Origin of the sequence: Mycobacterium ostraviense (genome assembly GCF_002705925.1) — a bacterium.
Taxonomy (GTDB): domain Bacteria; phylum Actinomycetota; class Actinomycetes; order Mycobacteriales; family Mycobacteriaceae; genus Mycobacterium; species Mycobacterium ostraviense.
Genome location: NZ_NKRE01000001.1, coordinates 470,549 through 521,115 on the forward strand (window position 1 = coordinate 470,549; position 50,567 = coordinate 521,115).

A 50,567-nucleotide genomic window follows, 5' to 3' on the forward strand; every position below is an offset into this window, starting at 1 on the left:
TCGACCGGATCGACTACATCGTGAGCCTGGGCGAGACCGTGATGTCGCCGCTGTCGGTCACCGAGCACGCTGTCCGCGGCGTGTTGGACCGCCTACGCAACCGCGCGGTGCGTTAACCGCGTGCGCGGCGGAAGCCCGCCGTCAATTCGCGTTGGGCGTGCCCGATACACCCCTACCAGCATTTCTTAGTGCTTTTTTTGCATATGTTCATATTTGTCTCCTACTACCGAAGACCGATTTACACTGCGGCGATGGCAGGTGTACTCGTAGCCCCGGAAATCTTGACCGCAACGGCAGCGGATTTGGCGGGGATCGGTTCGACACTTGAAGCGGCCAATAGGGCCGCAGCGGCCTCGACATCGCGCGTGCTCGCCGCCGGTGCCGATGAGGTCTCCGAAGCCATTGCCGACCTGCTCTCTGGCTATGCCCGCCAGTACCAGGCGCTGAGCACCAGCATGGCGGGATTTCATCAACAATTCGTGCAGACCTTAGCCTCCGGTGGAGGCTCCTACGCGGCCGCCGAGACCACCAACGCAGCCCCGCTGCAGACCCTCGAGCAGCAGGTGCTCGCCGTAATCAACGCGCCCACCCAGACCCTGCTGGGGCGCCCGCTGATCGGCACCGGCGCAGACGGAGCGCCCGGCCGAAACGGCGGCGACGGTGGTTTGCTGTGGGGCGACGGCGGAAACGGTGGGGCCGGGACGGCGGACCACCCTACCGGCGGCAATGGCGGCAACGCCGGGCTGATCGGCAACGGCGGGAACGGCGGCGCGGGCTACAGCCCGGCTGGCGTGACCGGAGCGGCCGGCGGGGCCGGCGGTGTGGGTGGTCGCGGTGGCTGGTTGTTCGGCAACGGCGGTGCCGGCGGCAACGGCGGCGCCGGCGCTAGCGGGATTTCCGGCCCACCTCACGCCACCGCCGGTCCTGGGGGTGACGGCGGTAACGGTGGTGCCGGCGGTGCTGCCGGGCTGTGGGGCACCGGCGGTGCCGGCGGGACCGGCGGGCAAGCCGGAACCGGCGGACGGGGCTTCGTCGGGCCCGTCAACGGTGACGGCGGCAATGGCGGCGACGGCGGAAATGGCGGCCTGGGCGGGGCCGGCGGCTGGCTCTACGGGGACGGCGGCGCCGGTGGCAACGGCGGAATGGGCGGGAACGGCGGGCCTGGTGGCTTTTCTGTCGTCACTGGTCAGCCGGGCGACAGCGGCAACGGCGGCAATGGCGGCACTGGTGCTGGCGGTGGGCCCGGCGGCTGGCTCTATGGCAACGGCGGAACAGGCGGAGCCGGCGGCAACGGCGGCGCCGGTGGCCTGCCTGTCCGCACTGGCGCGGGCGGCGACGGCGGTATCGGCGGCGACGGCGCTACGGGCGGGCGTGGCGGATTCCTGACCGGCAACGGCGGATCGGGCGGAGCCGGCGGCAGCGGCGGCCACGGCAACGGTGATGGCACCGACGGCGCCGGCGGTGACGGCGGCGACGGCGGCGACGCCGTGTTCATCGGGAACGGCGGTAACGGCGGGCCCGGCGGCGCGGGCGAGCCCGACGGAAACGGCGGCGCAGGCGGCGCCGGCGGGCAACTATTCGGCGGATCCGGGAGCCCCGGATAACGGCCTAGCCCGGTTAGCCGCTATTACGTAACGCGCTGGCCAGCCCGTTCATCGTCAGCAGGATGCCGCGCTGCACCAATTCGTCGTCTTCGCCCGAGCGGTAGCGACGCAATAACTCCACCTGAAGGTGATTCAGCGGCTCCAGGTACGGGAAGCGGTTGAACACCGAACGCGCCAGGGCCGGGTTGTCGACGAGCAGATCGTCGTGGCCGGTGATGCGCTTGTACATGGTGATGGTGCGGTGATGTTCGTCGGCAATCTTGTCGAAGACCCGGCGCCGCAATGATTCGTCGGCCACGAGTTCGGCGTAGTGGGCGGCCAGGCCTAGATCGCTTTTGGCCAGCACCTGCGCCATGTTGGACAGCACGCTGCGAAAAAACGGCCACCGCTGGTAGAGATCGTGCAGAACGTCCAGCTTGTCGGCCTCGCCTTCCGGGCCCGCTGCGATCCATCGCTCGAACGCTGTGCCGGCGCCGTACCATCCGGGAAGCATCACCCGTGACTGGCTCCACGCCAGCACCCATGGAATGGCGCGCAGGTCCGCGATCGACGACGTGGGCTTGCGGGACGTCGGGCGACTACCGATGTTCAGTGACCCGATTTCGCTGACCGGTGTGGACGCCATGAAATATTCGACGAAACCCGGTGTTTCGTGGACCAATTCGGCATACGCACGCTGCGACAGTGCGGCGACCTCCTCGAGCACCGCGTAAGCCGGCGCCGCCGTGTCACCGAGACCCTCGACATCCAGCAGCGTCGATTCCAGGGTTGCGGCCAACAGGCTCTCCAGGTTGCGACGCGCCATCTGCGGCTCGGCGTACTTGGCGGCAATCACCTCGCCCTGCTCGGTAAGGCGCAACGAGCCGCTCACCGCGCCCGGCGGCTGCGCCAAGATTGCTTGATAACTCGGGCCGCCGCCGCGGCCGACCGTGCCGCCGCGACCGTGGAAGAGCCGCAATCGAATTCCCGACTTGCGAGCCGTTTCGACCAGGGCCAGCTCAGCGCGGTACACCGCCCAGTTGGCGGCCAGGTACCCGCCGTCCTTGTTGGAGTCGGAGTAGCCGAGCATCACCTCCTGCATGTCACCTCGGGCTTTGACCAGCCCGCGATACAGCGGAAGGTCCAGCGTTGCTTGCAGAATCGTCGCGCCGTTGCGCAGGTCGTCGATCGTCTCGAACAGTGGCGAGATGCCCACCGGGCAGTACGGTTGCGGTCCCGAGGCGTCCAGCAGGCCGGCCTCTTTCAGCAGGATCGCCGCCTCCAACATGTCCGACACCGACCGGCACATGGAAATGACGTAATTGGGCACCGCCTCGGCACCGTAGGTCCGGACCGCGCGGGCGGCGGCCGCGACGATGTCAAGCTCGCCACGCGCCTGATCGGATATCTGCGCCCGGCCGCCGATCAGCGGTCGCCGGGTGCTGAGCTCGCCGACCAGCAGCGCGACCCGCTCGTCTTCGGGCAGCGAACCGTAGTCCGGATGCACCCCGGCCCATGCCAGCAGCTCGCCGACGACTTCCTCGTGTACGTCGGAATTTTGCCGCAGGTCCAGGCCGCACAGGTGAAAACCGAAGACGTGCACGGCTTCTCGCAACAAGGCCAGCCGGTCGTCGGCCAACAGCGCGCTGCCGTGGGTGCGCAGCGATGCATCGATGACGTCGAGGTCGGCCCGCAGCTCGCCCGGCGTGGCGTACGGCGGCAATCCCAGGTCCAGCTGGTGTTGCGGTTGCTGGTCCAGGATCTCGGCGCCGGTGGCGCTGAGCCGGGCACGGATCACCCGCAGCGCCCGCCGGTACGGTTCGTCGTCGCGAGCATTGTCGCGGCAGCCGCCGGCCAGCGCGGTCAACTCAGTTGTGACGGTGAGCAGCCGCGACGACATCGACAGCTCCTGCTCGAGCTGGTCGAGCTCGGCCAGGTAGTGCGACAGCGCGGTGTAGGCGGCGCTGCCGGTGGCCAGCCGCACCACCTCGGCGGTCACGTTGGGGTTGCCGTCACGGTCGCCGCCGATCCAGGATCCCGGTTTCAGAATGGGCTCCGACAACAGCTCGGCGTCGGGCCACCGGTCGCGCAATGCCCCCCGCACCTCGGCGTTGACCTGCGGGACGACCTTGAAGAACGCCGACCGGTATAGCCGCAGCCCGACGGCGATCTCGTCGCTGATCTGCAGTCGCGACAGCCGGATCAGCGCGGTCTGCCACAAGGTCAGAACCTGGCGACGCAACTCCAATTCGATGCTGCGGCCGTCGTCGGTCTCGCTGTGGCCCTCGGCATGGAGCCGCATCAACTCGGTGATCCGGTGCTGGGTGATGAAGATGGTGCGCCGGCGGATCTCGGTCGGATGGGCGGTGATGACCGGGGAAACCAGCGCGCCCTTCAATGCGTCGGCGACGGTTACCGAATCCAGCTCGGCTGCTTCTAGTTTCAGGTACGTGGCGGCCAGGCTGCTGTCTTGCGGCGGCTCCCCGGCGGCGATGTGCCCGGCGCGGCGGCGTTCCCGGTGGATGTCTTCGGCGACGTTGGCCAGCAACGCGAAATGGCTGAATGCCCGAATGACCGGAAGCGCCCGGTGAATGTCGATGCCGTCGAACATGCGCGCCATCTCGGTTCGGTCGATCTCGGAACGGCGCACCCGGAAGGCTTCCACCCGTGCTCGCTCGACGAGTTCGAAGATTTCGTCGCCGTTCTGCTCGCGAACGGTGTCGCCCAGGATGGAGCCCAACAACCTGATGTCAGCGCGCATCGGCTCGGTCGCCTCGCGCCCCAGCCGGGTCCGATGGACATCGCCGATCGGTTCCAGCGCGGCATCGGATACCAGGTCGGCAGCGTTACCCATGTGTCCCAGTATCGACGACCGGCCCGCCCGGCGCCCGCTATCTGCCGGCCATTCGGTAGGCTGCCGGTCATGGAGTTGGCCCTGCAGATCACCTTGGTGATCACCAGCGTGCTGGTGGTGTTGCTGGTGCTGCTGCACCGCGCGAAAGGTGGCGGCCTGTCGACCCTGTTCGGCGGCGGGGTGCAGTCCAGCCTGTCCGGGTCGACCGTTGTCGAGAAGAACCTGGACCGGTTGACGCTGTTCATCACCGGGATCTGGGTGGTGTGCATCGTCGGCGTGGGTTTGTTGATCAAGTACCGCTGACGCGCCCGCGCAGCCCAGCGCCACGACGGGTCGTCATGGTAGCTTTCGCCCTTGTGTTCGTCCCCATCCTCGTAGCGCGCGCCGCCGTCTGAGCTGGTGCGGTTCACCCATCCGTCGGGGCATGGGCCCGGCCACGACGTTGCCGCCGGGGTCCCGGGCCCGCTGGCCCGGTCGGAACACGACCTGGTTCGCGGGACCGGCAAGTACGTCGATGCCCTGCGGTTCGACGGCGAGGCGCACGGTTGCCTGGTGCGCTCACCGCTGCCGCACGCCCGCATTCGGCGCATCGACAGCTCGCGGGCGGCGAGCGCGCCGGGAGTTCTGACCGTCCTCACGGGCCACGACATCGCGGCCACGATCCGTCCGCTGGGCTGCGTGATCGGTTTGCGCTCCGATGACGGCACACCTCGTGTCGATGCCGACCGCGCCGTATTGGCCGTGGACCGGGTGCGCCACGTCGGTGACGGTGTCGCCTTCGTCGTCGCCGAAACCGCAAACCAGGCCGCCACCGCCGCCGCCTTGGTCGACGTCGGCTATGAGCCGCTGCCCTACCGATCCGACGCCGACTCACCCGAGCTGGAGGTGCCCATCTGGGCCGATGCACCCGACGACGTGTGCTTCACCTGGCGATTCGGCGACGCACCGGCGTGCCGGGCCCTGTTCGCTTCGGCCCATCACGTGGTGCGAATCACGCTGGCGTCACCGCGGCTTGTTCCCTACCCCATCGAACCGCGCGCGGCCGTCGGTATTTACGACGAACAGACCGATGCCATGACGTTGCTGGCCAATACCCAAGGGGTGCATTTCGTCCGCAACGTGCTGGCCCGGGCCTTCGACCGGGACCCGCGGCGGCTGCGGGTGCTGACGCCCGCCGTTGGTGGCGGGTTCGGCGCAAAGATCTACGCCTATCCGGAGCACGCCCTGGTGCTGGAGAGCGCCCGCCGGCTGCGGCGACCGGTCCGCTGGACGGCCACCCGTTCGGAGTCCTTCCTGTCCGATACCCAAGGCCGCGGGCACATCACCGACGCGGCGATCGCCCTGGACAAGGACGGCCGCTTTCTGGCGTTGTCGGTCCGGCCTACCGTCGACTTGGGCGCCTACCTGTCGCAGCTCGCGCCGCTGACCGCGACCGGGGTCGGCGCGCCAGTACAGGCCGGCGCCTACCGCTTCCAAGCCGTCGAAATCAACGTACGAGCCATGTTCACCAACAACGTGCCGGTCGACGCTTTTCGCGGAGCGGGCCGCCCGGAGGCGAACTACGTGCTGGAACGACTGATCGACCGGGCCGCCCGCGAGCTGGGTTTCGATCCGGCCCTGCTGCGAGCCCGCAATCTGCCCGCCACTCAGACCCGGCCCCTGACCGCGGCCACCGGGCTGGTCATCGACGGCGGCCGCTTTCTGGACAATCAGATTCGGTGTCTGGACGTGGCCGACCGTGCCGGGTTCGAAGCGCGACGGCGAGAATCGGCGGCGCGTGGACGCTTGCGCGGATTCGGTTTTGCCAACTATCTCGAAGCCAACGGCGGCCTGCAGGTCGCCGAGGCCATGAGCGCCGGCGCCTTTCCCGTCGAGTGCGCCACCCTGACGTTTTCCGGTGACGGCTGCCTGGACATCGTCGTCGGAACTCAATCAAGCGGACAGGACCATGCCGTTCCGCTTCAGCGGCTGGCTGCCGAGCGGCTCGGTATGGATCCGCGGCACATCACCGTGCGCGAGGGCGACAGTTCGGTGGCGCCGCTGGGGGCGGGTACCGGCGGATCCAAGTCGCTGCTGACCTCGACCGCTGCACTGGACCAGGCTTTGTCCGACGCGGTGCAGCGCGGCAAGCAGGTACTCGCGGACAAGTGGGGCGTGGATGCCGAAGCGGTGAGCTTTGCCGACGGCAGGTTTCTTGCCGATGCCGGTGCGGGCGAATGGTTTTCGTCCTCGATCGGCGAGGTGGCCACGCACTGGCCGGGAGCATTGGACGGTCAGTCCGAGGTCAGCTTGCGCAACGGCAGCTTCGCCAACGGCTGCCATGCCTGCGAACTTGAGATCGACCCGGAAACCGGTTGCGTCACGGTGCTGCGCTACGTCGCGGTCGACGATTTCGGCCGGGTGATCAACGAAGGCGCGGTGCGTGGCCAGGTACAGGGCGCAGTGGCGCACGGTATCGCCCAGGCGCTCCTGGAGCGTGCACCCGGCTGCGAGGAACTGATGCGCATCGCCGCCGGCGGCGCCGCGGCGTACACTCCCCCGACTGCATGCGAGATACCCGACGTCGAATGGGTCGACAATGGTCTGCCGTCGACGACCAATGTGTTGGGGGCCAAGGGATGTGGCGAATCCGGTACCGCAGCAGCTCCCCCCGCTGTGATGAACGCCGTCGCCGATGCGCTCCGGGACTATCCGGCTGCGGCCGGCATCCAGATGCCCGCCCGCCCCGCTGTCATCTGGAAGGCCATCCATGAAGAACGTTGAGCCCGCTGGCACGGTCAGGTTCACGGTCAACGGTGCTCCTGCCGAAGTGAACGTGGCCGCACACGAGCGTCTGGTCGACGTGCTGCGTGGTCCGCTCGAACTCACCGGTGCCGCAATCGGATGTGATACGGCCGTGTGCGGCGCTTGTACCGTGCTGCTGGACGGCCGCACGGTGAAGTCCTGCACCGTTCTTGCGGTGCAGGCCGCGGACACCGACGTCGTCACCGTCGAAGGATTGGCCACGCCGGATTCCCTACACGTGCTGCAGGCAGCATTCCTCCGCCACGGCGCCGTGCAATGCGGCTACTGCACCGCTGGCATGCTGGTGGCCGCAGTCGACCTGCTGACCCGCTACGGCGCGTCACTGGATGAGGCCATCATCCGCGACGGCATCTGCGGAAACCTGTGCCGCTGCACCGGATACCGCAGCATTGTCTCCGCTATCGCCGAGGCCGCCGCGGAGATGGCCGCCGACGACGGGTCGGCGCGTTGAGCACCCGCGGCTATCACCGTCCCACCACCGTCGGTGAGGCAGTCCGGATGCTCAGCTCCGTCGGCGCCGTGGTGCTGGCGGGCGGACAAACCCTGGTTCCGGCGTTGACCAGGACACCAGGCAGGTCGGTGACGCTGGTGGACCTCGGCGCGGTCGCGGGGTTGCGCGACATCATCGCCGGTGGCGCCGAGGTCCGTATCGGCGCAATGGCGACCCATACCCAGGTTGCTACCGATGCCCTTGTCCGGCAAGCAATTCCATCACTGGCGCTGCTGGCTTCCCAAATCGCAGATCCGCAGGTGCGCAACCGTGCGACCATCGGCGGGTCACTGGCATACAACGATCCGGCCGGCGACTACCCGGCTGCCTGCGTCGGATTGGGCGCCACGGTGATCACCGACCGGCGCCGCATCCCGGCCGAAGAATTTTTCACCGGCGCTTTCAGCACCGCTTTGGCGGAATCGGAAGTCATTGTCTCACTGGCCTTTCCGAAGCCCCCAGAACTGCTACGGGCGGCGTATGTGCGGCTGCCCGATCGGGCCGCTCGCAGTGCGTTGGTCGGGGTGACGGTGGCCGAGACGCAATCCGCATTCCGGGTCGCGATCAGCGGTCTGGCATCGGGTCCGACACGGTGGCCCGATGCCGAAGCGGCGCTGGCAAAGCGACCGCATCCCGACGCGTTGCGAGACATCGCGGGCCCGCCAGCTGGTACCGACCCTTATCGGGCGCACGTGGCACGGACCCTGACCATTCGGGCGGTGCGGTCGTTGACCACATGACCTCGCGATCGACCTATCGCAGAGCGAGTGCGCTCTGATCAAGGCGGGCCAGTCGATGCGCTACGTCGTCGATCAGCGTGGCCGCATCATATCCGCCGTCGACCGCCACACTGATCGCCGTGATCGCGTCCACTACGTCCTCCAATTCCATGGCGGCCGGGATGGCCTGTGCCGCAAGTGCACTGACCGGTGGTGGTTCCAGCACGGCGGCCTCCGCGCCGGCACGCACCTGGTGGGCCAGCCGATACGCCTCATCGCGGGTCGGTTGCCAGCGGCGGCGCCGACCGGCCGGCTTGACCGCCTCGGTGAGATAACGGCGGGCCGCCGCCAGCGCCGACGAGAACCGGGCGGATCCGGGTAACCGCCTGGCCCCCGGCCACAGCAGATAACCGAACACCACGGCGACCGCGGCACCGATCAGAGTGTCTACCAGTCGGATGGCGGGTGCGTTCGGATCGGCCTGACCGATCGACTGCGACAACAGCGCCGCGCTGGTGATTCCGACGACGCTGAGGCCATACAGCTTCGGCGCCGAGAGTACGACGAAGCCCAGCGCCAGCGCAGTCGCCGCCACCACCGGCAAGCCACAGGGCCACACCGCCAGAAAAGCCGTCGTCAGCAACGCGCCGATCAACGTGCCGAAGATCCGGTTTACCGTGCGCACGAACACCGACGCGTACTCCGGCCGCACGATGACCGCTGTAGTCAAGGGCAGCCAGAACGAGTGGGTGCGTTCATGCATCGCGACGGTGATGCCGGTCGCGACCGCCAGGCATAGCCCAATCCGCACCCCGTTGGCGACGGTGTCGCGCGAGCAGGCCGCTCGAACCGATGCCCACGACCGGCCGGTCGCCGGCACCGCCGCGCCCGGGCGCACCGGGGCGGGGCGCAGCGCATCAGCCAGCGCCAGCAGCCCCGGGTCGTCGCGCTCCGGCAGTATCACCGAGACCGGATCGCCGGCCCGAACCTGCTTGCCGGCCTGACGAATCGCCTCGATCACCGGGTCCGGCACCGGTGTGCCACGCGCATACAAGGCGGCGGCCGCCAGCGCCACCAAATCGGCTTGCCGGTGCTCCCGAGTGGAACGCGCAATGGCCGATGCGGCCGCCAGCCGCGCCCGCGCCGCACCGGCGTCCTCGGCGCCAATGGCTGCACACAAGTCCGCGGCCGCGTCGAACACCCCCGCCACGGCGCGACGTTCCTGTGCACCGCGCTGGAATACCCAGGCCGCCAATAACGCCACGGTGGCCACCGCGCTGCCGGCCAGATACCACAGCACCTGCTGCCACCACGGCAGCGATGACCCGCCGAACTGACCGAACGCTACTCCGACCGTCAACATCATCCCGAATGCCGTTGCACTGGCGCCGATCCCACCGACCAATCCGGAAATAGTGCCGGCGATCGCCGCCATCAGCACCAGCCCGGCAGCCGAATCCGGTGCCAGCGCACCGGCGCCGATACCGAGCGCTCCCCCACATGCCTGGGCCATCATCGCGCGCCAGCGGGCACGATAGGACCCGGTAGCCAGGAATCCGACCGCGCATGCCGCCCCAAGGAAGGCCACTCCCGCGACTTGGAGATCTCCGACGAGCACTCCGACTCCGCCGATCGACGCCGCGGTGGCCATCGCCCACACCGCCGGCCCGACAACCCAGGGCGCCTTGGCCGGCCGCAGTGCCGCGATAACGCTGCGTCCAAGCGCCGCAATATGATTCATCAGCGGACCGCGCTAAGGCCGTCACGGCGGCAGGGCGTGGATTCGCGGCCCACAACGATCCTTACCTGGCTGTTGATGATTCTTGCCATTCTTGCCATTCTTGCCTCAGCAAGTATGCAGCCACCCCGCCGTCACCGGAGCCGTCAACGGATCTGTTGCGGGATCGACCGTCACGCTGGCCTATCCGACAACGCATCGTCACAATCGAAATGGAAAGCACGATAGAGAATCCGCCGCTTAGGATTTCGATAACGGGCCTTCAATGCATTATGTGCCGCTGCAATCTCCCCGAGACACAAATTGCTCCCGATGATGTCGGGGGCCATGCTGCGCCGGGCGTCGCGAAGCGGGAATAAATCGAATGCAGTGTCAGTTCCCGCGCCCGGCCTGTCATCCCGGGTCTGGTGTACACAATCTCTACATCCATGTTTTCAATCCGCACATCGCACCCTGATGTCAAGAATTTGTGCAGCGCACCGGCAGTAATCACCGCCTCGACAGAGTAGGTGATTACCAAAAGCGGCTCGTCAACGGGAATTCGCGCCCGAATTTAAATCACCAACATAGTTATTGTTGACGATAGCTACATTTCTTGGGATTCATTGGTTCCGCCAAAGATATGGCCGGCCTCCGAGTCGGCGCGAACGTGATCTTGGCCTGCGTCGGTGAAGAGCTGCACCAGAAAGGTTGGCTAATAGTGTCGTGGCTGATTGATAAAGGTTCCATAGTGGTTAATGGGCTGCTGATATTTCGGCGGGGTCGTTGTATCCGATATTCGCCGGCGCGGCCCGAGGCGGGACCTCAATGCTGACCGCGACGTTCGTGGTCCACAAAAGCTAGGCACCTTTCCCACCGCGCGACTTCGGCACAACGAATGCCGATCGGCTTTGTCGAGAGCCGCCCCCCGAATGCATTAACCGGCTGACGCCGTAGTTCGAACAAAATCACCCACCAGCACCGGACACCGTAGCCCGGGCTTCATCAGGCCGGGCCCCGGTTCGCATGCGCCGAACCGCGTCGCCTTTGTCGCCTCGACCAGCCAAGGAGGTAGCACATGTTCACCGATTTTGCGTTCCTACCGCCAGAGGTCATCTCGACCAGGATGTACAGCGGTCCGGGATCAGGCTCGCTGCAAGCCGCGGCGGAGGGCTGGCAGCAGTTGTCTGCTGAATTACACGCCAGCGCCCAGACGTACCGATCGGTGGTCTCGGACCTCATCGCCTGGCATTGGGTAGGCCCTTCGTCCGCGGCGATGGCGGCAGCAGCCACCTCTTACGCGGAGTGGCTGGAGGCGACTGCCATCCAGACAGGGCAAACCGCCCGGCAGGCCGCGACCGCGGCCAGTGCATTCGATGAGGCGTTTGCCATGACGGTTCCCCCGTCGATCGTCTTCGCCAATCGCGAGCAGCTGCTCTTGCTGATAGCGACGAATTTCTTCGGTCAGAACACTTCGGCGATCGCCGCCCTTGAGCTGGCCTACGCAGAGATGTGGGTCACCAATAGCAGCGTGATGCAGGATTATTCCGTCACTTCGGCGGCCGCGACGAAGCTGACGCCATTTGCTTCTCCGCAGCAGGCCACGAACCCCGCCGGTCTACCCGGCCAGGCCGCCGCGGTGGCTCAAGCCACCGCCGGCGCCGCCGCCGACGGCGGTAACTGGCTGGGGAATCTCTTGGAACAGATCGGGATGGCCCTCCTGCCGTTCGCACCCGAGCTGACGCCGTTCTTTCTCGAGGCGGGTGAACTCATCAACGCCATTCCTTTCCCGTCCATAGTCGCGGACGACTTCACGTTCCTCGACGGCGTCATGGCTTGGTACGCAACCGTCAGCTCGATCAACAACATCAGCTCGCTGGGCACCGGGATCATCGGGGCCGAGAAGAATCTGGGCATCCTGCCCAGCCTCGCGGCACCGGCAGCCGAGGTTGTCCCCAGTGAGCTTGCCCCACTGGTCAATTCGGTCAAAAACGTAGCCGATGCGGTGGCTAAGGGCGGACCGGGAATTGGGGAGGTGACCGCGGCTTTCCGTGGCGCCGGTTCGATCGGGCCAATGTCAGTGCCGCCCACCTGGACCGCACCGGCAGTCACCACGGTGAAGACGTTTCAAGGTACGCCCCTGACGACGTTGCCAGCCGGCGACGCCGGAGGGGCCGGGATGCCGGGGATGCCGGGTATAGCGCCCGCGGGGACGCGACGCGGCGGGGTGGTGCCACGGTACGGTTTGACACCTCGGGTGATGACGCGCCCCCTATCCGGAGGGTAGCGCGAGCGCCGCTTGCCGTGCGGTGGCTACGGAAGCGGTCCCCCGGCGGCGATGGCCGCCAGCGTCGCGAACTGCTCCCCGTCCAGCGACGCGCCCCCGACCAGCCCGCCGTCGATGTCGTCCTGGGCGACCAGGTCGGCGACGTTCTTCGCGTTCATCGAGCCGCCGTAGAGCACCCGCACCGTCTCGGCGAGCTTCGCTGATGCCAGCGACGCCAACTCCTTTCGGATCGCCGCGCAGACCTCTTGGGCGTCGGCGGCGCTGGCCACCCGCCCGGTGCCGATCGCCCAGACCGGCTCATAGGCGATGACGATTGACCCGATCTGCTCGGCCGACAGCCCGGCCAGCGAACCGCGTAGCTGTTCGACGTTGTATGCCACATGGTTTCCCGCTTCCCGCACGTCGAGGTGTTCGCCGATACAGACGATCGGCGTGAGCTCGTGCTTGAGCGCGGCGGCGGCCTTGGCGGCCACCAGGGCATCGTCCTCGTTGTGGTAGGTGCGCCGTTCGGAGTGTCCGACGATGACGTAGCTGCAGCCCAATTTCGCCAGGAACGCCCCGCTGATGTCACCGGTGTAGGCGCCGGAGTCGTGTTGTGACAAGTCCTGGGCACCATAGGTCAACCGCAGCTTGTCGCCGTCGACCAGCGTCTGCACGCTGCGCAGGTCGGTGAACGGCGGGATCACCGTGACGTCAACCTTGTCGTAATACTTGTCCGGCAACGCGAATGCGACCTTTTGCACCAGCGCGATCGCCTCGAAGTGATTGAGGTTCATCTTCCAGTTGCCGGCGATCAACGGCTTGCGGCTCACGACTGTCCGCCTCTCTTGTCTCGATCGGGCTGGGCCTCACCAAGCACCTCGATGCCGGGAAGTGCTTTGCCCTCAAGGTATTCCAGCGACGCGCCGCCGCCGGTGGATATGTGCGAAAAGTCGCCTTCGGCGATGCCGAGCGCGCGCACCGCGGCCGCCGAGTCGCCGCCGCCGACCACGCTGAAAGCTCCTCTACCGGTCGCGGCGGCAATCGCCTCGGCGACGCCTCGGGTGCCCGCCGCATAACCGGGGAATTCGAACACGCCCATCGGCCCGTTCCAGAAAATGGTCTTGGCGTTGGACAGCAGCGTGGCGAACCGTTTGACCGATCCCGGGCCGATGTCCAGGCCCATCAGGTCGTGCGGGATAGCGTCGGCGGCGACGGTTTGGGGCGGGGAGTCGGCGGCGAACTTCTCGGTCACCACGATGTCGACGGGCAGCCGCAGCACGTCGTGGTAGGTGTCGAGCAGCCTGCGGCAGGTGTCGACCATCTCGCCTTCCAGCAGCGACGTGCCAACCGAATAGCCTTGTGCGGCGAGGAAAGTGAAACACATTCCGCCGCCGATAACGATGCTGTCAGCCTTGGTGGCCAGCGACTCGATCACACCGAGTTTGTCCGACACCTTCGATCCGCCCAGCACCACCGCGTAGGGTCGCTCGGAGGAGCCGGTCAACTGCTCGAGTACCCGGATCTCCTCGGCGACCAGTTCGCCGGCATAGTGCGGCAGCAACGTTGCCACGTCGTACACCGAGGCCTGTTTGCGGTGCACCACGCCGAACCCATCGGAGACGAAAGCGCCCCCCGGAGATACCAATTCGGCAAGCTGTCGAGCGAGGGCGAGCCGCTCACCGTCGTCCTTGGCGGTCTCGCGCTTGTCGAAGCGGACGTTTTCCAGCAGCAGGATGTCGCCCGCGGTCAGTCCTTCGGCGCGGGCCAGCGCGTCGGCGCCGACGACATCACCGGCCAGCTGAACGTGCCGGCCCAGCTGCTCACCCAGGGCCGCGGCCACCGGCGCCAGCGACAGCTTCGGGTCGGGGCCGGCCTTGGGGCGACCCAGGTGCGCGGTGACCACCACCTTGGCGCCGGCATCGAGCAACGCCTGCAGCGTCGGCACCGACGCGGTGATGCGCCCAGGGTCGGTGATCACGCCGTCCTCATCGAGCGGAACATTCAGATCGGAGCGCACCAATACGCCGCGACCCGAAACACCTTCGGCGAGAAGGTCTTCGAGGGAATGGATAGTCACGGCTGCGTGAGTTTACAGGGACTTGCCGACCAGGGCGACCAGGTCGATAAGGCGGTTGGAGTAACCCCACTCGTTGTCGTACCACGACACGACCTTGGCCTGGCCTTCGATCACCTTGGTCAACCCGGAGTCGAAGATCGAGCTGTGCGGGTCGGTGACGATGTCGGTCGAGACGATCGGTGCGTCGTAATACTTCAGAATGCCCTTGAGCCTGCCCTCGGCAGCGGCTTTGAATGCCGCGTTGATCTCTTCGGCAGTGGCAGACTTGGCCAGGTCGGCGGTCAGGTCGGTGACCGAACCGGTGGGAATCGGGACCCGCAGCGCGTAGCCGTCGAGTTTGCCCTTGAGCTCGGGCATCACCAGGCCGATAGCCTTGGCCGCGCCGGTCGAGGTGGGGACGATGTTCAGCGCGGCGGCGCGGGCGCGGCGCAGGTCTTTGTGCGGACCATCCTGGAGGTTTTGGTCCTGGGTGTAGGCGTGGATGGTGGTCATCAGGCCTCTGACGATGCCGAACTCGTCGTGCAGCACCTTGGCCAGTGGCGCGAGGCAGTTCGTGGTGCACGAGGCGTTGGAGATGATGTTCTGGCTGCCGTCGTACTTGTCGTCGTTGACGCCCAACACGATGGTGAGGTCCGGGTCGGTCGCGGGGGCCGAGATGACGACCTTTTTGGCGCCGGCGTCGAGATGGCCCTTGGCTTTGGCGGCGTTGGTGAACAGGCCGGTGGATTCGACGACCACGTCGACGCCGAGGTCACCCCACGGCAATGCGGCCGGTCCTTCCCGGACGGCCAGCGCCTTGATCTTGGTACTACCGACCACGATCGTGTCCTCACCCTCGAGGCTGACGTCGTGGGGCAGCCGGCCCAGGATCGAGTCGAATTTCAGCAGGTGAGCCAGTGTGTGGTTGTCGGTGATGTCGTTGACGGCCACCACCTCCATATCAGCGGTGCCCCGCTCCTGTTGAGCCAATAAGGCCCGGTAAAAGTTGCGGCCGATTCGACCAAAGCCGTTGATGCCTACCCGGACCGTCACTTGCCTCTCCTGTCTTTCCCTGTCCACTTATGAGTCCGCTTATGAGTCCGCTAACGAGCGCCTTGCCGTCAGCCTAGATCAGTGACAGGCACCGACGCCCCGCCGGTAAGAGTGCTGGACCTCTGCGGCGGCCAAAAGCCGGACGCGGGTCGAGCGCGGGTTGCGACAGAGGTGGGTGAGAGCACCGATGGGCCTGCCCGAAGGCGCACCGCTGCCCCGCCGCCCTTCTTTGCAAGGAAAAGTGATGGCGAACGTCACCATTTGGAAACGGCGCGGTGCGGCGCGCCTCGTGTTTCACGTCGGCTGCCGAAAATTGTGCCGGTCGGCTAGACACGAGTGCAGTAGGGCTAGGCGGTGCTGCTGCAGGTTTTGATTGCGGAAATGCTGGGTGCCAATAAAGAGGAGTCGGCGTGATGACGGTCTTCGATCGGTTCAACTTGAAAGTGGTTGCCTGCGCTGGCTTGTGCGGGGCCGCCATAGCGTTGAGCCCGGATGTAGCTGCCGCCCCGCTGAAGACCGGCGGCTACGGGTGCGTCCAAGGAATGGCGGGCGAGGCTGGGGCGCCGGCGGCCGGTGGAGCGGCCGCAGCCGGTGCAGCTGCCGCATCCGGTGCTTGCTGCGCCCCGGGCGGACCAGCCGCCGGCGGAGCAGCAGCCGGGGGCACACCGGCAGCCGGCGGCGGAGCAGCAGCCGGGGGCACACCCACCGCAGCCGGCGGACCAGCAGCCACCAGCGAGGTATGTGCGGCTAGCGCCGCGCTCACCGATATGTCTGGTGTTCCGATGGTCGTGCCCGGGCCCGTTCCGGTGCTGCCAGCTGGTGCTCCGCTGATTGACCTTGGGCCGGCCGTTGCCCCGGTACCGGCAGTAGCCCCAGTGCCCGCCGCGGCCCCGGTACCGGCAGTAGCCCCAGTGCCCGCCGCGGCCCCGGTGCCGGCAGTAGCCCCGGTACCCGCCGTCGCCCCGGTGCCGTTGCCCGCTGCGGTCCCGGTACCGGCCGCCGTTCCAGTGCCCGCCGCCGCGCCGGTGCCCGCCGCCGTGCCGGTACCGGCCGCGGTTCCAGTGCCCGCCGCCGTGCCGGTGCCCGCTGCGGTCCCGGTACCGGCCGCTGTCCCGGTGCCCGCCGGCGCCCCCGTCGTCGCGCCGATGCCGGCCGGTGTTCCGTTGATCGCGCTCGGGCCTGCGGCAGCCGGTGCTCCGCTGGACGCGCCGGCACTGGCTGGGGCTCCAATCATCGACATGTCGGGGACCGGCAAGGGTGCGCCGACTGGTCCCGCACCGGCCGGTGGGCCCGTACCCGGTCAGCCCGTTGCGCCGGGTCCTTCGGGTGCGGGCGCGGGCTGAGTTTCGGCTCTGTCGGTCTACTCTTCGGCTTTGCGCCGACCCGCCGGGTACCACCAGCGAATGCAGTAGCTGCCGCTGGTGGCCGTATCTCGTCGGCGGTCTTGGCCCAGGCCGGACGCTGGGCGGGTGAGGATGCCGTCAAGCGTGGAAGTTCAAGCGCACCTGAGCAATTCGATTAGACCTAGCGCCTACCGGCCACGTCCAGCCGACCCGGCGACGTGCTTGCCCGCCACGCGGACAACACCGTCGTAACCCGGCATCACCGCAGAGATGCTCCGGCAACCAGGACAATTGCGGTTCATAATTTGCGTTAATGGCCTGAACATGACAATCAATTAGCCAGATGTTGTCGGCATAGCGCGGCATTGGTTCTAATGGAACCTCGTTCCAATCCAAGGGATGCACCGCGAAATGGCAGCGTGGCAGGGCGGCGCAATGCGAATAAACCGAAGGAAAGCGTTGACGCAACGAATGTTTCTGGCCGGGCTGACGACCCCCGACCCGGCTGCGCGCATGTTGACTATTGGCCGGAGTACCGTGCATGTCGCCGCGACACCAATGGATGGCATGGCGCCGTCCGCAACGGGCGATCAGGTCTTGCCGCATGCCGCTGTGAGATTCACCGGTTGCCTCGATGTACCAAATGCGCGCGCAGGCAGCCCACAATGACGGCGCCGATATGGATGGCCGCGCCACCGGAGGTGCATTCGGCACTACTCAACGCGGGACCAGGACCGGACTCGTTGCTGGCCGGGGCACAAGCCTGGACGTCATTGAGCTCCGAGTACGCGTCGGTGGCCGAAGAACTGACCGTCATACTGGCCGGGGTCCAAGCCGGCACCTGGGACGGGCCCAGCGCAGAATTCTGCGTGGCGGCCTACGCCCCCTATCTGGCGTGGTTGGCAGCCACCAGCGCCGCCAGCGCGGAAATCGCTGCGGCCCAGCAGAATTTGGCAACAGCCTACGTCTGCGCGGTGGCGGCGATGCCGACGTTGAGCGAGTTGGCGGCTAACCATGCCACCCACGCGGTGCTGGTGGCCACGAACTTCTTCGGTATCAATACCATCCCCATCGCACTCACCGAAGCCGACTACGTACGGATGTGGATCCAAGCCGCCACCACCATGGGTGTGTACGACGCGGTTGCTACTGCCACGCTGGCCGCCGCCCCACACACCGCCCCGGCACCGATCATCATCAACCCCGGCGCCAACACCGAGTTCGCTGCCAGTATCGCCCAGGCCGTCACCGAGACGCCCATCGAAGAATTATTGATTGAGTTACTCAACCTGATTTTGGCCGAGTATATCAATGTTCTCGAAATGGTTATCGGCATCCTCATGCTGCCCACGATCGGACTTAGGATCCCGCTCGAGGCCCTTTTGGACTTCTTGACCCTGCACTTTGCCGCCGGATTTTTCATGCTGTGGTATTACGGCTTTCTCTGGTATCACTTCGTCGTGATGCCGGCGTGGCAATTCGTGATCGATCCTTTGTTGGTTGTCGATGCGGTGATCGAATGGATTCTTGGGGGTGGCGCGGGTTTTGGCGCTGTTGGGGCTATGGCGAGTCCGTTGGCGGACGCAGTGGCGTTGTCGGCCACCGGTGCAGCGGCGGCTTCTGCCGGCGTGAACCTCGGCGGGATGACTGCTATGCCCGTGGCCGACGTCGCCGTTGGTGCGTTAGGGCCGTTGGCGGGTGCATCAGCGGTTCAGCCACAAGCACTAATCGCCTCTGCGGCGGCGCCCGCGGTACCGGCGTCGGTGGTAGCTGCTGATCAAGGCGCTGGGGTGCTGGGGTTTGCCGGGACCACGTCCGGCGCGGCGGCCGTACCGGCCGGCGGATTGACAACGGTCTGCGGCGGTGAGCTTGGCGCCGGTGCACGGGTACCGATGCTGCCGACCAATTGGCAGCCCAGCGTGGTCGGCGGCCCAACGGAGACCCTGTGATATTTGGGGTGAATCAGCTGGCAAAGCTCGAAATGCGCCCCGCGATATGCAGTTTGTCGCTGCGCGAATCGACCGGCGGCCACTGAGTAGCCGTTGGCTGAAATTACACACCGTCGGGCTGTCTCTGGGCCGGCCGAAACCGGATGTGCCGGCTCTGGGATGTCTTGGCTTACGAATCGGGATTTCGCGGTGGTTGCAGCGAGTTGAGCTGTTGTTTGCGGCGTGGGGAGCGGGCGGCCCGGAGTTGTCGGTGGTGGCTGCGATGATGAGGTCATGTCGTCGAGTGCACCTGCGGATGCGGTGGTGGTCAGTCCTGCCGGGCGTCTTGAGGTGTTGTCGAGGAGCTGGCGGAGTTGACCGGTCAGCGCAACGCCATTGATGGGCGCATCGTGGACATCGTGGCCGAGATCGATCGCGACGAGTTGTGCGGGATCACCGGGGCGCGGTCGGTGGCGGCGTTGGTGGCCTGGAAGCTGGGCTGCTCGCCGGCCAACGCCCACACGATCACCACCATCGCCGGGCGGCTGCAGGAGTTCCCACGCTGCGCGGCGGGGATGCGGGAGGGCCGGCTGTCGCTGGATCAAATCGGCGTCATCGCCGCCCGGGCCGGCCAAGGATCCGATGAGCACTACGCGCAGCTGGCGCAGGTGGCCACGGTCAACCAGCTGCGCACCGCGGTCAAGCTCGAACCGCGACCCGAACCCGATTTACGGCCGCAACCGCAGCCCTCGATCACCAAGACCTCCGACGAGCAGTTCAGCTGTTGGCGGATCACACTGCCGCACCCCGACGCGGCGAAGTTCGACGCCGCCTTGGCCTCGCATCGTGATGCGCTGATCGCCGAGTGGAAACACGACCACGGCACCGGCCACGGCGCTGCAGATCAGCGGCCGCCGATGGCGGGCACCCTTGAGGCGTTTCTGCGCCTGGTCGAGGCCGGCTGGGACGCCGAGGCCACCCGCCGCCCCCAACGGACAGCACACCACCGTGGTGGTACACCTCGACGTCGAACAGCGCGCCGCGGCGCTGCATCTGGGCCCGCTGCTGTCTGAGGCCGAACGCCGATACCTGACCTGTGATGCCACCGCTGAAGTCTGGTTGCAACGCAACGGCCAGCTCATCGGCGCCGGCCGAACCACCCGCCTGATCAGCCGGCGGCTGCGCCGCGCGCTCGAGCACCGCCAGCGCACGTGCGCGGTTCCCGGCTGTGGCGCCACCCGTGGTCTGCACGCCCACCACCTCCGCCACTGGGAAGACGGCGGCCCCACCGAGCTGGCCAAGCTCAAATGTCGCTAAACTACCCTCATGGCGAAACCGAGAACTCCCGGTCAACGCGTCGGGGTGCGGTCGGCGGCGATCTACGCCCGGATCTCCGCCGATGTGGAGGGCACCGGGCTGGGAGTGGCACGTCAGTTGGAGGACTGCCGCAAGCTCGCCGCTGATCGGGGCTGGCAGGTCGGCGATGAGTACGTCGACAACGATGTATCGGCCTACTCGGGCAAGCCGCGTCGCGAGTACGCCCGGATGTTGGATGACCTGAAATCCGGTGCGCGTGATGCGGTGATCGTCTACAACCTCGACCGTCTGCATCGTCGCCCGGTCGAGTTGGAAGACTTCGTCACCCTGTGTGAAGTGGCGGGCGTGCGCGATGTCGCCACCGTGACCGCCGACATCGATCTCGGCAACGATGACGGGTTGTTCATGGCCCGGATTTTCGCCGCGTTCGCCGCCAAAGAATCCGGCCGCAAATCCGCGCGTATCCGCCGCAAAATGCTGCAGAACGCCGAACAAGGATTGCCGCACGGCCCAGCGCGGCCGTTCGGCTACGAACCCGACAAAATCACCCTCCGCCCCGACGAAGCGAAAGTCGTTCGGGAGATGGTGGACCGCTACCTGGCCGGGGCATCGATCCGATCGTTGACGATTTGGCTCAACGACACCGGGATCGCCCCGCCCGCGTCCACGTCGTGGCAGACCACCACCGTCCGCCACATCCTGGCCTCAGGACGGATTGCCGGGTTGCGCGAGCATCACGGGGAGGTGATCGGTCCCGCGGCGTGGCCGGCGATCATCACCCCCGCCGAGCGGGACCGCATCCTCGCCCGGATGACTGCCCGCTCAGTGACCAAGACCCGCGCCCCACGCACCTACCTACTGTCTGGGATGCTGCGCTGCGGACGCTGCGGGAACCGCTTGTTTTCCCAAGCCCGCCACAACAATCCAACCAACCGAGTCCGCCGCTACGTCTGCCTCAAAGGCCCCGACCACGGCGGCTGCGGCCGACTCACCGTGGTCGCGCAACCAGTCGAAGAACTGTTGACTGACGCGGTACTGACCCGACTGGACTCCCCGCAGCTCGCCGACGCCCTGAACGGGAAAGCCAGAGTCGACGCTGATGTCGCCGCGCTCGCTGCGCAGCTAGAAGCCGACCAGGCCCGCCTCGACGAGCTCGCCGCACTCTATGCCGAGGGCGCGGTGACCGCACGGGAATGGATCGCTGCCCGCGACCCCATCACCAACCGCATCACCCAAACCCGCCGCGACATCGCAAAAGCCACCGACACCAGCTCAATAGTGGACCTCGTGGGCACCGGCAACGCGCTACGCGGCCAATGGGACGGCCTCGACATCGACCGCCAACAAGCCATCATCAAATCAGTACTCGACCACGCCGTCATCGCACCCGGCACCCCCGGCTCCCGCGGCCTCGACATCAACCGCGTCCAGCCAGTTTGGCGTGTGTAGATCGCGCTTCTGTCGCGCAGGCACGACTGTCGCAAACTGTTCCAGATTGGACCCGTGTGACAATCCGGCTGGTGTCCGACTTGCTATTTCGTCGTTCATGCCAGGCGTCCTGGTCAACGGCGACAGGCGCTGCCGACTTAGCATCGGATCACAGAGGGCGCACTGTGCAGATCAGTCCTGGCGACCGGTGCGCCATGATCAGCCATGAGTGACACCTGACCGGCAGTGTGAAACCGGGTCACCTGAACAGCTCAGCGCCGGATCTCACGGGCAGGCGCATATCTGTGGCGAGTAGGGCATCGATCAGAGCGATAGTCTGGTTTTGGTCTCGGTCGAAGATCTCGGTGTGAGCTTGCGCGACCAGCCGCATCGTATCGATGAACGGTATGTGGCGCAGTTTCGCTTGTTCCACTGCCGCGCGTTCATCGAGAACTGCAACCAGTCCACGATGTTTGGCACAGGCGATGACGGCGCACTCGCCCATGTGCTCACCAGTGCCGCCCCCAAGCACCACTTTGACGTGCAGTGCTGTCCATTGTTCGTCGTCATTCATGAATATCCGCTCTGCCCACGCTGCCGAATCCACAGAAGGCACACCAGGATGGAGGTTTCTTGCCTTGTCGATCTCCACTTCGACCTCGCGCGGCACCAGCACGATGCCCTGAGGAGCCAAGCGCTCAAGGACACCGCTGTGACCGGCGCGGCAGAAATGGGTGAATGTGCTGGTGTCCATCACCCATTGCGCGGCGGGGTCAGTCCCCACCGACCGCGAACAGCGTTCGTAGGCTGGCGAGAGATTCCGTTTCCCGCTCTGGAAGATCGTCGCGGGTCATCGTTGCGCGAAGCAGTTCGATTGTCCTGGCGGCGGTCAATCGACCGGATGTGTAGCCCTCTACACATGCGGCGGCGAACCCTGGTGAAAGATAAGGGCATTTCGGTTCGTCGTCCCAGGATAGTTCCAGCCGAACGTAATCCCCGTGGCGGGGTTCATGGTCCAGTAGAGACTGAAACACCTCATATGAAATGAGGTCCAGGTTCTTTAACTGACCGACCGCCGCCTTCCAGCTCAGCCGAAACTGTGCTCCGACAGCGAGTGCACGGTCACGGGTGCTCCATTCGCTGTGTTCGTTCCAGACCTTTACCACTCCTGCACGAGGAGCGAGGAAGTGGATGGCGAATGACATGATCATCTTCTCGTGATCATCACCTGGTGACCCGTCATAGGCGTCGCCACACAGCCAGTGCCCGAGTTCATGCGCGAGGGTCATACGCCGTCGACCAGAGCGAACGTGCCCGTTGACAACGGCAACCGCCACGCCGTGGCTGACCTCAACGCACCCACCGTCAGGTCCGTTCTCGCCCAGCGACGCCGCATAGGTGTACAGCCCCAATCGTTCGCACACGTGCGCGAGGTGGTGTACGGGCTCATTGCCGATATCGAGCTGGTCTCGGACGTGCCTCGCCAATTGCTCGGCATCCTGGTGAGTGTGCGGGGTACGTGCCTCCTGGTCCCGCTTGACGGGATGAAGCAGGCCCATGTCGAGCAGCGTCCGCGTATCGCTGGCGAACAACTCGATCTCGTCGTCGAGGGCCCGCGAGGTCTCATCGGGTCGGGCGCTGTCTGACCGGCGGCTGACCACTGCTGGCAGCGGCTCGTTGACGAAGAAGGCGAGCGGACGCCTCAGCGCCTCTGCGATGGCGACCATCTCGGTCATGGCGAGTTTGCGTTCGCCCTTCTCGGCACGAACCAGCGCCGTGCGCTCCATGTCGACCAGCTCAGCGAGTTTGCTCTGAGGGATGCCCGCGTCTTCTCGCGCTCGGGCAACACGGTGTCCAAGCGTTACGTGGTCCATGTGTGCGATTTTCACACATGAAGGTCGGAGTGTCGATACCGGGCCCTCTACCTGCGGAATTACGCGGCTGTAGTTCCCAGCCCAACGACACCACTGCCGCAGAACCATGGGAGATGGTCACGGTCTCCGGAGCCGGCGAGATCGGACTCACGCAGCGGTCCAGTCCGCCTTGGGACCGTACTTGAGTAGGTCGTAGATGCACACCGCCTTCGTGAACTGTGAGGTCATTTTGCCGTCCTCGTCGGTGTATTCATTCTCACATTCGATTAGGAAGTTCTTGAGCACCCGAGGCTCTATTGCGGTGTGCGCGAACGCCCCGAAGTGTGCCAGCACCTCATCGGTCGTGCAGTACTGGATCATCCCCTTGAGCGACTTATGTGTCTGCGCAAGAGTTTTCGCCTTGCGCATAATGCTGGTGCTGGGCCGCAGGTTGCTGGTGTCCTGAATGCGTTTCAGCAACTTTGGTGAGATGTCCTGGTCGTCCTTGATGTGCCCGCTGGTGTCGAGATACCCCGCCGCCCTCAGATACTTGTACATCGGGAAATTGCCGGCACGACTCATCATCTCGGGCAGCGTCATCTTCACCACGAAGTCAGAATCGAATTCCGCTGTCTCGTGCAGCACGTCGTGGCAGAGATCCTGGCGGGCGACCATCTTGTATCCACGCTTCTGAACCGCGGCAATAACTCCCACTCCGACGACGAACTCTGCATCGTCGTCAACAACTGCGTCGAGGTCGGTCACGTGCAGGAGCCTGTCCTGAGCCTCACTGTCGAGTACGAGCTTGTACAGTTTCTCCTTGATCTGGCGCAGGGTCCGCCTCGGAATCTTCTGATCGAGAGCGGCTAGGACATCGAAGATCGCCTGGAAGTCGGGCACGGTGATCGCGCGAACGGGCACGTTGTGGGCATTGGCACCAATAACCGTCGGCACCATCGAATGCTGGCTACCTTCCTGCCAGTTCACGAACAGCAACCGATCCTGCAACCGCGACATGTGCTCGTCGGTGAGACAACTGGCAAGACTTCCAAGGATCGACTGGACGTTGCTGTCGGTCATGCTGTAGCCGATGAAGATCACCGGATGCTCGGCGAAGAACGTCAGGAGCTTCGCCGCGAGGTAGGCGTTGCGGTCGCGAAACACTGCGTAGTCGGACTCTGTGATGACTAAACTGTTCGGGTCGTCCAGACTGCCGTGGATCTTGTAAATCTCGGCGATTCCAGTCGGATCGGAGAAGACAAGCTCATCCTGCCCGACGAACACACGATAGTCGGGGAAGACCGTCTCAAGGAACGGGTCGTAGTTCGTCGTGATGATCGCGTCGACCTTGGCGTTACGCAGTGCATCGACCTCTGACCTCAGCGCTCTGGGAATCGAACTCTTTAAACCTATGTCCTTCAGAACCTCGGCGACATAGATCTTGAGCGCGCTGTCGGGTCGAATCAGCTTGTCGGAGTGCTTATTCCGCAGCGGCTTCTCCTTGGCAGTCCACAGCCTGTCCTTGAGCGGCTCCACGAGTAGCTCGGCAATCTTCGGCAGGTCTTCGCTGGCGGTCGACCTGTAGTAACTGAACTCACGGTCGGTCATGCCTGCCAGCATTTCCAGCAGTGACTGCCAGTCCGGCATGTTGAGATATCGCCGCGAAACCCCCGACCCAGCGAACAGGATCGGCGCAGCGGCGAAGCGCGCGAGATGCGCAGCAAGGTCGCTGCGGAACTTGTCATCGAACCCTGCCACTGATCACCTTCCGATTGACGGCAACGTCAACCGGCAGAGTATCGCGGCCGTTGCTGTTAACTGGGCTAAATAGGTGTAAGCGATCAGAGTCCGCATGGCTCCGCCCCCGGTCTTGACGGCAGGGGGCGACTCGACCCAAGCGGAATTAGGCGCTGGTTGCCATGTGATGCTGTGCAAGATGGCTGCGCGCGTGCTTCTCGACGAACAGCGGAACGAAATCTCGAATCGGACTCGCATCAAACCGAGCGTGAGCCTTACGGACCGCAGCATCAACATCCGCCAACGTGACCCCGGGAAACTCCTGGATCAGTCTGCGCTCAACCTCGGCCAACACCGTCTGCTCGGCAATCTCGATCATCGGCCACCAGGATCCATGTCCAGTCCGATCGCCGTCAACCAACAGAACTATGAACCTCAGACGGCCGGCGAAGGTAGTCCGCTGGCACACCAGGTCACCGCAGAAGTGACACGATAATCCTCATGACCGATCCGAATGTCGCTCAGGCCGCGCTGCTGATCACCGCCATCAACGAGCAGCTTCGCGACATGACACGGAGGCTGGCGGTCGCCGAGCGTGAAGGGGCCTGCGGGCACCACCCGGCACGGGCACAAGAGATGCGCTCGGTCACCGCCGAGCTTCGCCGCGACATCGACCGGGCCCAGTTCCTCATCACGCGGCTACGCCACCGCTTCCCCGAAGTCGACGTCTACGCGCCGACTACGGCGGCGGACGGGACGGAAGGTGAGGTGCCGATCACCGAAGCCGCTCGCAGTGACAATGCCCGGAATCGGGCACCAAACAGCTCGACGAGCAGCGACGTGCGCCGAGTCATCGCAGGCTGAACCGCAGCACTTACTGCCCTCAATAGTGCGGCCGGCAGGTCGTCTCCCAGGGATATACCGCCCTCAGATTCGCGGCGAGAACAGCTGACGCCCAGCGTCACAGATCGACGTCGGTTTCCACTCTCCCCGACGACTCCTGATGTCGCCGCCGGACCGAGACCATCGATAAAGCACTACATCGACGACAACAACAACCGTCCCCTCGTCTTCTCTGGTCGCAGGCGACGGTGCGGGTCGTGACGGGTGATGTCAAGGCTCGAACCGTGGTTCGCCCGCACGCGGCGCTGGCGTTGACATCACCCGTCACAACTCAGCTTGGAGTTCTTGCATCCAGGAGAAGAACAGTGCCATATAGGCGCTTCGTCATGCTCGGCGGGATCGACTACTCGTGGTTTACCGCAGCAACATCGCGATGTCAGCCAGCACGGTGGGGTTGGTGACGGCAACCGATACCTGTTGGCGTTCGCACGATTCCGTGAGCCATTCGGTGAACTCTTCACGGCTGTACGATCTTTCGTCTCGGACATTCTTGGCGGTGTGGGGTTGTGGGCTAACCATCGAGCACCTCGACAGGAGCGCCACGGCGGGGCTGTCTTGCCTCGCGCGCGGTATGACGCTGCTGGATGCGGCGTAGTGAGGCGCTGATGATCAGTGTGCGTTCGCCGAGGCTCGCGTGCCCCGCGCGGTCGAATTCCCACGCGACCAGATCGTCATCGTCAACAGCGCCGCTGGAACCCCTATACGGTCTCTGATCAGGGTGTTGTGCAGTGCTCTTCGATTGTTGTTTGCGGGTCCAGGTGGCGCGCCGTTGCCGTAGGGCGGTCATGGTGGTGGAGTAGCGGCGGGACTTGGAGGTGATGTGACCGCGGAACCCGAGAGTGTGCAGCCACCGTCTGATCCCGCTGAGTCCTTTGTCGGCGAGCGCGCTGATGGTGGTCAGGATGGCACGCACATGCTCGGACACGTCCAGGTCGCCGATCGCTTCGGTGGAGAGGCGTCGTGCGCTGATTCCGAGGTCGGCCAGGGACTTGGTGACGTACTTGGCGAGATAGCGCGCCACCCGCCTCCCTGACAGTGACCCGGCGATACCTGAATTCTGCTCAGCCGAACCCGTTTTCTCGGGAGCCGAGGATGCGGTGAGGGGTTGGGTGTCGATCTGCGTACCGAACCTGATCCTCCGCACGGCGCTGTCGGTGGTGGGATCGGTCAGGGCGAGCGTCACGGTGCGGGCCGCGTGCTCGATGATGGCGGCAAGTTTGGTTGCACTGGTGGGTGATTCCCAATCGGTCTGATCCGGGTCGTCACCGTTCTCGTGCGGATCGAGGCGGATCAGGGCGTGGATGTGCGGGATGGCGCGGACTTGCAGTTCAATGATTTTGATGAAGCTGACCCGCACCCCGTCCGGATCCACACCTGTGGCTTTCAGTTCTTTGTGTAGGGCGCGTCGCAGGGTGATGGTGAAGCGGCGCCACAGTTCAGGTAGGTGCCAGGTGAACAGCACATGCCCGACGTAGTCGTAGCACTCGCTACAGAGCGGCTGACCGACACGGCCTTCGCCATGATCATGGACGGTGCTGCACCACAACGGTTTTCCATGAGGGCAGCGGCGATAGCCACCGATGCGGTGATGATCCCGACACACGCCGCGCTTGCCGTCGCCACCGCGTGTGGCCGCATGAACGGCCCCGTAGCTGGGGGCGGTAAGGGTGAGGAACACTTGCGGCCGGTCGGCCACCGTGATGGGCATGCCGTGATGCCCGCCCGCGGCGCCGGCATGGACGAGTTGCCAGGTGTCGCGAGCGTAGAGGTCCGAGCAGGAGGGGCAGATGTGGGCGCGGCGATTATTGCACCGCGTCCACACCACCCGATCCCGCCTGTATTCATCGGCACCGACGAGTTGGATGGGGTGGGCGCAGAATCCAACTGATTCGGCTCGCCGCCACCATGATTCGAACCCCATCGAAGATGCTCGGCGCACCATCTGCTCGACCACCTTCGCCGTGTCGACCGTGTCCGGCACCCCGGGCAGGGCGAGCTGGCCCAGGTAATCAACGCTGTTCACTGTTGCCCTCACCCGAAGTGTGGCCGGCATCGGTGGCGCGTGGCCGGCGGGTGCTGCTTGCTCGGCTGGTGGGGCGGCGGAAGCGGCGCGCGAGGGTGGTGATGTCGTGGTCGGTGACGTGGAAGGCCCGCACCCGCTGCGGCTGAGCGGTGCCGTCGATCAGCATGTACCCGACACCCGGGGCGGTGTCGGGGATCCGGTCGCATTCCGCCCCGGCGTCACGGGCTCCTTGCCCGAGGACCATGGTGGTTTGGGTGGCTTCGGTCAGCCGCAACCCGATCCGCACGGTGAACAGCTGCCGCACCGGCAGGGTGTCTTTGGCCGGGTCTTGCACCGCGGCCACCACACTGATCCCCACTGCGCGGCCTTGGGAGAGCAGCAGGCCGAGGAGTTGTTCAATTTCGGTGCGGACCTTGCGGTCGGTCACATACGCAGTCAACGCGGCGATCTCATCGATCACCACTACAAACAACGGCTCAGCCGATGTCGGGGTGTGTAGCCGGGTGTGGCCACGCAGCCGGTTGGCCCGTGCGTGCATCACCGTCACGAGTTGGCGGAGGAGTTCCAGGGTGGTGTCGGTGGCGTCGTGGGTGAACACCGTGAACATCGGTGCCCCGGCGCCCAGTTCCATGCCGCCTTTGGGATCGATGACACACAACCGCACCAGCCCGGTTTTCACCGCTGGGGCGATCCCGGCAATCAGCGACCACAACACCGAGCCTTTCCCGGCGCCGGTGGCTCCCGCGATCAGCACATGATGGCCGAGCAGCGGTAGCTGCCAGCTGTGGCGGGTTTCGGTGATCCCCACCGGCACGGCCCCCAGATCCACCGGGGTCACCGCGGTGGGTATCGGCAGACCAATGGGTTCGGCGAGCACATCCCCGCGCATCAACGTGATCTTCAGTTCGCCGGGGGCGGTCGCGCGGATGGTGATCCGGTCGGCGCGCCACGCGGCGGCCAACGCATCGGATTGCTTGTGCCAGTCGGCCGTCGATTGGCCGGTGACGATCCGCACCGCCAACACATCGGTGGTTCTGCCGATGCGCACGTAGCGCAGTGTGGGTGTGAGGGTGCGTTCGCCGAGGCGGGCGGCCAGGCCGTGCAGGGTGCATGTCGATTCCCAGCTGCGGGTGTAGCGCGACCAGGTCAGCCACCGTCGGCGTACCGGTTCGGTCACCCAGCCGCGAAACGAGCCTCGATCGAGCCACGCCCAGCCTGCATACGCGACGCTCGGTGCGAGCGCGCAGACTAGGCCCGCACGCGGGCCATGGGTGATGCCGAGTGCGAGGCTGGCGATGATGGGGAGGCTGATGGCCGGGAACAGCGCCGCCCACCACAGCAGATATCCGGCCGCGGTGAACAGAGACATGACCAGATCCCCGAACCAGTCATCATCATTATTCTGCTCAGTGTTGTTGGTGTTCCTATTGTTTAATGCCATGTCAGGTGCCCTTCGTGAGCGAAATGGTCGGCAGGAGTTCCCCGGGGGTGGGGCGCGACGATCTGCTCAACGCGCGCCCCAACCCGCTCAGCGGTTATTTCTGCGGACGGGCCTGCTCACTCGACCCAGCACCGTTCGGGGTGGTGGGGCTGATCGCGTCGGCTCGGAACGCCACACCACTGCGATCGCCTTGTGCCCATGGGATGGCCACCAACCCCGACACTGAGACTGGTTGCGTGACTGTCACTTTCGGGTCACCTGCGACGGTGACGTTGAGGACTTCACCGCCGGTGTCATCCAACGCCAGCACCTGGGTGGCAAACAGCGGCACCCCGGTGGCGGTGTCGACTTTCGGGCTGCCGGTCTCGAAGTTCAGCCTTGGCTCAGCCGCACGGGTGACGATGAACCGGGTTCCTGACGTATCGATTCTCAAACGCATTGTCCTACTGGTCCTTTCATGATCTGCTTGCACCCGTTTCGAATGCTGGGCACAGTTCACGTGGACACCGGGGACGTAGCGAGGGACATTTACAGGCATTGCCGACACGGCCTCGGACGTTTCAGACACGACCGAGACACACCAGCGGACGTCGCACGGGCATTACCGTCACGGAGTGGCGACGGACCCATGGCAAACTAGGAACCACGCGTAGAGGATGGACAGAATCGACACGGGAAGATGTGCGCTGACACGATGGACGATCACGACGATGCTGAGGCCGTGACGATCCCCAACGAGCGCCTCGCACAGCGGCTACGGGCCAAGGGCCTATCCCACGCACGGTTCGCCACTGCCGTGGGTGTGGATATCAAGACAGTGCGACGCTGGCTGGCCGACAGTGACTACAAGGTCCGAGAACACAACGCCCACCGGGCCGCCGATGTGCTCGACTGCACCCCGTACGACCTGTGGCCCAACCAATACCCGCCCTCCACTGCGCACCCACTGGCGACAACGTCATCGGGTGGGCCGTTCACCGCGACGCTGTATGCCAGCCGCACCCAGCTACCGATCACCGCATGGCAGCAGCATTTCGCCGACGCCACCACCAGCATCGACATCCTCGTCCTGGCCGCCACGTTCCTCTTCGACACCCTCGACGGATTCCTCGACACCCTCCTCGGCGCCGCCGCCCGCGGCGTTGCAGTGCGATTTCTCGTTGGTAACCCCGACACCGCCACCACGATCCTGCGCGGTCAAGACGAGGGGATCGGTGAAGCCGTCATCGCCCGATGCCGCACCTCCGTCGAACTGCTCACCCCCCACGCCGGCACCCCAGGACTGAACATCCGCACCCACGACACCACGCTCTACACGTCGATCTTCCGCGTCGACGATGCGATGATCGTCAACTTCCACATCTACGGCTCACCCGGACGCAACAACCCCGTCCTCGTGCTATCGCGCCACCACGAACCCCGCCTCTGGGCCACCCTCGAACAGGCCTTCACCCAGGTATGGGACAACGCCACACCCCTGACCGCGAAAGGCTGAACCCATCGATGCGCACCGACTACTACAACGACCCCAACGCCCCGCAGCCCAACAGTGTCGTCCCCTCGGCTTCGGCCATCGTCACTGACGAACAGGGACGCATCCTGCTCATCAAACGCCGCGACAACACCCTGTGGGCGCTACCCGGCGGTGGACACGACATCGGCGAAACCATCGCCGATACCGCGGTACGCGAGGTCAAAGAAGAAACCGGGCTTGACGTCGAAGTCACCGGACTGGTCGGTGTCTACACCAACCCGCAGCACGTGGTCGCGTTCTCCGATGGTGAAGTCCGCCAACAGTTCTCGCTGTCCTTCACCACCAAGGTGCTCGGCGGAACCCTGGCGATCGACGATGAAAGCACCGAAATCGCCTGGACCCATCCCGACGACATGACCGGCCTGGACATGCACCCATCGATGCGGCTGCGCATCGACCACTACCTGCAACACCGCGACGCTCCCTACCTCGGCTGATCCGCGAGCAGTAAGGGCGGCTACTTCCAGGCGCGTACCCGTCCTACTGTCGCCAGCAACTCGTCGCGACCTGCGTCGACCGCCCGGTGCACCGGATCCTCGGGCCCGTAGCGCGCTAACACGTCGCTCAGGCGATCCTGCGGAGGTATCGGTAACCCGTCAGGTCCGGTCGTGAGATCGCAAAAGGTCAACGCATCCAGAACATCGCTGGGTGGATCGCCGAACGCCGATAAACCCGACACGCCTCGCTCAGCAGCCTCCGCGAGCGCACCGGTGTGAAACGCCACCAACGACGCGACCAATTCCCCAAAACCCGCCCACCGGGCAAACTTCGCGCCGTCGAGAGGATGAAACTCGGTTTGGCGCACCGACGGTGCGTAGCCGATATCGTGCAGCCACGCCGCCGCCACCAAGCAGTCCGCTGTGTCCGCATCGAAACGTCGACTCAACCGCTCGGCAGCCGCCGCGACACCCCGCACATGCGCCAACCGCGGCAACCCAGCCAGCCGTGCCTCCGCCTCTCGCCGTGCACGCTGCGTCAGAACCCCGCTCACAACCGCCAGCCTACGAGTCCCACCGCCACTGTGCAGGCCCATAGCTGATGGCCGTTGCAGCATTCGTCTCCGAAGCCCGTAGAAATCCGGCGGCTACCTGCGGGCTTCGCTACGCTCGCTCTGCTCCCGTCCGCTGGCGCTCCCGTCCGCGCCGCTCCCTACGCTTCGCCCTCCGTCCGCCGCCAACACCAGCCCGCGCAGACATCCAGTGCCCGCATCTCAATGCCCACCACACCCTGGCAGCACGACCAGCCTCACTGTCCTCGCCCCCGCCGCATCGAGACGCCGCGCGCAGCAGGCGCGACCGATGCCCGCCTGACCGCCTTGACCTGCGGTGTGATAACTTTCCTTACTGCTATCAAGGACGAGACCACGCGGCGCATCGTCCGGCCGAACTGTACATGTATTTCACCAAATCGTTCGAGAGCGCAGGCCTGCCGAAATGTAGGCAATTCGGCTCGCACCCGATTGGGAATCCCGGTCAATAGAGGTATGACGGGTATGGCTGAGCCGTCGGTAGCGCCATCGCTATACCGGTAGGTACAGTCGCTGAGTGACCATGACCGCAGCCACGGTTTCGGAAGACGAGGGCGCTTTGGTCGCTGCACTTCGCGCCGGCGACCATCGAGCTTTTGCTCGGTTGGTCGATCGTCACACTCCGGCGATGCTGCGGGTGGCACGTGGCTACGTGCCGAGTGAGCAGCATGCCGAGGACGTCGTGCAGGAGACGTGGATCGCGCTCCTCAAGGGCTTGGACAGATTCGAGGGACGGTCGTCCCTACGTACTTGGCTTTTTACGGTTCTTGTCAATATCGCCAAGACTAGAGGGCTCAAGGAACGCAGGCACGTCGACACTCAGATCAAAGCGTTCACCGGCGGCACAGTTGACCCCGAGCGGTTCCGTGCTGCTGGCGACGAGCTACCCGGGCACTGGAAGGCGGAGGAGACACCGACTCCTTTCCCGGACACCCCTGAGGGCTCGGCTCTCAGCAGAGAACTCACCGACGTCGCCAAGCGCAATCTCGATACCTTGCCTGAGCGTCAGCGCATTGTCGTGACGATGCGCGACATGCTCGGTCTCGATTCCGATGAGGTCTGTGCACTACTCGAGATCAGCGCTGCGAACCAGCGGGTATTGCTTCATCGTGGCCGTGCGGTCATTCGAGAGGCTCTCGAAAATTACCTGAAAGATGCGTCGTGAACCCACTCGATTGCAACGAGCTCGTCGAAATTGTCACTGCCTATCTGGACGGCTCACTCGACCTCGAAACGCGGGCGCGCTTCGACGAGCACCTGCTCGAATGCGACGGATGCGATAACTACCTGCAGCAGTTTCGGGTCACTATCAGCACGGTCGGCCGGATCCGTGAAAGCGAGTTGGCACCGGAATTCCGCGCGCAACTACTTGAGGCTTTCAAGGATTGGCGGTGACGCCCTTTTACAACCACAGAGTGCCACCTGCGGGCCAAATGAAGCAGTCCCGGCGCCTGGCAAGCACGCGCGATCGTGCGGGGATGGCGCCACAGTTGTTGGTAGGCGCTATTTGACTCGGGCATCGGCTTGCGAAGGTCGCAGCGGGCTTCGTCCCGAGTAACTTGACCAAACCTATTCGTGCGCAACTATTTGCATGCTTACGCTCTTGGTCAGCGGCATTGGTGTATGGTGAGCCTCCCCGGTTTCAGTGGACACCCGAGATAGCGGGGCACGGGGTTCCGCTGGGAGGATGTGGGTATGTCCAGGACTCGTCGGTCGTTCACGGCGGAGTTCAAGGCTCAGGCCGCTCGGCGGGCGATTGATGGTGGCCCAGCCGGTCGCCGAGATCGGCCGGGAGCTCAATGTTCACGAGCACCTGTTACGTAAATGGGTGGCGGCCGAAAGGCTCCGGGACGGCGCTGCCACCGATGCGCACAGGGTTCCACCGGATGGTGGCTGACCGCGATCGAGCGTGCCGAGTTGGCACCCGGTTCCGTACGGGGATCGCCGAGAAGGAACGCGATATCGCGTTCGTGAGAAAAGTATCGGCGTACTTTGCGGCACAGCAACGCAGTCGTTTCGAGCTCATCGCCGCGGGGTTCGGGCTACCTGTGGGCGGTTCCGGCGCACCACGGTGCCCGGTCGGATGCGCATTCGCGCAAACTATCCTGTCACCACTTCTGTACCGGACATTAATCCGCACGACGCCAACGGGACGCAATGGGCTCATGCGATGAAGCGTTCGCGGCCCATGATCCGCGCTTCGGGCTCGTGGGTGACTCAGCGGTCGCCGATGATCGAGGATGCTGGTGAAAGCTGGGAATGATTACTGTCACGGAGTCGCCCGGTGGTGCGAATGTCCACTTCGGAGCGGAGAGTGCGGTGCACTGGACACCTGCTGGCGATCTCCATGAGCCTGTCGCGTTGGATGGCGCTCAGTGGTCCCTGCAACATAATGTGGCGTTCAATGCGATCGATGAACCCTTTCGTTTTGTCGAGCTCGGCACAGTCCTGCGCGTGGACACGGGAATGGCGGGCATCGACAACCACGCTTTCCAGTGGCCATCGTTTGCGTTCGGCGTACATCCTGATCGTCATCGACGTACAGGCTCCCAACGCGGCGAGCAATAGGTCGTACGGGGTGGGGCCCATGTCGTCGCTGATCGGACGAGGTTCATCCGCAACAAGGCGGTGCGAGCCGACCGTGATGTCCTGGGTGAGACTTCCCGCATCACCCCGCTCTGCGACCCGTACGACACCGTCGTCACTAGGCGGAGGGCCGCTGCGAGTCAGAGCTGTGCTCGCATGGTGCTTCAGGTAACGGCCAGCCCAGGCAGCTATCACAGTAGCGGCGTACTCGGCGTCGTCGCGGCAGCTGAGCAGATGATCAGCGCCGTCAAGTGCGACAAAGGATTTAGGGTGCCGCGCGATGTCGAAGATCTCTCGGGCATTGTCGACTGAGACCACCTGGTCGGTCGGCGAGTGCAACACTAGGAGTGCAGCGTCGGCCGCTCGGATACGTTCCCGCTGGGGCTGTGCTGCGATGTCGTCGAGGAACTGCCGCTGCAGACGGAACTCGCGACCGGCGATAGATATAGTCGCCTCACCTGCCGCGATGTCGTCGCGTGACTGGCGCAGCAGGCCCGCTACGTGACCGGGATCTGCCGGTGTACCAATAACGGCAATGGCATTGACATCATTGATTCGCGACGCCGCCGCAAGCACCGCAGCCCCACCGAGGGAGTGCCCAATCAGCATCGTTGGCGCACCGTGGCTCGCTCGCATGAAGTCGGCTGCACACACCAAGTCATCGACATTGGAACTGAATCCTGTCGCGGCGAAGTCGCCCTCGGAGTCCCCCAACCCCGTGAAGTCGAAGCGTAGGACGCCGATACCACTGCCGGTGAGGGCACGAGAGATTCGCGCCGCAGCCGAGTTGTCTTTTCCACAGGTAAAGCAGTGCGCGAATACCGCCCACGTCGTGGGCGGCTGTTCTGGAGTCTCCAGCCGCCCAGACAGCGAACCGCTACTGCCAGCGAACGTCACGCGTTCTGAATTGCTCATCGGGACGACCTCCTCATCGCTAGAACTGGCCGGATGTGTCAGTCCGCCCGCGGTGTCCAGTTCGCGGTGGGCGGGGTCGTAAGCCCGACGAACGCAATACTTGTCCTTCCACTCGGGATCGGCTTGCCAGCAGACCCTGCACACACGGGTGCTCCAGCGCGAGCATCGCCACGCTGAACCCTATAGCACTCTGCGGGACGGCCGAGACTTGTAACGCTTGACCGTCGTCCGCACACTCATTAGTCGCACGTGATAGTACGAAGAAAACCTTGGCCGCGGCACACAATCCGGTCGACCATAAGAAAGCAGGATGAACGATGGCTGTCCAACTGTCCGAGGCACGCGTTCTCATCACCGGCGGAACTAGCGGAATCGGGCGGGCTGTTGCCGTCTCTCTGGCTAGTCACGGTGCCGTAGTGGCAGTGTCAGGCCGGAACGCGGAGCGTGGGCAACAGGTAGTAGGAGAGATCGAGTCCACGGGCGGCAAGGCCGAGTTTCTCAGCAGTGACCTGCACGACGCCGAATCCGCGAGGCTGCTCGCTGCTGAGGCTGTTACACGGCTCGGCCATATCGACGTGCTGGTGAACAACGCCGGCGTCTATCCGTTCGGACCAACCGAATCGATGACCGAAGAAGATTTCACCGCGGTGTTCAATCTCAACGTTCGCGTTCCGTTCTTCTTGGTAGCCGAACTAGCCCCCAAGATGGCCGAACGCGGCAATGGCGTGATCGTCAATGTCACTACGATGGTCGCCGAGTACGGAAACGTCGGAACCAGTCTGTACGGCGCCAGCAAAGCTGCGGTCGTATCCCTCACCAAAACGTGGGCAGCCGAGTACGGACCGCGGGGCATACGGGTCAACGCGGTCAGTCCAGGACCGACATTCACCGAAGGCACCGCAGCTATGGGTGAGGGGCTTCGCAGGCTGGTTGGCCCTGCTCCCGCGGGCCGTCCCGCGCAGGCTGAAGAAATCGCCAACTCGATTGTGTTCTTGGCGAGCGACCAAGCCAGCTACATCCACGGGGTCACCCTCGCTGTAGATGGCGGCCGCACCGCCGTCTGAACACCGGCTAACCGCACAGTCCATGCTGCCATCAATTCCGATCACACGGGAGCCGAATGCAGCGTGCATCGATTAATAAGTGTCCTGCTCATCCCATTGAAATATGAGGTATATCAATATGTCTAGCCGTCGGAACCTGCCTATTCGCGTCGGTGTGCAGCTGTGGCCAGGAGACACCCCTGACTACCGCACCTGGCGCGACGCAGTGATCACCGCTGAACAACTCGGCGTAGACGCAATCTTCGGCTACGACCATTTCCATAAACCCGCAACCGCCCCGACCTCCGACGGGTTGCCCGAGCTCCTACCCGTGCAGCCCGACGTCAATAATTTCGAAGGCTGGACGTCGCTGGCCTCATGGGGCGAGATCACCTCACGCGCCGAGATCGGCTTGCTCGTAACTGGTGTCGGTTACCGCAATCCGGATCTTCTCGCTGACATGGCCCGCACAGTCGATCACATCAGCGATGGCCGCCTGATTCTGGGGATTGGATCCGGTTGGTATGAAAAGGATTACGTCGTTTACGGTTATGAGTACGGTACCGTCAAGTCACGGATGGACCTATTCGAGCGCAGCCTGAAACGCATAAGCGAGCGGCTCGACAAACTGATACCGGCTCCGACACGCAGCATCCCGATTCTCATCGGCGGCATGGGGGTGCGCCGCACGCTGCCTTTGGTGGCACGGTACGCCGACATCTGGCATACGTTCGCCAGCCCCGCCGAGTACCGGCGTAAGAATGCACTGCTTGGCGAGTTGGCACAGGTAGTAGGGCGCGATGAGTCGGCGATTGAACGCGCAGTGCACTGGACAGGCCGCGCCGACGCCGACGCATTTGCGAGTATGGGGGTAACGTTCTTTACCACTGAAATCCACCCGGATGCAGACGGATTCGACTTTCGCGAACTCAAAGATATGATCCACTGGCGCGATACATACAGCTAGACTGGGTCAGCTCACCGCGACCCTCGCGGGCCGCCCGTGTCCGCGCTACCCAGCGTGCCCTCATACGCGCTCAGGTCACGAGCAACCTGGGCGATCCGGCTTACCCGTTTCTTCGACGATCTGGACCGCACCCTCACGGAACTCCTAGTCGTACTTCTTCCGTTTCTCTGGCATCTCGACCCCTATTGTCGATGCCTCCACGCTCTCGGGGAACTTCACCGAGCTAGTCCGCCGGCAATCTGGGCATCTACCCGGTCACCCTTCTCAGTGGACCAAGCAAAACGACATCGAACACCAAGTGCGCCAAGGTGTCCCGACGAGGGAGCCCCCGCACCAAGTCGGTCCCTGATACGGCTGACCGGCATCTACACTTGCCCGGACCAGAGTGGCTCCAACGTCCACTGCGGTGCGGTCACAGTCGATTATCTGGTCAGCCCCTGCTACAGCATCTCGTTCCAAATAAGTTGCAGGTCAATGCTATATGTCCAACACCGCAGCATCGAAGGCTGTTGCACTGCTGCGCTGTCATCGACAGGGTCAGTCGCAGCATCGTCGGCTGACCGATAGCCTCGAAGGCGATTGCCACCTTGGTGGTCAAATCATTAGACATGGCCATCAGCGACGGCCGCCCAGCCTCAGGCATGTCCTTGCTGATCACGAAACACCCTCCACTTCACGGGTTTCGGATGAAAGATCCGGGTGGCTAGACTGGGTCTGTCGTTTGGATCGATTGGGATGACCTTGGCAGTCTCTTGGGCACGCTCAGCAGCCGAATGTGAATCCGCAGGGCACCATTGCCTTGACGGCTGGCTCAGCGAACGGAGTGCGAGGTTCAGAAGGAGCCGTCGTCTTGGTCGTCGTCTCGCCGAGTGTCATTCTGATGCTGGGCGATTCAGCTCCAGCATCGCTAGCAGAATCCTCAGCTGTCGCCGTTGCGGCGAATACTATCGCAGCGACGCACGCCGACCCGGCAAGTAGCAGCTGGGCGACTTTCGCTGGGCGCCGCGTCAGTTGCGGCCCTCGCAGATTAATTGCCGATCGGAGCGTCACTCCTACGATTCTAATCCAGATATCGCGATATCGCTATATCTAGGAAGGTGGTATTAGGGCGTCTTAGTCTCGATTTCCGTCCAAGGCGATGGTCGCCGGACTCCGGGTCGCAGTTGACGGGGTCAGGCTTGTGGGCGGGTCGCGGTTGCTGGTCTCGTGGCGCCGGGTGGGACGGGCTTCCCAGTGCCAGAGGGCCTTTCGGTTGATCGGTCATAGGCGGTCCAGTGTGGGCCGAAGGCGCCGCGGGGCGCTCTCAGCCGAACTGACGGTGGGCCAGCGGTTTGCTCATCGCTGACCAGGCCCGCTTGGATGGCGTGGCGGTGCGCGGGGTGGATGAGCACGTCTGGCGGCACGGGCCGTAAAGCCGCGTACACCGGTTACTGCCACACTCACAGCGCAGGCACCGTCGTACGGCTAGATGGCTATCAGTGCTGGTGCTCGTTGCGCGTTAGCCAAGCGGGCATGTCAACGATGGAGTCCAGAGTGGTTTCTGCGGGATGTGTCTGGGTAAGGTCGATTTGGTCGGCATACATGCCGGTGCGTACCTGGATTGTGTGTGCGCCTACCGCGTTTCCCATGGCAATATCGTTGGCGGGTTGGTCGCCGATCAGCCAGAGTGCGTTCGGCTTGACGGGCACGCTCGCTGCGGCGGATCGCAGAAATTCTGGTGATGGTTTGCCGAGGAGTTTGCTGGTGACGCCGGTGGCGTGCTCAAGCGCTGCCGTGATCGCACCGGTGTCGATATGGTTGCCGTCGGGGCGTTTTCGATACTTCCCTCTTTGGAGTGCTATAAGGGTCGCACCGCGCTCGAGAGCGCGAAACGCCAAGTCGAGTAGCTGATGCGTTAGCGTGTCGTGAGTGTTGCCGACGACGACATGGGTGATCGCACCGCCGGCGTGGCGGTAGGGGGCAAATGTCGGAAGCAAGGCGCTTGACACCACCGGCAATACGTTGATCCGGCCGCGCGTTGCTTCAAAGAGTTGCAGGGCAGCGGATACGGGGGTGAAAACTTCGCCGACACGAACGTCGAATCCGCGCTCGCGCAGTGTTTCTTGGAGGGTCTGTGGTGGCACAGTATCGGTGTTGGTGAGAAAACGGAGCGTGCAACCCATGTTTCGGAGTCTTGTCACAGCCTCAGGCGCGCCGGGAACGAGCTCGTCACCAACGTATAGCGTACCGTCCAGGTCGCTGAATACGACAGGCGTTGGCGTCATCGATACTCCGCGAAATGACTGACCTGCCGCATGTGCCGGATGTATCGAGAACGTTCGGGAAGAGCGATTGGGGCGGCGCCGATCTGTTTGTCAGAACTTGGTGACATAGTGGAGTTGCCTCTGTAACGGTATGGCGTTGACGTGGATGCCGGGCTGGGCTGCGCGAAGCAATATCAAGCCGTCTCAGTTAATGATGGTAGCCCCGCGTCCTTGCGTGTTCAGTTAAAAGTGAAATGACGGCTGTAGCTTTTACCGCAGGCTATTACCTGGCTGGCTCGTGCTCAGTTGGTCAGCGAAGGAGAGCGCGCAGCGGTTAAATCAGCGCATTCAAGGCTTCCAGCAGCGACTCAATATTCTTTTCGTGCCTTTTGTAGTACGTCCAGGGCCCGATCCGTCGGGAGGTTACCAATTGCGCGCGTTGCAGAACTGCCATATATGACGACACTGTCGACTGTGATAAGCCGACATGCTTTTGAATGATACTCACGCACACGCCGACTTCTTGTGGATCGATACCCTGTTCGGGAAAATTTTTTCGCGGATCCTTGAGCCAACTGAGTATCGTTAATCGGGTAGGGTTATCGAGGGCTTTCAATGCCTCGTTGACATCAATACTTATTGAATTCTGGGAATTAGTACGTTCAGGTGAAGTGCTCAGCATTTTATGATCCCTTTCGTGGTCATGCTACGCGGGTGGGCCGCCGATCTGACGGATGTTGCACAGTAGTTAGTAAACGTGGGCCTACATCCAGTGGCGGCGTTGCTAGTTCGACACACCGGGAGCTGGAGAACGGACATGTTGCGGATCCTGTCGTGTATAGGGACTAGCGTACCTGCGAGTTTGTGCCGATGCGCTGGGTAGTTGGCCAGAACGCTGCGCGGCCCATCGGTGATCGTCGTCGGCGCATGTCGTACCTCGTTGGCGGCTTCGCGGTTGGGTCCGCATGAAACGTTTCTCGTAGGCGGTTCGGCTGGGCCGCGGAGCGTCCGAGGTGCGACTCGTCTTGCCGTGCAGCCTGATCGACTGCACGGCAAGACGTGGTTCGGTTACTAGCTACGGTAGGTGGGGTAATCGGTGTAGCCTTTCTCGGTGCCGCCGTACATGGTGCTCGGGTCCGGGGTGTTGAGCGGCCAGTCGTTGGCGATCCGTTCGGGCAGGTCTGGGTTGGCGATGAACGGTCGGCCGAAGGCGATCAAGTCGGCCCAGCCAGCCTCAATGGCACGGACTGCGCGTTCGGCGGTGTACTTGCCCGCCAGTAGGATGGTTCCGCTGAAGTTTTCGCGCACTGCGACACGGAAGCTTTCCGGCATTTCGGGAGCGTTGTCCCAGTCGGCCTCAGCCAACGACACATATGCGATGCCAACCTCTTCGAGGATCTTTACCGCCTCGATGTAGGTCTCATGGGGGTCATCTTCAACCAGGCCAAGGTAGACACGGTCTTCGCCAGTAGTGGTGAACAATGGCGAAAACCGCACACCCAGACGGTCTTTACCGACGACGCCGGCAACTGCCTCGACCACCTCGCGCAGGAACCGGAGGCGATTCTGCAGGGAACCGCCGTATTCGTCGTTGCGGTGGTTGGTATGGGTGGACATGAACTGGTTGACCAAGTACCCGTTGGCTGAGTGGATTTCCACCCCGTCGAATCCGGCGTCGAGAGCATTGCGCGCGGCGTCGGCGTAGAGCTGCACGACGTCTTTGACCTCGCCGGTCGTCAGAGCCCGCGGCGGCGACGGCGGCGCCAGCGCTCCGGCTCCCGGGCCCGTTTCCACGAAAACCTTCACGGCGTCCGCGGTGATGGCCGACGGGGCGACCGGTGCGCCGGCGTCGGGCTGCAACGAGGTGTGCGACACCCGTCCCACATGCCAGAGCTGGTTGAAGATCACCCCACCGGCGGTGTGAACCGCATCGGTGACTTTGCGCCAACCCGCAACCTGTTCAAGGTTGTGGATCCCGGGTGTCCAGGCGTAGCCCTGCCCGCGCGGTTCGATCTGCGTACCTTCGGTCACCATGAACCCGGCGCCACTGCGCTGCGTGTAGTAATCCGCCATGAGTTCGTTGGGTACGTTGCCGGGCTGCGAACTGCGCGAACGGGTCAACGGGGGAAGAACGATGCGATTCTTGACCTCATAGGGGCCGAGCTTGGTAGCGGTGAACAGCACTGAGTCTTTCATTTCTTTTCTTTCCGGTGTTGGTGTGATGGTTTAAATCTTGTGCAGCGATGGGATACGCGATTTAGAACAGTCCGCGCGGAGCTTCGTTCATGCTCACGTAGATGTTCTTCTTGTGGGTGTACGCGTCAAGCATGGATTTGTAGGCTTCGCGGCCCAGGCCGGATTTCTTGTAGCCCCCGAAAGGTGCATGCGCAGGGATCTCATGGGCGGTGTTCACCCACATCCGACCGGTCTCCACCGCGCGTGCCACGCGAAGTGCACGGTTGATGTCTTGGGTCCACACTGTGCCGGCGAGTCCGTATTCTGAGTCGTTGGCCAAGGCGATAACTTCATCCTCGTCCTTGAATGGGATAACAACGAGAACGGGGCCGAAGATCTCTTCCGATGCAACGCGCATATCGTTGCGCACATCGACCAATATTGTCGGCTCGACAAAGAATCCGGAATCGTAGTCCCCGCCAGTGAGCCGGCGACCACCCGTCAAAACCGTGGCACCTTCAGCACGACCGGTTTCTACATAGCCCAACACGCGCTCCAGCTGGGCTTTGCTGATCAACGAGCCCACCTGGGTGTCTGGTGAGAGGGGATCCCCCACGCGGGCCGTGGTGAACTTGGCTTTTAGTTCGTCGATAAAACGGTCGTAGATCGACTCGTGAATGAAGAGGCGAGCTCCGGATTCGCAGGCTTGGCCTTGATTCCATAGAATCGCCAGGGCTGCCCCCTCGACGGCCTTGTCCCAATTCGCGTCGGGGAAAACGATATTCGCCGATTTGCCGCCCAGCTCCAGCGTTGCTGGTACCAGTCTTTTGGCTGCGGCTTCGGCGACGGTGTAGCCGACTCGGGTGGAACCGGTGAATGCCAGCTTCTGTACCGTCGGGTGATCCAGCACGGCCTGGCCGGCAACCGGCCCTGTGCCGGTGACGATGTTGACGACACCGGGGGGAAGAACTTGCGCGAAAATCTTTGCCAGTTCGGAAATGCTGACCGGCGTCATCTCCGATGGCTTGATCACCACGGTGTTCCCTGTGGCGATTGCCGGGGCAATCTTCCAGGCTGCCATCAACAACGGAAAGTTCCAGGGGATCACCTGACCAACCACACCAAGCGGTTCGCTCAGCACGAGGCTGAGGGTCTGTTCATCAAGCACGGCCGCCTCGTCTGAGTGACTGCGAATCACTCCGGCGAAGTACCTGAAGTGATCAATGGCGATGGGCACGTCGAGAACGCGCGACTCGCGAATCGGCTTGCCCACATCCAGCGACTCCAGGACCGCGAAACGCTCGGCGTCAGCCTCCAGCAGGTCGGCGATCCTGTTCAACGCGTTCGCACGTTCCGTCACCGTGGTCGCCCTCCAGCCCGCAAACGCACGCTGCGCCGCCTGGACCGCGCGATCGACATCAGCGGCTGTTCCACTAGGAATACGAGTCAGCACCTCACCCGTCGCGGGATTGATACTCTCGATCGTCTCCCCGGACTCCGCGTCCACCCATTGGTTGTCGATGAACATTCCGTAGCTGCGGTCCGGAGCATACTGGGACGTGGACATGGCGCGCTTCTCCTTCTGATTGGCGGGCGGGCCGGAAGTACAACCGGCTCAACCTCTTCCGTGATTTCGTTGTTCACCACCCCTGACGACGTGGTGCCACCAACCCTAACCTAGATATCGAGATACGTCAATATCCCAATAGCGCGATATTCAGATGGGCGTAAAGGGGGTGTCTTCCTGCGCTAACACCGCCGGGTCGGCTGGTTGGTGGCCGTCGGTGCGTGACCGTGCTTGAGGTGCGCTCTGCTGCGCGGCTTAACTCGGACGATCCCCACTCAATAGGGACTCGCCGAACTGCGCAGGTTCGACCGTGCCATCCGGCCAGGAACCCGCAGTCGAATGAAATCGGCAACGATACGAAAACCGTGAACCACCCCAGGTTTGACGCGGATCAAACCCGGGGTGGTTCAAAGTGCTTGGGAGGCGGTGCCAAGCCGGCGGTGCGGTGGCCACTTGATCGATTCTCGCGCAGCGTCTACTTCCTGGGCCGAGGTCTGCTGCAACGCCGCAAGCTTGCCGAGCATCGTCGACCTCGTCATGTGCACCATGCCTGTCAGCTCCGGTCGAAAAGTGAGCAGGTAGTTCCGGTTGAAAAGTGAGCACTTCACCTTTCGATTGGAGAGTGATCACTGTGGAGGATTGGGCGGAGATTCGCCGGCTGTATCGGTCGGAGAAGCTGTCGCAGGCTGCGATTGCGCAACATGGTCGGACCATCGCTCCTAGCCGTCGATAGCCTCTCAAGGTCGCCCAAAACTGGAGAGACCCAGCACTGTCTGGTGGCGGTCAGTGCGTTTAGGGTTGCGTTCATCGCCTTGCTCAAAGCAGATTGGTCGCCAAATCTGTTCGGCCGTTAGTTAGTCGCGACACAGCAAATCGGCACTACGAGGGCCGACAGACCACGCCGGCGTTTTCCCTGACAGCGCTGCGCTGCTAAATGGTCCGTGCTTTGCTGGTCGATTGCGCCGACACGGGGCGGATAAGCCGACTTCTGGGGTTACCGCGACTAAAGGAACTTGGCGTCGACGACCGCAGCGCCGCGCGGAAGGGCGTGGGCACCCAAATGGTCGAGGGCGAGACCTCGCAATCCGCGTCGTCGGTCTCGACCCACAAGATCCCCGCAGGAACTATGACGTACGGCACACCCACCTAAACGGAAGCGCTGTAACGCTTTCCGAAGTGCATAGCACTCAGTGGTGTAGTCAACCCAACTAGCAAGGGAGTCATCATGATCGCTACCATCCGCGAGCAGATTCAAGCCGGCGTGCGCCCAGAGTCGCCAGTAGCACGTGGCGGCGCGGGCCTGGCACGGTACGGGCTGGCCGTCGTCATCGCCTGGATCGGCATGCTGAAGTTCACAGAGTACGAAGCCAACGGCATCGCGCCATTCGTGTCGAACAGCCCTTTCATGTCTTGGCTGTACGACATTTTCTCGATCACCACCTTTTCGTCGCTACTCGGTGTAGTCGAGATCGCAATCGCGGTCTTGCTCGCCGTCAAACCGTGGTTCCCTCGACTCTCAGCGATCGGTAGCCTCATGGCCATCGGCATGTTCGCCACAACACTGACATTCGTGCTCAGTACGCCTGGTGCATTCGAAGCATCAGCAGGAGGTTTCCCGGTGTTGTCGTCGACTGGTCAGTTCCTGATCAAGGACGTCGCACTGCTCGGAATCTCTGCCTGGACGCTGGTCGATGCACTCACACGCCGCTGAGGCCGAAGCCGCCCTCGTCACCTCGCTTCGTGCGGGTGACGAGGGCGGCTTCGTGCAAGTTGTCGACTTGCAAGCCCCACGACGCCACGCCTCGCACGCGACTACGTCAGGACACCAGATCGCCGAAGGCCCCCTACAGGAAGGCCTCTTACACAAAGGAATCGGCTCTTCCCAGGATCAGTCACCTCGGTTCACAGAGCTGTCTGCGAACTTTCATAGGAGGAAAGGTCGCAGTCCCTTGACGACGAGAAACTGGACGAGGAGTCGGAGCAACGAAGCCATCCTCGGGAATTTTTCCTCAAGCACCGGGGAGCATGGTCGCCGGCGAGCCGGTCGCTCATGCACTACATGAAAGGATGCAGACAGATGAGATGCAACGAACTCGCCGAACTACTCACCGAATACCTGGACGACTCGCTCGGTTCGAGCGACCACGTGAGGCTCGAAACGCACCTGTCCGAGTGCGCCGGATGCGCAAACTATCGCACTCAATACATATCGACGATCGCAATCTTGAATCAGATCCCCGTGGCCGGCTTCAAGCGCACGCTGCGCGATACGTTATCGGCGCACTTACACCAACGGCGCCGCTGAGCTTCGCAGGGCAACCGAGTTCAGCTCAGCAACAATGGATACACCAACTTTGCTGCCGTCAGCGCCCATCGGTCTTTAGGTGGCTTGCGCCAACTCAGCCACCGCTTGATCGGTGGTCCAGATAGCTGAGGCGAGGAATCGGAAATTAATCAGGGCAGCCAAGTATCCGTCGCCTTCGGGCAACCGTGCACCCGCAGTCGCGTCACGGATGACGACAACCTCGAAACCCTGTTCGATCAGCTCGCGCAAATGGCTTTCGGTGCACAGATTCGCGGCCATTCCAGCCAGAAGAACCTGGGTCACACCGCGTTTGCGAAGCTGAAGTACGAGATCGTTGGACTGCGGACCCACGATTTTATGGGGAGAAGCGACCACCGTCTTTCCGTCCAGGATGCGGTTCTTGTACCGCTCGAGATAGTCCGCGCCCGAACCGTCGAACCCTTCCAGCTGCAGCGGATGCGTCCGCGCGAACATGCCGACACTGTGCATGAAGCGCTCAAGCGGTCCGGCGAATTGCCAGTCCTGATCGGATGGATAGTAATAGTGCGGAGAGATCGCAACCGTGATCCCCGCGCTCTTGGCAGCTGACAGTAGTTGGTCGATGTGCTCGACAGTGCCGTTGTCTTCGACGCTGGCGCCGAACACCGACCATGTTGCACCATCGGGGCTGAGAAAGTCGTTCTGCGGGTCAGTCACGACGAGCGCAGCGTGCGTCACGTCAAGCTGGAAGCCAGATGGCGGAAGTCCGGGCTCTGCGGGCTCGTCGTACACGGATGAAGTCGACATTGGATGGGAGTCCCTTTCCTATCGGGCGCTAGTGCGCGACACACGGCAGCGCCCGGAAAGTATAAATAGACGACCGGTCGGATATCAACAAGTCCGGCCTTTCGGACCTCGATGATGGAGGCGGGACTTCAGGACGTGCCGACCAAACCCACCAACTGCGGCAAGGTTATTCGTGAGAAACGGTCGTATGGAGCGCGGGTGCGATCGATCCTGGCGCGAAGCACTGCCCCTTCCCACGCTTCGATAATCAAACCTGCGACTTCGCGACGCCGTTGAGGCGTTCCCTCTGTGAAAACAGCGGCCAGTTCGTGCTCCCAAGCACAAACAATGCCGCGTAGCTTTTCGTGGACCGACGCACTGGTGGCTGAGACTTCGAGCGCGAGATTGCCAATTAGGCAGCCGCGCATAAAGGTATGGCGCTCGTGCTCGTCGGCAATCACCGCGAAGTAGCGTTGCAGGCGGCGAACCGGTCTCCCGCGACCTAGCAGCAAGGATCCGGACCGGTCCTGAAGTTCGAGCCAGTACTGTTCTAGCACTGCGACAACAAAGGCTTCTTTGCTCTCGTAGTACGTGTAGAACGCCGCCTTCGGTACGTGGGCACGATCGGCAATTTCCTTGACACCTGTCGCGTTGACGCCACGGGCATAGAAGAGCTCGAGTCCACTAGCGAGTAACCGTCTGCGGATATCCGGGTTCCCCGGGCGAGGCACAGGAGCAGAGTAACTGACCGAACAAGGACCTTGGCCGTGCACGGCACCAACTCGACCACGCGCGTCCAGACGCACATATCCGGTCAAGTGAGCATTTTTGGTGCGCCATTGCGTAGCGCGAACTCACCGGGCGCTGAACGCGCCCGTGGACATTTAGAGACAGTCGGTCTAATCTCATCACCATGAGCGCTCCCATTGTCCGGCCTCGTCGTGGACGGCCGCCAAAAGTCAGCCGTGACCACGAAGACACGCGGGGAGCATTGCTTCGCTGCGGGATGGAAATCCTGACTGCGCAGGGCCTCACTGCGACAGGTATTGAATCGGTGCTCAAGCGCGTCGATGTACCGAAGGGCTCGTTTTATCACTACTTCGACAGCAAAGACGCATTCGGTCTGGAGGTGCTGCAGAGCTACGCGGAGTATTTCGCGCGCAAACTTGATCGCTGGCTGTTGGACGACAGTCTGCCACCACTGCAACGTCTGACCCTTTTCGTCGAGGACGCGAAAGCCGGAATGGCCAGACACAGGTTTGATCGTGGATGCCTTGTTGGCAATCTTGGGCAAGAAGTTCGGACACTTCCCGAGAGCTATCGCACGAAACTCGAAGAAACACTTGAGGACTGGGAGCAGCGCTTACAGGATTGCCTGCGACTGGCCGTTGACGTAGGAGATCTTCCGGCCGACACCGACTGCGCCGCGCTATCACGGTTCTTCTGGATCGGTTGGGAGGGAGCGGTATTGCGCACCAAACTCGCTCGGACAGTCGAACCGCTCGACGTGTTTTTCAGTGGATTCCTCGCATGTGCCCGCGCGTAGGAGAAGGGAATACGATGTTCAGCGCGATTGTGGTTGAGAAGACCAACACGGACTACCGTGCGGAAATGCGGCGGCTCGGCAGCGACGACCTACCTGAGGGGCAAGTGACCGTCCGGGTCGCATACAGCAGCCTCAATTACAAAGACGCCCTGGCCATCACCGGTAGGGGCCCCGTCGTCCGTCGCTTCCCGATGGTCCCGGGAATCGACTTAGCCGGCGTCGTTGAGGCCAGCAATGACGCGCGCTACAAACCCGGTGATCACGTTCTGGTGAACGGTTGGGGACTGGGCGAGACCCACTGGGGAGGGCTTGCACAGATCGCTCGGCTCCAGGCGGACTGGCTAGTGCCACTCCCCCCCTCGTTCACCGAGGCGCAGGCCACTGCCATCGGCACTGCGGGCTATACAGCGATGCTTTGCCTGATGGCACTCGAACAACACGGGGTCACCCCTAGCGACGGCGAAGTACTCGTCACCGGTGCCAGTGGCGGCGTCGGAAGCATCGCGGTCACGCTGCTCGCGAGCAACGGCTACACGGTCGTCGCGGCAACCGGCCGCCTCGCTGAGGCAGACTATCTGCGGAGGTTGGGTGCGGCTACGGTGATCGACCGAGCCGAACTCGCCGAACCGGGCCGCCCCTTGGGCAGCGAGCGCTGGGCCGGCGCTATCGACTCCGTGGGCAGCCACACACTGGCCAATGTGTGTGCCACTACCAGTGCCGAGGGAGCCGTCGCCGCGTGTGGCATGGCTCAAGGCATGGAATTCCCAAGCACTGTTGCGCCATTCATCCTGCGCGGAGTGAGCCTGTTGGGTATCAACAGTGTCACGCAGTCCCACGCCAAACGCGTCACAGCGTGGGGCCGGCTGAGCAGCGACCTCGACACCGGACACCTAGGCGAGATCAGCCACGAGATCGGCCTCACTGACGCTATCTCCACTTCAACAGATCTTCTTGAGGGCCGAGTGAGGGGCCGCATCATCGTTGACGTGAATCGCTAACTCCCCTTTGCTGGAGCAGTGCGGGATAGTCGCTAGCTGACGGGTTATCTGCACGATAGGCACGTGCTCTCCCGCAGCATGCGATCAGCACAACCGAGGGGCCGCCAGCTCGCCAGTAACTGTCGTGCCGGACTCGGCCGAGTAGGAAATACCTTGATCGCCGCTTATAACGCCCACCACACACGACGACAGAAGGAGCAGCATTCATGACACGAGTTCTTGTACTTGGTGCCGGAGGCAGAATCGCGCAAATCGTAGTACGCGAACTGCTCCACGACGAGAGCGTGAATCTCACCCTCTACCTACGGAACGACCAACGCTTGCACGACTTGCCCGACCTCCGCGCAACGGCAGTAGAAGGTGATGTCCTTAACGGAAGTCTCCTGAAACAAGCGGTCGCGGGACAAGACATCGTCTATGCCAACCTTGGCGGTAAAGATATCGTGGACCAAGCGCGTGGGGTCGTCACTGCACTTGAGGGCGCTCGCGTGCGAAGGCTCATTTGGATCTCGACGCTAGGGATCTACGACGAAGTCCCCGGCGAGTTTGGCCGTTGGAACCATCGGATGCTCGACGGCGGCTATCTCGAAACCTACGCCGCAGCGGCGAAAGTGATCGAGTCTTCGCGCCTTGACTACACAATCATCAGACCCGCATGGCTTACAGACAAAGACGAAGTGGACTACGAGATCACCCAAAAAGGAGAACCTTTCAAAGGCACCGAGGTATCCCGAAAAAGCATCGCGGCACTCGTCGTACGATTGATTACCGATCCCTCACAAGAACTCCACGGCTCACTGGGAGTAAACAAGCCAGGCACCGACGCCGACAAGCCTGCATGGCAGTAATTCCGGACGCGATCGGGAAGAGCCGTTGGATAGTGGATAGTCCAGGCGCAATGCGAACTCTGGGCATGAGGTCGCAGCCTGCGTCGGGCGGCGTAAGTTCACCCTCGCGGGAGCACTAGACCGCCTAGGTCGAGTACGAGCAGGCCAAGCGGATCGTCATTGGCTGCATGCTCCACAGGCGATGACAACATCTGAAGAGACTTCACTCAGAGGGAGGCGGCACAACCCCATAGATCGTGTACGGGCTTCAGTACGTACGTTGACGCTCACCCAGCTTTGCTCACGCTCACCAGCGCCACACTGGGAGAATGCAGGCAAGAAGCAGGTAGATCAACGACTTGTAACCAACCTGGTACTGCTGTGCCCATATCACCACCGCAGCCACCACCGCGGCGTCATCACCATCACCGGACCCGCTGACGCTTTGACCGTCACCGACACCGACGGCCGATTACTGCGCCCAGGATCGCTGGCGCGCCCACCCACCTGTCTCTTATACACATCTGACGCTGCCGACGACCCCTTACCC

General features: G+C 63.6%; 43 protein-coding genes and 2 pseudogenes (1 of these 45 cut by a window edge). 24 read left to right on the forward strand and 21 right to left on the reverse strand.

The window, feature by feature from the left end; translation table 11 throughout:
- Together CDN38_RS01955 and CDN38_RS01960 are read left to right on the forward strand one after the other, a co-directional pair.
- On the forward strand, positions 1–116 hold the final stretch of the coding sequence (locus CDN38_RS01955; RefSeq protein WP_023373271.1) for a hypothetical protein. It extends 283 nt beyond the left edge of the window; only the last 116 of its 399 coding nucleotides appear in the window; its start codon lies beyond the left edge, outside the window; its stop codon occupies positions 114–116.
- A 135-nt stretch (positions 117–251) separates the two neighbouring features.
- Positions 252–1,604, forward strand: coding sequence for a PE family protein (locus CDN38_RS01960; protein WP_036391476.1), 1,353 nt, complete (start codon positions 252–254; stop codon positions 1,602–1,604).
- A gap of 13 nt (positions 1,605–1,617) precedes the next feature.
- Here CDN38_RS01960 and ppc read toward each other — a convergent pair whose 3' ends face one another.
- Entirely contained in the window at positions 1,618–4,437 is a 2,820-nt protein-coding gene (ppc, locus tag CDN38_RS01965) for a phosphoenolpyruvate carboxylase (protein WP_023373267.1), read from the reverse strand.
- A 69-nt stretch (positions 4,438–4,506) separates the two neighbouring features.
- Here ppc and secG point away from each other — a divergent pair, with 69 nt between their 5' ends.
- The 4 genes from secG to CDN38_RS01985 all read left to right on the forward strand — a co-directional run bounded on the left by secG (position 4,507) and on the right by CDN38_RS01985 (position 8,472).
- On the forward strand, positions 4,507–4,740 hold the full coding sequence (gene secG / locus CDN38_RS01970) for a preprotein translocase subunit SecG (protein WP_036391473.1): 234 nt from the start codon (positions 4,507–4,509) through the stop codon (positions 4,738–4,740).
- A gap of 96 nt (positions 4,741–4,836) precedes the next feature.
- A complete protein-coding gene (locus CDN38_RS01975) occupies positions 4,837–7,200 on the forward strand; it encodes a xanthine dehydrogenase family protein molybdopterin-binding subunit (RefSeq protein ID WP_023373263.1) in 2,364 nt (787 codons plus the stop codon).
- Positions 7,187–7,693, forward strand: a complete 507-nt coding sequence (locus CDN38_RS01980; protein WP_023373261.1) for a (2Fe-2S)-binding protein — start codon at positions 7,187–7,189, stop codon at positions 7,691–7,693. Before CDN38_RS01975 ends, CDN38_RS01980 begins: the two co-directional genes overlap by 14 nt.
- A complete protein-coding gene (locus tag CDN38_RS01985; protein ID WP_023373259.1) occupies positions 7,690–8,472 on the forward strand; it encodes an FAD binding domain-containing protein in 783 nt (260 codons plus the stop codon). Before CDN38_RS01980 ends, CDN38_RS01985 begins: the two co-directional genes overlap by 4 nt.
- A gap of 13 nt (positions 8,473–8,485) precedes the next feature.
- On the opposite strand, the gene CDN38_RS30255 is transcribed toward CDN38_RS01985, so the two are convergent.
- A complete protein-coding gene (locus CDN38_RS30255; protein ID WP_023373257.1) occupies positions 8,486–10,192 on the reverse strand; it encodes an FUSC family protein in 1,707 nt (568 codons plus the stop codon).
- A gap of 1,054 nt (positions 10,193–11,246) precedes the next feature.
- Here CDN38_RS30255 and CDN38_RS01995 point away from each other — a divergent pair.
- The gene (locus tag CDN38_RS01995; protein ID WP_023373253.1) at positions 11,247–12,455 is read left to right on the forward strand and encodes a PPE family protein; all 1,209 of its coding nucleotides are present in this window, start codon (positions 11,247–11,249) and stop codon (positions 12,453–12,455) included.
- A 26-nt stretch (positions 12,456–12,481) separates the two neighbouring features.
- Here the strand turns inward: CDN38_RS01995 and tpiA are convergent, their stop codons facing one another.
- Genes tpiA through gap form a run of 3 tightly spaced genes read right to left on the reverse strand, consistent with a single transcriptional unit; the run spans position 12,482 to position 15,546 of the window.
- Positions 12,482–13,267, reverse strand: coding sequence for a triose-phosphate isomerase (tpiA, locus tag CDN38_RS02000; protein ID WP_023373251.1), 786 nt, complete (start codon positions 13,265–13,267; stop codon positions 12,482–12,484).
- Positions 13,264–14,514, reverse strand: a complete 1,251-nt coding sequence (locus CDN38_RS02005) for a phosphoglycerate kinase (RefSeq protein WP_023373249.1) — start codon at positions 14,512–14,514, stop codon at positions 13,264–13,266. The genes tpiA and CDN38_RS02005 overlap by 4 nt, the downstream gene beginning before the upstream one ends.
- Before the next feature lie 12 nt (positions 14,515–14,526).
- On the reverse strand, positions 14,527–15,546 hold the full coding sequence (gene gap / locus CDN38_RS02010) for a type I glyceraldehyde-3-phosphate dehydrogenase (protein WP_023373247.1): 1,020 nt from the start codon (positions 15,544–15,546) through the stop codon (positions 14,527–14,529).
- A 413-nt stretch (positions 15,547–15,959) separates the two neighbouring features.
- Here gap and CDN38_RS02015 point away from each other — a divergent pair, with 413 nt between their 5' ends.
- From CDN38_RS02015 to CDN38_RS02030, 4 genes and pseudogenes are all read left to right on the forward strand, one after another.
- A complete protein-coding gene (locus CDN38_RS02015; RefSeq protein ID WP_023373245.1) occupies positions 15,960–16,889 on the forward strand; it encodes a hypothetical protein in 930 nt (309 codons plus the stop codon).
- A gap of 665 nt (positions 16,890–17,554) precedes the next feature.
- On the forward strand, positions 17,555–18,838 hold the full coding sequence (locus CDN38_RS02020; RefSeq protein WP_023373243.1) for a PPE family protein: 1,284 nt from the start codon (positions 17,555–17,557) through the stop codon (positions 18,836–18,838).
- A 273-nt stretch (positions 18,839–19,111) separates the two neighbouring features.
- Positions 19,112–20,122 (forward strand): annotated as a pseudogene (locus CDN38_RS02025) (HNH endonuclease signature motif containing protein); the annotation flags it as partial.
- Positions 20,123–20,143: 21 nt separating this feature from the next.
- Complete coding sequence (locus CDN38_RS02030; protein ID WP_023870415.1) at positions 20,144–21,583, forward strand: recombinase family protein; 1,440 nt, start codon at positions 20,144–20,146, stop codon at positions 21,581–21,583.
- A 238-nt stretch (positions 21,584–21,821) separates the two neighbouring features.
- Here the strand turns inward: CDN38_RS02030 and CDN38_RS02035 are convergent, their stop codons facing one another.
- The 4 genes from CDN38_RS02035 to CDN38_RS02050 form a co-directional block, all read right to left on the reverse strand.
- Positions 21,822–22,316: a PIN domain-containing protein gene (locus tag CDN38_RS02035; RefSeq protein ID WP_023870416.1), complete on the reverse strand. Its 495-nt coding sequence runs from the start codon at positions 22,314–22,316 to the stop codon at positions 21,822–21,824.
- Positions 22,317–22,335: 19 nt separating this feature from the next.
- The gene (locus CDN38_RS02040) at positions 22,336–23,436 is read right to left on the reverse strand and encodes a helix-turn-helix domain-containing protein (RefSeq protein WP_023870417.1); all 1,101 of its coding nucleotides are present in this window, start codon (positions 23,434–23,436) and stop codon (positions 22,336–22,338) included.
- Between the two features lie 147 nt (positions 23,437–23,583).
- A complete protein-coding gene (locus CDN38_RS02045) occupies positions 23,584–25,173 on the reverse strand; it encodes an SIR2 family protein (protein WP_033720768.1) in 1,590 nt (529 codons plus the stop codon).
- A 145-nt stretch (positions 25,174–25,318) separates the two neighbouring features.
- On the reverse strand, positions 25,319–25,522 hold the full coding sequence (locus CDN38_RS02050; protein WP_078336429.1) for a three-helix bundle dimerization domain-containing protein: 204 nt from the start codon (positions 25,520–25,522) through the stop codon (positions 25,319–25,321).
- A 131-nt stretch (positions 25,523–25,653) separates the two neighbouring features.
- Between CDN38_RS02050 and CDN38_RS02055 the strand changes: the two genes are divergently transcribed.
- Positions 25,654–26,016 carry a hypothetical protein gene (locus CDN38_RS02055; protein WP_023870420.1) on the forward strand — a complete coding sequence of 121 codons (363 nt, stop codon included), beginning with the start codon at positions 25,654–25,656 and terminating at the stop codon, positions 26,014–26,016.
- Positions 26,017–26,409: 393 nt separating this feature from the next.
- On the opposite strand, the gene CDN38_RS29190 is transcribed toward CDN38_RS02055, so the two are convergent.
- The 4 genes from CDN38_RS29190 to CDN38_RS02070 all read right to left on the reverse strand — a co-directional run bounded on the left by CDN38_RS29190 (position 26,410) and on the right by CDN38_RS02070 (position 29,958).
- Positions 26,410–26,574, reverse strand: a complete 165-nt coding sequence (locus tag CDN38_RS29190) for a hypothetical protein (RefSeq protein WP_023870421.1) — start codon at positions 26,572–26,574, stop codon at positions 26,410–26,412.
- Positions 26,567–28,108 (reverse strand): replication initiator, encoded by a 1,542-nt coding sequence (locus tag CDN38_RS02060; RefSeq protein WP_074243904.1) that lies wholly within the window; start codon positions 28,106–28,108, stop codon positions 26,567–26,569. The genes CDN38_RS29190 and CDN38_RS02060 overlap by 8 nt, the downstream gene beginning before the upstream one ends.
- On the reverse strand, positions 28,065–29,519 hold the full coding sequence (locus CDN38_RS02065) for an FtsK/SpoIIIE domain-containing protein (protein ID WP_033720764.1): 1,455 nt from the start codon (positions 29,517–29,519) through the stop codon (positions 28,065–28,067). Before CDN38_RS02065 ends, CDN38_RS02060 begins: the two co-directional genes overlap by 44 nt.
- A 94-nt stretch (positions 29,520–29,613) precedes the next feature.
- Complete coding sequence (locus CDN38_RS02070) at positions 29,614–29,958, reverse strand: hypothetical protein (protein WP_023870424.1); 345 nt, start codon at positions 29,956–29,958, stop codon at positions 29,614–29,616.
- Positions 29,959–30,213: 255 nt separating this feature from the next.
- Here CDN38_RS02070 and CDN38_RS02075 point away from each other — a divergent pair, with 255 nt between their 5' ends.
- On the forward strand, positions 30,214–31,014 hold the full coding sequence (locus tag CDN38_RS02075; RefSeq protein WP_033720763.1) for an XRE family transcriptional regulator: 801 nt from the start codon (positions 30,214–30,216) through the stop codon (positions 31,012–31,014).
- Between the two features lie 8 nt (positions 31,015–31,022).
- Complete coding sequence (locus CDN38_RS02080; RefSeq protein ID WP_023870426.1) at positions 31,023–31,490, forward strand: NUDIX hydrolase; 468 nt, start codon at positions 31,023–31,025, stop codon at positions 31,488–31,490.
- Between the two features lie 20 nt (positions 31,491–31,510).
- Here CDN38_RS02080 and CDN38_RS02085 read toward each other — a convergent pair whose 3' ends face one another.
- Complete coding sequence (locus tag CDN38_RS02085; protein WP_031354460.1) at positions 31,511–32,044, reverse strand: HD domain-containing protein; 534 nt, start codon at positions 32,042–32,044, stop codon at positions 31,511–31,513.
- Between the two features lie 559 nt (positions 32,045–32,603).
- On the opposite strand from CDN38_RS02085, the gene CDN38_RS02090 reads away from it, so the two are divergent.
- Positions 32,604–33,245 carry an RNA polymerase sigma factor gene (locus CDN38_RS02090; protein WP_031354461.1) on the forward strand — a complete coding sequence of 214 codons (642 nt, stop codon included), beginning with the start codon at positions 32,604–32,606 and terminating at the stop codon, positions 33,243–33,245.
- A complete protein-coding gene (locus tag CDN38_RS02095) occupies positions 33,242–33,475 on the forward strand; it encodes a zf-HC2 domain-containing protein (protein ID WP_023870429.1) in 234 nt (77 codons plus the stop codon). Before CDN38_RS02090 ends, CDN38_RS02095 begins: the two co-directional genes overlap by 4 nt.
- Before the next feature lie 822 nt (positions 33,476–34,297).
- Here the strand turns inward: CDN38_RS02095 and CDN38_RS02100 are convergent.
- Positions 34,298–35,563 (reverse strand): bifunctional alpha/beta hydrolase/OsmC family protein, encoded by a 1,266-nt coding sequence (locus CDN38_RS02100; protein WP_075362302.1) that lies wholly within the window; start codon positions 35,561–35,563, stop codon positions 34,298–34,300.
- A gap of 335 nt (positions 35,564–35,898) precedes the next feature.
- Here CDN38_RS02100 and CDN38_RS02105 point away from each other — a divergent pair, with 335 nt between their 5' ends.
- Positions 35,899–36,645, forward strand: coding sequence for an SDR family NAD(P)-dependent oxidoreductase (locus CDN38_RS02105; protein ID WP_023870431.1), 747 nt, complete (start codon positions 35,899–35,901; stop codon positions 36,643–36,645).
- 103 nt (positions 36,646–36,748) lie between these two features.
- On the forward strand, positions 36,749–37,591 hold the full coding sequence (locus CDN38_RS02110; protein ID WP_225341763.1) for an LLM class F420-dependent oxidoreductase: 843 nt from the start codon (positions 36,749–36,751) through the stop codon (positions 37,589–37,591).
- 1,475 nt (positions 37,592–39,066) lie between these two features.
- Here CDN38_RS02110 and CDN38_RS02115 read toward each other — a convergent pair.
- The 4 genes from CDN38_RS02115 to CDN38_RS02130 form a co-directional block, all read right to left on the reverse strand.
- Positions 39,067–39,855, reverse strand: a complete 789-nt coding sequence (locus CDN38_RS02115; protein ID WP_031354504.1) for an HAD-IIA family hydrolase — start codon at positions 39,853–39,855, stop codon at positions 39,067–39,069.
- A 313-nt stretch (positions 39,856–40,168) separates the two neighbouring features.
- Positions 40,169–40,516 (reverse strand): ArsR/SmtB family transcription factor, encoded by a 348-nt coding sequence (locus tag CDN38_RS02120; protein WP_198041688.1) that lies wholly within the window; start codon positions 40,514–40,516, stop codon positions 40,169–40,171.
- Between the two features lie 389 nt (positions 40,517–40,905).
- Complete coding sequence (locus CDN38_RS02125; protein WP_016343720.1) at positions 40,906–42,030, reverse strand: alkene reductase; 1,125 nt, start codon at positions 42,028–42,030, stop codon at positions 40,906–40,908.
- A 61-nt stretch (positions 42,031–42,091) separates the two neighbouring features.
- On the reverse strand, positions 42,092–43,576 hold the full coding sequence (locus tag CDN38_RS02130; protein ID WP_016343721.1) for an aldehyde dehydrogenase family protein: 1,485 nt from the start codon (positions 43,574–43,576) through the stop codon (positions 42,092–42,094).
- A 1,228-nt stretch (positions 43,577–44,804) separates the two neighbouring features.
- On the opposite strand from CDN38_RS02130, the gene CDN38_RS02140 reads away from it, so the two are divergent.
- Together CDN38_RS02140 and CDN38_RS02145 are read left to right on the forward strand one after the other, a co-directional pair.
- A complete protein-coding gene (locus CDN38_RS02140; protein ID WP_031354506.1) occupies positions 44,805–45,287 on the forward strand; it encodes a YkgB family protein in 483 nt (160 codons plus the stop codon).
- Between the two features lie 366 nt (positions 45,288–45,653).
- Complete coding sequence (locus tag CDN38_RS02145) at positions 45,654–45,881, forward strand: anti-sigma factor family protein (protein WP_033710422.1); 228 nt, start codon at positions 45,654–45,656, stop codon at positions 45,879–45,881.
- Positions 45,882–45,956: 75 nt separating this feature from the next.
- Here the strand turns inward: CDN38_RS02145 and CDN38_RS02150 are convergent, their stop codons facing one another.
- Together CDN38_RS02150 and CDN38_RS02155 are read right to left on the reverse strand one after the other, a co-directional pair.
- Positions 45,957–46,652 carry a cysteine hydrolase family protein gene (locus CDN38_RS02150; protein ID WP_225332317.1) on the reverse strand — a complete coding sequence of 232 codons (696 nt, stop codon included), beginning with the start codon at positions 46,650–46,652 and terminating at the stop codon, positions 45,957–45,959.
- A 143-nt stretch (positions 46,653–46,795) separates the two neighbouring features.
- Positions 46,796–47,377 carry a TetR/AcrR family transcriptional regulator gene (locus CDN38_RS02155; RefSeq protein ID WP_036391083.1) on the reverse strand — a complete coding sequence of 194 codons (582 nt, stop codon included), beginning with the start codon at positions 47,375–47,377 and terminating at the stop codon, positions 46,796–46,798.
- A 182-nt stretch (positions 47,378–47,559) separates the two neighbouring features.
- On the opposite strand from CDN38_RS02155, the gene acuR reads away from it, so the two are divergent.
- The 4 genes and pseudogenes from acuR to CDN38_RS33485 form a co-directional block, all read left to right on the forward strand.
- On the forward strand, positions 47,560–48,192 hold the full coding sequence (gene acuR, locus CDN38_RS02160; protein ID WP_086370962.1) for an acrylate utilization transcriptional regulator AcuR: 633 nt from the start codon (positions 47,560–47,562) through the stop codon (positions 48,190–48,192).
- Positions 48,193–48,206: 14 nt separating this feature from the next.
- Positions 48,207–49,190: an acrylyl-CoA reductase (NADPH) gene (gene acuI, locus CDN38_RS02165; protein ID WP_031354507.1), complete on the forward strand. Its 984-nt coding sequence runs from the start codon at positions 48,207–48,209 to the stop codon at positions 49,188–49,190.
- Positions 49,191–49,396: 206 nt separating this feature from the next.
- Positions 49,397–50,038 carry an SDR family oxidoreductase gene (locus CDN38_RS02170; RefSeq protein WP_036391071.1) on the forward strand — a complete coding sequence of 214 codons (642 nt, stop codon included), beginning with the start codon at positions 49,397–49,399 and terminating at the stop codon, positions 50,036–50,038.
- A 298-nt stretch (positions 50,039–50,336) separates the two neighbouring features.
- Positions 50,337–50,567: pseudogene (locus tag CDN38_RS33485) on the forward strand (hypothetical protein); the annotation flags it as partial.

Coding starts and splice junctions, on each gene's coding strand:
- CDN38_RS02080 (WP_023870426.1), top strand. CDS start 31,023: ATGCGCACCGACTACTACAACGACCCCAACGCCCCGCAGCCCAACAGT.
- CDN38_RS30255 (WP_023373257.1), bottom strand. CDS start 10,192: ATGAATCATATTGCGGCGCTTGGACGCAGCGTTATCGCGGCACTGCGG.
- CDN38_RS01995 (WP_023373253.1), top strand. CDS start 11,247: ATGTTCACCGATTTTGCGTTCCTACCGCCAGAGGTCATCTCGACCAGG.
- CDN38_RS02060 (WP_074243904.1), bottom strand. CDS start 28,108: ATGCCGGCCACACTTCGGGTGAGGGCAACAGTGAACAGCGTTGATTAC.
- CDN38_RS02040 (WP_023870417.1), bottom strand. CDS start 23,436: ATGGACCACGTAACGCTTGGACACCGTGTTGCCCGAGCGCGAGAAGAC.
- CDN38_RS29190 (WP_023870421.1), bottom strand. CDS start 26,574: ATGGTTAGCCCACAACCCCACACCGCCAAGAATGTCCGAGACGAAAGA.
- CDN38_RS02110 (WP_225341763.1), top strand. CDS start 36,749: ATGAGGTATATCAATATGTCTAGCCGTCGGAACCTGCCTATTCGCGTC.
- CDN38_RS02105 (WP_023870431.1), top strand. CDS start 35,899: ATGGCTGTCCAACTGTCCGAGGCACGCGTTCTCATCACCGGCGGAACT.
- CDN38_RS02065 (WP_033720764.1), bottom strand. CDS start 29,519: ATGGCATTAAACAATAGGAACACCAACAACACTGAGCAGAATAATGAT.
- CDN38_RS02020 (WP_023373243.1), top strand. CDS start 17,555: ATGACGGCGCCGATATGGATGGCCGCGCCACCGGAGGTGCATTCGGCA.
- CDN38_RS01980 (WP_023373261.1), top strand. CDS start 7,187: ATGAAGAACGTTGAGCCCGCTGGCACGGTCAGGTTCACGGTCAACGGT.
- CDN38_RS01960 (WP_036391476.1), top strand. CDS start 252: ATGGCAGGTGTACTCGTAGCCCCGGAAATCTTGACCGCAACGGCAGCG.
- CDN38_RS02130 (WP_016343721.1), bottom strand. CDS start 43,576: ATGTCCACGTCCCAGTATGCTCCGGACCGCAGCTACGGAATGTTCATC.
- CDN38_RS02120 (WP_198041688.1), bottom strand. CDS start 40,516: ATGCTGAGCACTTCACCTGAACGTACTAATTCCCAGAATTCAATAAGT.
- CDN38_RS02075 (WP_033720763.1), top strand. CDS start 30,214: ATGGACGATCACGACGATGCTGAGGCCGTGACGATCCCCAACGAGCGC.
- CDN38_RS02090 (WP_031354461.1), top strand. CDS start 32,604: ATGACCGCAGCCACGGTTTCGGAAGACGAGGGCGCTTTGGTCGCTGCA.
- CDN38_RS02170 (WP_036391071.1), top strand. CDS start 49,397: ATGACACGAGTTCTTGTACTTGGTGCCGGAGGCAGAATCGCGCAAATC.
- CDN38_RS02015 (WP_023373245.1), top strand. CDS start 15,960: ATGACGGTCTTCGATCGGTTCAACTTGAAAGTGGTTGCCTGCGCTGGC.
- CDN38_RS02030 (WP_023870415.1), top strand. CDS start 20,144: ATGGCGAAACCGAGAACTCCCGGTCAACGCGTCGGGGTGCGGTCGGCG.
- CDN38_RS02145 (WP_033710422.1), top strand. CDS start 45,654: ATGAGATGCAACGAACTCGCCGAACTACTCACCGAATACCTGGACGAC.
- CDN38_RS02070 (WP_023870424.1), bottom strand. CDS start 29,958: ATGCGTTTGAGAATCGATACGTCAGGAACCCGGTTCATCGTCACCCGT.
- ppc (WP_023373267.1), bottom strand. CDS start 4,437: ATGGGTAACGCTGCCGACCTGGTATCCGATGCCGCGCTGGAACCGATC.
- CDN38_RS02115 (WP_031354504.1), bottom strand. CDS start 39,855: ATGACGCCAACGCCTGTCGTATTCAGCGACCTGGACGGTACGCTATAC.
- CDN38_RS02125 (WP_016343720.1), bottom strand. CDS start 42,030: ATGAAAGACTCAGTGCTGTTCACCGCTACCAAGCTCGGCCCCTATGAG.
- acuR (WP_086370962.1), top strand. CDS start 47,560: ATGAGCGCTCCCATTGTCCGGCCTCGTCGTGGACGGCCGCCAAAAGTC.
- acuI (WP_031354507.1), top strand. CDS start 48,207: ATGTTCAGCGCGATTGTGGTTGAGAAGACCAACACGGACTACCGTGCG.
- secG (WP_036391473.1), top strand. CDS start 4,507: ATGGAGTTGGCCCTGCAGATCACCTTGGTGATCACCAGCGTGCTGGTG.
- CDN38_RS02055 (WP_023870420.1), top strand. CDS start 25,654: ATGACCGATCCGAATGTCGCTCAGGCCGCGCTGCTGATCACCGCCATC.
- CDN38_RS02035 (WP_023870416.1), bottom strand. CDS start 22,316: ATGGACACCAGCACATTCACCCATTTCTGCCGCGCCGGTCACAGCGGT.